The organism is Micromonospora sp. NPDC048930, from assembly GCF_043197935.1.
Lineage (GTDB): Bacteria > Actinomycetota > Actinomycetes > Mycobacteriales > Micromonosporaceae > Micromonospora.
In genome coordinates this window covers 1-41969 of sequence record NZ_JBICUB010000031.1, presented here as the reverse complement: position 1 = coordinate 41969, position 41969 = coordinate 1, and the positions used below count along the sequence as shown (strand labels likewise).

Here is a 41969-nt window from a genome sequence, read left to right as displayed (position 1 = left end):
CATGGCGAGGTCGAGGGGTGCCTCGCAGCGGGTGTCCGGCAGGTAGGCGGCGTAGTCCTCCGCCACGGTGTCGTAGGCCCGTTGCACCCCGCGGAAGTCGAGCGGATCCGGTGGAGAGGAGATCACCGGGAGGATTATGCCCGCAGGAAGGTCTCGGCCCGGCCCGTCACCGTCCTGTTTGCCGCAAGTCGGGCGGGTCCGACGGCACGACCGGATCTGCCGATGCGAGTGCGCTTGCGTCAGCCTGGCCGTGTGCCGTGTGCCGTGTGCCGTGTGCCGTGTGCCGTGTGCCGGGGGAGGGGGCGCTTCCACGTCTCGTCCAAATTGCCGCCACACGAAGGCGATCAACTCGGCGTCAAACGGAGAGTCACCAACCGAGTCTCGATATCGCCTGGAAAGACGGGCAGCCGCTGCGTCGACCACGAACGTTTGCCGGTTTGGTTCCTGCCGCCCCTCGATCGAGGGCGAAACCCGTTATTGGCGTTGCGCGGCAAGCCTGTTGAGGCGGCAGGCGTTGGCACAACGCAGCCACCGGGACTATCCGATGCGGATCACCAACACTTCGTTCTCGTCCAACGCCGCGATGAGCTCGCGCAGCAGGATGAGCCCGTCATCGATGGCCTGCCGGATTTCCTCGAAGCCACCGTCGCCGACACTGTCGAAGTACCGTTCGGCCGCCGCACGGTCCAGCCGTGCCGGGTCCAACGCGGTCAGGTGACGCTTGTCGGCTGAGGTAATCAGGTATGTCAGGCCGTCCCCCGCATTCAGGGCCTCCGTCTCGGCACGGTATTCGGCCGCCCCAAGCTGAGTGCCCGTGTCCTCGAGAAGGAGCATCAGGTGCATCAGCACGTACCCGGACCAGTCGTACCACCCGAGTACGCCAAGGTCGTTCTCCTCGAGGTATTCGAATACGGGCGACGGCATAATCAACGGGGTTGGATTCCTACAGCCGATTCGGCTCCAGAACTTCCCGATCGCGGGCCAGCGATGGGTCGCGGCTGGGGTCATTACCGGCTTGGCTTTCGCGGCCCGTGCGAGCCCGGGTACGGCGGACCGGTCCAGCAGATAGAACGACGCTACGGTAGACATGGCCGCCGCACCGCCGCGATGCCACCCTGGGCGATGACTCCGGCTATCCGCATAGCCCGGCATGCTGCCATAAAGCGACCGCGAACGTGGCACATGCTGCTGCGATCTTCCGGTGCGCAAAGTCGCCTGGTGCGTTAGCCAAGACCATTCACCGAGTCCGACGCCGCTGTAGTTGGTCTCCACTCACGCAACCGTCGTCCAAGGTCAGCCGCGCTGATCTGTAGCCGCGAGCGCTCCTCACCGAAGGTAACGTCGGCGCCGGTTGCCGGCGTCCGGACGTGCCGAGGACAGGACGTTGGGGCGGCCGACGGTAGACCGCTGCTTGCGGCATCATGGTCGCCGTGACTCCCTTCGAGGAACTCATCGCCACCTTGGAAGAGGCGGGGCTGTGGTCGGACATCGCTGAGGATCACAAGCTCGCCTTGCTGCAGGCCCTGTTCTCCGACGAAGACGTGATGTGGACCGCTGGGGGTGCGTGGCGAGCGGATGGTGAGGACCTTGCCGAAGGGGAGGTGGAGGCGTGGGTTGCGTCCGCTGGAGTGGTGTACGACTTGCCCGTGATGGGCGTGTTGCGTAGATAGGAGACGGCCATCGCGTGATCCTTCGAGACGACCAAGTCATGAAGGAGAGGAACGCGATGGCCGCATCTGAGAGTGTGAACCCTGTTGACCTGCTGCGCGAGCAGATCGAGGGTGCGTCGCCGGACGTGTTGCAGGCGATGGTGAAGACGTTCGCGCAGGCGTTGATGTCCGCCGAGGCGGACGCGATCTGCGGCGCCGCCTGGGGGCAGCGCAGCGACGAGCGGGTCAACTCCCGCAACGGCTACCGGCATCGGGAGTGGGACACCCGCGCCGGGACGATCGACCTGGCGATCCCGAAGCTGCGCCACGGCAGCTACTTTCCGGACTGGTTGCTGACCCACCGGCGGCGGGCCGAGCAGGCCCTGGTGTCGGTGGTGGCGACCTCCTACCTGCTCGGGGTGTCAACCCGGCGGGTGGAGAAGCTGGTCGAGCAGCTCGGGATCCGGCAGCTGTCCAAGTCGCAGGTCTCGGAGATGGCCGCTCACCTGGACGCGCAGGTCGAGGCGTTCCGCAACCGACCCCTCGATGCCGGGCACTACGCATTCGTGTGGATGGACGCGCTGACGATGAAGGTCCGCGAAGCCGGCCGCACGGTCAATGTCCACGCTCTGATCGCCGTCGGCGTCAACGCCGACGGCCAACGCGAAGTCCTCGGCCTCGACGTCGCTTCCGATGAAGATGGCGCCGGCTGGCTGGCCTTCCTGCGCAGCCTGACGGCCCGCGGCCTGTCCGGTGTCCGCCTGGTCATCTCCGACGCCCACGCCGGCCTCGTGGCCGCGATCGGCGCGGCCCTGCCCGGGGCCTCGTGGCAGCGGTGCAGGACCCATTACCTGCGGAACCTGCTGACGAAGGTGCCGAAGTCCGCGCAGCCGTGGATCGCCACCCTGGTGCGCACGGTCTTCGACCAGCCCGACGCCGATGCCGTCCGAGCCCAGTTCAACCGGGTCGTGGTGACCATCGAAGCCAAGTTCCCGGCCGCGGCCGAGCACCTCGATGCCGCCCGAGACGACCTCCTCGCGTTCACCGGCTTCCCGCGCGAGATCTGGCGCCAGATCTGGTCCAACAACCCGCAGGAGCGGCTGAACAAGGAGATCCGCCGCCGCACCGACGTCGTCGGGATCTTCCCGAACCGGCCGTCGATCATCCGCCTCGTCGGCGCAGTCCTCGCAGAGCAGACCGACGAATGGACCGAAGGCCGCCGCTACATGGGCCTGGAACTACTGGCCAAAGCCCGCCTGATCGCCGTCGACACCGACCACCACGACCCCGACAACACCGAACCGACCCCGATCGCCGCCTAACATCAAACCGGATCCCGCGATGGCTGTCTCCTACACCACCAGCGCGGACGCGACCGAGGCGTGGCTAGTCGGCATGGCGGCCGCACTCGATGACTGCGGCGTTGAACTGCATCTGGCTACGGTCACCGGGCCCTTCGACGAGGGCTCGGCCGGTCATTCCGTGGCGGTGAACCGGGCGGTCCTCTGTCTCTACAGGTTTGCCGCAGATGAGCCTAAGGTGCCCGCGACAGAGGATTCCTGGATGGACTGTTCCATCTACCCAGCCGCTGAAGTCAACCGACTCCTTGAGGTGGCCGGGAGTAGCCGTCGCTTGGCTTTGTTCTGGCCCGGGGGCAATGACGGGTTGTCACTGCTCGGCGAGGAAAGTGTTCTTCGGCGTGCCGGCGAGCAAGGCCTGACCTCGGGCTCCTGGGACTACGTCATCCCGTAGCCTCGCAATACGTGATCACCTAGCGGTGATCGACACTTCGGTTTCCCCGACGCACGGACATGCCGCGGAGTCGCGCGGTCATGCCGGTGAGCGGAAGCTGTCAGATGGTTCTGAACCGCTTGCGCCGATCGATGCAGGCTCGCACCACGGCAGCTAGGGCAGGGCCCTAGCGTTGCCTTCATGATCGAGGACTTCGCGGATCGGCTCCTGTGCGACATGGCCGGTCTCGATCCCTGCCTAGCGGTCGTCGAGGCTGGCGAGCAGGATGTCGGCGGGCTTACCGATTACGGCCCGGAGGGCCACCAGGCCCGCGCCGACCTTGCAGCCCGCGCCCTGCGCGAGCTGGAGACCTTGGGTGGCGCACTGCCGGCCGCGACCCCGCTGCACGCCCACCTCGCCGAACGGCTGCATACGCGTGTCGCCTTCCACGACGCCGGGGAGGACCTGCGCGAACTGCACGCGGCGGCCACGGGTCCGCTCCAGCTCATCCGCCAGGCTGTCGAGGCCGCGGTTCCCGGCCGCGGAGTCGAGGGCGCGGCCTTCGAGGAGGGCTGGGGTCGTGTCGGCGCGCGCCTGGCCGCGATCCCCGCGGCCCTGAACGGGTATGCCCGCAGCCTCTTACTCGCCGCAGAGCGCGGCCATTTGCCGGCGTGGCGTCAAGTGGGGCTCGTGACGCAGCGCTGCCGCAACTGGATCGACGACGATGTCGCCCTGGTGGATCGCTACGGCGAGGGGCGGCAGCGGGCGTCGTTGCAGGCTGCAGCGACGGGCGCGCGAGCGGCGTACCAGAAACTGGCCGAGATGCTGACCGCGGACCTGGCACCGCGGGCCGTTGAGGAGGAAGCGTTCGGCCAGCAGCGGTACGCACTCTGGGTGCGCACCTTCCTCGCGGCCGAGCCTGACCTGCGCGAGCTGTACGACTGGGGCTGGGACGAGTTTCGAGCGATAGAGGCAGAGCTGATCGCGGAAGCGAAGGCCCTGGGCGGCAGCGTGCCAGAGGTGCTCGCCTGGCTCGCCAGCCCCGACGCGCCCGGCACGCTGCACAGCAGGGAGGCGTTCGCCGCGTGGCTGCAGGAGCTGTTGGAGGCCGCCACCGACCGACTGGACGGCGTGTACTTCGACATCCCCGCCCCGCTGCGGCGCATCGAGTCGCGGTTGACCACGTCGTCCGGCATTGCCTACACCGGGCCGTCGCGGGACCTGACGCGGCCGGGCCGGGTCTGGTGGTCCCTCCCCGAGGACGCAGCGAGTTTCCCCACCTGGTACGCCTACAGCACCGCCTATCACGAGGGCGTTCCCGGCCACCACCTCCACCTCGGCTCCGAGGTCTGCCGGGGAGGCCTCGGGCAGCGGCTGAACCTGCTCGGCGGCCTCTCCGGCAGCCAGGAGGGCTGGGCACTGTACGCCGAGCGGTTCATGGACGAGCTCGGGCTCTATGAACAGCCGGGTGCTCGACTGGGGTATCTATATATGCAGCTCCTGCGGGCGGCCCGGGTTGTGCTCGACATCGGCCTGCACCTGCGACTGCCGATGCCAACCGGTGACGGAGCAGTGTGGACGCCGGATGCCGCCCTGGAGCTGCTGCGGGACCGCTGTCACCAGGGGCCGTACGCGTCCGCCGAACTCGGGCGTTACCTGGGCCGGCCAGGGCAGGCGCTGGCCTACAAGGTGGGTGAGCGCGTGTGGCTGGCAGGCCGCTCGTCCTTCCCCGGCGACCGGCGCGCATTCCATCGTCACGCGCTGGAGGTGGGTTCGCTGGGCCTGGATCAGTTGACGGCCGCCCTTCAGTGTGACCACGAACCACTTGTGCACCGCGATGAAACAAGCCAGGGACCGCGCTTGTAGCTGCACGTCCTCGACGTCCGACCAGTCTGAACAAAGGCCAGACTTAACAGCGCGTACGATCTTGGTATATCAACACGGTCATGGTCTATTACCACGTCCGGATCTGCCGCACCGCGTGCGCTCATGCCGATTACAGGGCACTTCTCTTACCCTTGTTTCTCAATTCGGCTATATACAATCCGCTCGTCGACTGCGCCACCGCCAAAATCGTCGGGATAGTGCCAGGCACCGGTGTACTAGTCGGTGCACTCATCTGGCCGCAGTGCGCTCGCTACCGGACAGCGCACGCGAGTGACCGCTGCGCAGCAACCGTCTGATCTCGTGGCCGTCGCCTGACGCGCCCGCTCAGTCGTCGACTTCCTGTGCCGCGGCGGCGATCGGCTCGAGCCCCGCGATCAGCTCGTCGAGCTCGTCCGCGGTGAGCACGTCATACGCCGGCGCCGCCAGCTCGTCGGTGAGGGCCTCGATCCGCTCCTTGGTCTCCCGGCCGGCGTCGGTGAACCCGCCGGCGGCGTCCACGAGGCCGCGGCGGCGCAACCCGTCGACGACACCGGCCAGCTGTGCCTTGGGCAGGTGGTGGGTCCGGCCGAACTCCTCCGCCCGCATGCCGAGGGAGAGGGCGAGCAGGACGTGGGCCTCGGTGCCGCCGATGCCGTGGGCGAGGAGGGCTGCGTTGTGGCCGTCCCCGCGGTGCTCCCGCAGCAGCGTCGCCGCGTGCCAGAGCCTGGCCACCGGCTCCTCGGGCACGTCGAGCGCCCGCAGCCCGGCGTACAGCGCGCGGCCCTCGGTCGGCGCGCTGACCGCTGCCCGGGTGGCCAGGCCGGCGGCCCGCACCAGACCGGGGGTGTCGGCGAGCTGCCCGATCCTCTGCCGCAGCGCTGCGGCGCTGCCCCGCTCGCGCACGGCGATCGCCTCCTGCGGGGTGGTCTTCCCCCACACCCACGGGATGTGGCGCGCCACCTCGCCGTCGGCGAAGTTGTAGAAGACCGCGTGCACCACCTCGGCTGGCACCAGGCCCAGCGGCGCGGCCCGGCCCGCGAAGTACCCGTCCCAGTAGTTGCGCATACCCAATGCCAGGAACGCCTCGTTCGGCACCTCGGAGAAGGTGACGGTGGCGATCGGCTCGACGAGCTCGAACATGCGGTGGATCTTGGCCAGTGGGTGCTGCATCGGTCGGCATCTCCTTTGGTCATGACCGCGCCCTCGTGGACGGCCGCTCACACTAGCTACGAACAACGCGGCCCGGATACGACAACTCCGGCCGACATCAATCCAGCCAAGATCAGCCTCACTCTCATGCCGCAGATAATGCGCGCGTCTGTGGTAGCCGGGCGGCCAGTGTGCAGCAGTGTTATCACGCCTGCGAACTGGGGGTGGAGCGGGACTCACGATCGGCGTCGCTGTCGCACCACCGGGTCATCGCCATCTGGTCGTCGGGCAGGTTGTAGGCGCTCAGCAGCATGCTGACCATTGCGCCGTCGTCCGAGATTCCGCTGCGTTGCAGCCCGGCGATGGCGGTGCGCTGATCGGCGCTCAGCTCGGTGAAGGCGGTGCCGTCTGGTACCGGGCCGTCGGGGAAGGCGGTGTCGAGGGCGGCACGCAGCAGCAGGTAGCGGTCGGTGTCGTCAGCTGGCGCGTTCAGCCGGTCGACGAGGATCTGCGCCCGGTCCGGGGCGACCGCGGCGTCGAGGTCGCGGATGGTGAGTGCGGCGAACGTCGCCATGTCACCGTGGAGGAACGGCCAGTACGGTACGGGACCGACGGCTCCGAACAGGCAGGCGTAGAGCTCCTCGATCAGCGGCCGGTCGGGGCGCGACACGAGACGGGCCAGCCCCAGCACCGCCGACCAGCGCTCTCCTCGGTTGTCGCTGCCGCGGCGGGCCGACAGCGCGTTGACGAGTTCAGGATCGTCAACGCTGCCGCACAGTCCCGCGGCCACGGAGGCGGTCGCTGCGACCATGGGCTGCGGTTCGGCGCCGATCAGGCGGGCCAGGGCCGGCGTGATCGACTTGCGCTCTTCGGGGAACCAGGCCAGCAGGTGGGCGGCGTGTAGCCGTACCGGGGTCTCGGTAGACGCCAGGGCCGCGAGGTACGCGGGCACCCCGGCCCGCACCGCTTCGTACGCCGCGATCTGCCACCGCGCGGCATCGCGGTCGCCCTCCACGTCGGAGAACTCGTTGCGGCGCGCTCGAGCCCGACGCTCGTGGTCAGTACTTCCCGCTGCCGCCCAGTCGGCCTGCTCCTGGTCCAACTGCGCTCGGGTGAGGTGGGCCCGGCGCTCTACTTCACGGCGCGCCTTCGCCACATCGGGGCGATCGATCAGCCAGGAACTCTCGTCCCCCACCGCGATGGCCGCCAGCACCTGACACGCGGCGAAGCGGTCCGGCGCCTTGGGATCAGCGACGATCTCGACCAGGAACGGCGCCGCGACTGCGCTCGCCTCGTACCTCGAGCCCTGGTGCACCAGCAGGTCCAACAGTCCCTGGTAGGCACTGCGGCGGGCCTCCCGGTCGCGCAAGCGCAGCCGCCCCAGCAGGTCGGGCACCTCCACCGCCGGCCCGTACGCGTGCTGCACCGCGCCCCAGTCGACCCCGTCCCATGATCTCTGTCGTCGCCACACCGGCAGCAGACTACGGCTTGTGCCCCTCGACCGTCCGCCCCATGGTCTGCGTGAGGGCCCGCACCTGATCGACAGGTGGCGCAGCAGCTCGGGGAAGGCGGAGGGCCAATCTTGTGCCGCCGACCCAGGCGACCTCGCCGTCCTCGATCTCCGGGTCAGGGTCGCGTCTAGGTCAGGAACGGTGCCGCCTTCTGTACTTGGTGGCGCGGAGCGGGGTCCCGGGCTCGTTGTACGACCACCATCTCGTTGCCGCCCGCAGTCGGCCGCGCAATCGACCACCCTGAACGGAGACCGAACGGCCGGACCTATCCTGCTCAACGCCGCGACGCCGGAATGACCGCCACTGCCCAACACGCCCCGGCAAGCGGGCCGCACGCGCCGCCGCCTGGGTGTCCCGTCGTCCAGGAAGGGGAAGCTGGTCGGCGGGACGGTGTCAGCACGCAGTTCCTGTCGTATGGCGCCACGCTGATTCCTCAGCTGTCGGGATCCCGGAGCTTTCGCCAGTAGCCGAATCCGATTCAGGCGCGCTGCCGACTCTGGCGCCATACCGATAACGGGATGACGTCTGTGCCGGATAGCTCTGCCAGATGCTTCGATGCTCCGTCCGGGCGGCGAGTCATCCGAAGTCCTGGTTGGCCAACACCCAGTCCGACCATCGGCAGCCTCTCCATAGTGTCCACTGGCTGCTGTAGTATTACCCTCGGACACCAGTCTTCGTGCGGGATCACGGGAGCTCACCACCGTGGTGGCTCCCGATGAGGGCGCCGCGTAGCATCCGTGTACACATCGAAGGTCAGGGCTCTCGGCGCCACGCGCTGAGGCCGCGCGAACGGCTGTGGCGGTCACCGTGACGGCCGCCCGGCAGCCGCCCCGCCGCTGGCTCGACGAGCAGCTGATCGGCGCGGTCATCCCCGCCCCGCTTCCTCGCCCGGCATCGCCCTCGGCTCCGATGCCGCAGTTGCCCGCAGCCCTTCCATCTGCGCGGGAACCGGTCGACGACATCGTCTTCGACGTGGCCCGCCCGGACGCCGACGGCCGGGTGGCCGCGCGGGCGTTGCTATGGGCGCTGGGCTGGCCGTCCGGTCACCGCCTCCATGTCGACGTCACCGGCCTTCTCCTGGTCACCGCGAGACCTGACGGGAGGCACGCCGTCGGCGTCCGCGGGGCACTACCGCTGCCGGTCGCGGCCCGGCAGCTGTGCGGCATCCACCCGCATCAGGTGGTGCTGCTGGCGGCGGTCCCGGCCCGCGATCTGCGCGTCGTGCACCCCTCGAACACCATCACGCGGCTGCTCGCGGACCTGCACGCCACCGTCCTCGAAGGCCCTTCTCATGCCGGCTGATCCGTCACGCATCGTCACCGCCCGGCAGATGCTCGCGCACCTCGGCCTCACCCCGGCTGACCTCGCCGCCGACCCTGACCTGTCGCGCCGCATGCCGACGCTTGCCGACTACATCCCGCGAGTCGCGGCCGCGGCCAGTCCGGGTACCCGCCGCACCTGTGGCGCCTACTGGAGCCGCATGGCCGCCGCGCTCGGCCATCTGCGGCTTGACGAGGTGACCGCCAGCGACATCGAAGCCCTCATGCGGCAGGTCATCGCCGCCGCCCCCACACCGATCGCCGCGGGCCGCCACCACCACCTACATCAAAGCCGACCTCCATGCCGTCGCCGAGGCCCTGGCCGCCATGACCGGCGAGCCACACCCGCTTGCGCCAACCACCGCGCAGACTCGCGCCCGATAAGGGGCGGGACCGCGTACCAACCGTCGCGGTGGTCGCGTCTGATGCCGAGCCCATGCCGACGTCGAATTGACACTGGACTTGGTAATTGTTCCGTGGCCAGCCGAGTTCCCTATTCTCGTTCGCGCGCACAGCGTTGTCGTGTACTCCCACCGAGAGTCGCCAGGCGGGCTCACCGGTCGCGCGAAATCCGCCCGGTTCTGCGGTCAGTATGGCGGCCAACTGGAGATCGATGCTTGCCGAGGAGTTCGGCGACGCGCGGTCCGGGGACCTGGCGGCTTTGACGTTTCACGGCCCGGCCTAGGGGCGAGCAACGATGGACAGTCGTAGGCCGGTCTCTGTTTCCTCGATGAGGACGCGTTCGCCGTGGCTGTGGTCTGGCAGCATCGCGTCGTACAGTTCTTCGTTGCTGATTTCCACAGTGCCACCGGCCCGGCCGATGAGGACGTTGAGTACGGCGCGCAGGTTGACGTCGCTGAGGTAGCGCATGGGGGTTGTCTCCGTAGGTATTGCTGCTCGGTTCGACATGAAGGCATTTCAGTCCTAGCGACCGGGATGACGTCGGCTCGTCATCCTGTATGCCAAAGGTCGTGACAGGCCGGGTCGTGCCGGTAGGAGCCGGTCAGGCTGGGCGAGGGTCGTCCCGCGCGACGAGTCTCTCGGCCCGGAGGCCGGTCACCTGTTCCCGCGGGCCGTAGTGGCGCGGGGGCGTCCGCCGGGCCACCGGTGCCAGCAGGGCCACTGTCACCGAGCTGTCGACTCGCCGAGTTCGGCGGGGTCGAGACGCAGGGTCGCGAGCAGCCCGGCGTGCTGGGTGGTGTCGACCTGCTCCGGCAGCTCCCGCTCGACCCAGTCGGCCCTGGTGTGCTGGCCGCGTCGACGCAGCGCGGAGACGATCGTGTTCCGGGCGATTGTCATGATCTGCTCCTCGGTGGCGATGGTGGGAAGATTGGCGGTCCTTCGCTGCCTCGGCGGAGGTGCTGTCGGCGCGGGCGCCGGTTCCGTTGGCGCAGGCTGTCCGGCGGGTCCAGCCTCGGCTATGCGGGAAGCGACCGCGGCAAGGTCGCCGGGGGCGGTGCGGAGACGGCCGCCACCCCCTCCCAGGTGTGCCTGCCCGGGCTGTCGGCCGTCGCCTCGGACATCGCGCGTGGCGACGGCGAGCAGCTGCGGAGCATGGACCGCGTTGCTGGCGGTGGCGGCGCGCGCCATCGCCGCCTCGGCCAGGTCGACCGGGGTATCCGGCGGGACGACCAGCAGGTCGACCCGATCGTCGTTGAGGCAGATGGCGGTCAGCAGGCTGGTGGGCTGACTGGTGAAGTAGCCCAACCGCAGGATCCTGCCGCCGATGGTCAGGCGGCGTGGATTGCCATCCCAGGTCTCGATGTGGAGAAGCAGCCGGACGATCGGCCCGTGCAGCAAATCGATGGCGAGGACGAGGCCGGGCAGCTCCGCGAGCGGATCTGTCGAGCGGGGCCACCAGCCGCCGTCGAGCAGCGTGCGCGCGGACCGGGTCGGTTCGATCCGCAGGCGCGGCGTCGATGGCGGCGATGGGGGAGCGAGGGCGCTGGTCGATGGCGTCATGTTGGATCCTTATCGCCGTGACCGCGGCGTAGCGGTGGGGCCGTGCGCGGAGTCGCGCCATCCGCCGGGCGGGTGCCGGTTCGTCCACCCGTCCGGCCGGGTCGTCGGTTGCCCCACTCAGTCGCGGCGCTGCAGCCGGGTGATGCGGGCGGTGCGGACCACCATGGCGACGATCGCGAGCGGCGCTGTGGCGCGGACGCCGATCCGGGTCGTGCCGGCGCGGGTCAACCGCACCACGCCCGGTGGGAGGGGGAGTGCTCCCCATACTCGGACGGCGGGAGGTCGTCGGGCCGCTGCGGATCGGGTGCTTCGGGTACGAACATGGCATCCCCTCGGGCGGAGCCGGCGTGGCGGGCACCTCAGGAATGGGATGTCGTCGATTCCGGGATAGCCCCAGCCTACACCTGTCCGGGCCGGTCAGATCCGTGACGCCGCAGTAGGGGGGCTCATCCCGAACGCTTCGTGGTCGGCGCCCGCCCGACGACGCGCAGCTGCGCGCGATGGCCGGGTTTCCCAGGCCCCGACACGGAGGTGACCGAGCCGGCCGCCCAACCACAACGCCGATCCGACGTCGTGTACGGCCCGGGCGACGGCGTGGTTGTCGGTCGCGGCCAGCTGCATGATCCGGCTCCTCTGCTCGACGTCCGCGTACTCGTCGACAGCCCCGGGGTACTAACAAGAGAGGTGCCGTTAGCGAGACAGGCCGAGGACTCCACCAGGTTCGGGGCGGTTCAAAGGGTTAGGTGACGGACGGTCGGTGGGGCAGCCAGTCGAGGAATCGGCGGCGGAGTTGATCCTGCGGCACGGTGGGCAGGTCGTGGACGGCGGCGGCGAAGCACGATCCTAGGTATAGGCCGAGTGCGGCTGCCGAACCGTGGAATTCCTGCCGGAGTTGTTGTTGGGTCGCGCACGACCAGTCCTGGGCGCTCCGCCGCATGTCCAGGTGGGGGCCATTGGCGAGTGTGTCGTGTGCCGTCGTGGCGGCGGTGTGGGGGTGTGCTCGGGTGGTAGGCGGCGTGTGGCGGCGGCGAAGGTGGCGCCGGCGCGGACCAGGACGTGCGGTCCGGGTCGGTGGGCCAGGAGGGTGGTCAGGACGTGGTGTGCCAGCAGGTCGAGGTCTGCAGGGCCGATGCCGACTTTCCGGCACAGGGCGACGAGCGGCCGGGGCCCGGGCCATGATTCGTCGGCCAGGGCGGCCCAGGGTGTCTTTCAGACAGGTCTGAAGCGCGCCGGTGTGGGCTGCCAGGTGGCGGGTGCTGGCCGGGTCGTGAGCGAACCTGTCGACGGCTTCGTCGATGGCCGCGCAGATGACCCGCGCCGGCATTGTGGGCAACGGTCCTCCCTCGCCGGCGTCTGCAGAGGCGGCCGGAGGTTGAGCGAATCCCGACGGGGCCTCGGCGGCCGTCCTGCCCCCTTCGTCCTGGAAGCGGGTGTCAGCGGACTCGTGCGAACACCCTGGGAGCGTATGCAGCAGCTTCCATCGATGCAAAGCGGTATACCGGGTGTGTCCCATTGGGGTGGGTGGCGGCGTACGCCCAAACCCCTACATCCCGGGGTGTGACGCGACGCTCCGCAACCGTCGCGGCGGTGCCGGCCGGCGGGGCTCGCCGGCCGAGGGACGTGGTTACCGAAGGCAAGTTTCGCCTGGTGGTGGCAGGGGTAGCGTGACGCTCCCTGCAGGTCAGGGTCGGTACGAGGCCATTCGGCCGGGTGCGGCTGGCTTCGGTACCCGGGGGAACAGTCGCCAGGAGATCACGTTGGAGATGGCGACTCCGGTGAGTACCACGGTGGCCGCGACGGCGACCAGGACCGGGGGAAACAGGAGCATCACCGGCGCCAGCACGACAAGCGCCAACAGTCCGATCGGTCGGGACCAGGAGACATGGCTGAAGGTCACGTAGTCGAGCAGGGCCCGCCCGAGCAGGAACACCGCAGGACCGCCGAGGATCACCAGGACCCAAGGTCGCTCGGTGCGACCGAGCGGGTGCAAGATGATCAGCTCGTCGCCCACGGCGGTGAGGCCGACGCCGGCGATCATGATGAGGTGTGCGAATGAGGCAAGTCTGCCGACGTATGCCGGAGACTGTGCCGATGCGATGGCGACGGCCAGCAACTCACCCGCCCGGTAGAAGTAGACCTGCCACAGCAGAACCGTGATGGCAAACGACACCAGCAGTGCCGCCGCTCGGTCGCGCTCGAGGCCGTACGGGCTGATCTGGATGCCGGAGATCAGGATCGTCTCGCCCAACGCGATGATGAGAAGCTGCCGGTAGCGCTCCGTAAGATGGTCTTCTTGGATCGGATGGGCCCGGAATCCGGCCCGGCCGAGCCGCGGCGTGGGGTAGTCGAGGACCCCCGCGACGTAGTCCAAGGCGACGGCCACGCTCCACCAGGCCAGCCGCGCACCGCTTCCCGCATAGGCGCCGGCGATCCACGGCACCGCAGAGATGAGAGCCCAGAAGAGGTTCCGAACACAGACCAGCCGTACCTCACTGTTTGTGCCAATCATGATGATCCACAGCGGGCGGATCAGTTGGATCGCGACGTAGACCCCCGCAAAGAGCCAACCCCTGTCGTCGTATGCCCCCGGTACCGCGATGGCCATCAGCAGGCTGCCGAGCGTGGTGCCGATGACCAGCAGCTGGATCCCTGGCCGCGTCGAGTCGTACCTGTTGGTTGCCCACACCAGCCGGTACCACACCCACCACAGCGCCAACGTCAGCACCAACGTCGCGTAGCCCGTTCGCCAACTGAGGTCGGAAACCATCCGGTCGGAGAGCCGCGTGAACGCGAACACGAACACCACGTCGAACAGCAGTTCCACGAAGCCGGCCCGCTCGGACTGCTTGTACGTCCCCGGCTGCTCACCCGCCCTGCTCTCCATGGCCATGGGGTGACGCTACTTTTGATCGCCTCAGGCGGGCTGCCGAATGCGTGTCCGCTGCTAGGGCGTGTCCTGCCGATCTTGTAGTGGTTGATCGTTGACGATGTGCCGGTGGTGCGTCGTGGTGAACTGACCGATGAGGCGTGGGCGGTGATCGCGCCGCTGCTGCCCGAGCCGGGCGGTGCGCGGGGGCGGTGGCGGGATCACCGCCAAGTCATCAACGGGATCTTGTGGAAGCTGCGCACGGGTGCGCCGTGGCGTGACCTGCCGGAACGCTTCGGGCCGTGGAAGACCTGCCACGAGCGGCTGCGCCGGTGGACCGCCGACGGGACGTGGGATCGGATCCTCGCGGCGGTGCAGGTGCATGACGACGGCACACCGGTGCAGTGGACGATCAGCATCGACTCGTCGATCGTACGGGCGCACCAGCATGCCGCTGGCGCCCGTAAAAAAGGGGCTCCCCGACAAGTCCAGCGACGCCTGGTGCGCAAGATGGCGAGGCCATCGGCCGGTCCCGCGGAGGACTGAGCACGAAGATCCACCTTGCTGTCGACGGTCGTGGCCGGCCGTTGTCGATCCTGCTCACTCCGGGCCAGGCCGGTGACAACCCGCAGCTCCTGGCGCTGCTGGACGCGATCCGCGTCAACGAGCCGGGACCGGGCCGGCCTCGCAAGCGTCCCGACGTGCTGATCGCGGACAAGGGCTACGCCCACGACTCCACCAGACGCGCCCTGCGATCGCGCGGGATCCGGCACGTCATCCCGGAACGCTCAGACCAGGTCGCCCGCCGGACCGCCAAGGGCAGCCGCGGCGGGCGACCACCGACCTTCGACAAGGCGACCTACCGCAAGCGCAACGTCGTGGAACGCTGCTTCAACCGGCTCAAACAGTGGCGTGACCTTGCCACCCGATACGCCAAACGCGCGTCGCTCTACCGGGCCAGCCTCATCATCATCGCCGCCATCGTCTGGCTCTCATGAGCACTTGGATGCGTCATCCGGCATCACAAGCTCGTTCAGCCCATCGATCACCCGAACGTCGAGATCCCAACGTTCGGCGAGATCGATGATCGTCGCGTACTCCTCACCGGTCAGCCGCACCCGGTAGTCGAGGACGTTGACGCACAGCGTGTCCAGTCCGAGTTGCTCCTCGCCCGCCATCACATCAACCAGCGAGTCCGCGAGCCGGGGATCCAGGGGTGCACCCATCTCGGCCTCAGCCTGTGCATCCGCCCGTCCCGACAGCGCCTCGACCAGACGCTGAAAGCGCCTGCGATCCTCGGTCCAGTACACGGCCGAAGCATGTCATGACCAGGACTGCCGATCCATGATCGGCAGGACACGCCCTAGTGCGGTGTCCACTAACGTTCGCCGGGTTGGTGGCCGTGCGGTTTTGTCGTACGTGGGGTTGTGGCTCGTCGTCGGGATCCGTCTGCGCCTCGGGTGGTGTATCGCACGGCGCGGGTGGCGTTGCGGGTGACGGCGGGGCAGCGGCGGCAGTGTTTCGGGTTGCTGCGTTCGGCCGGGGACGTGTGGGCGTGCGTGTTGGAGATCAGCGCGTGGCGTCGCCGCCGTGAGGCGGCGCCGTTGGTGGGCTATCAGGAGTTGTGCCGGGAGTTGGCGGCCTCGGGGCCGGGGACCTTTGGCGAGTTGGACACCACGGGTGCCCGGTCGGTGTTGCGCCGGTTTTCGGATGCCTGGTTCGCGGCGGCGAAACGCCGTAAGGACGGCGACGTGTCGGCCCGGTTCCCGCGTCGGCGGCGCGGGTTGACGCCGGTGCGCGGGTATCACGGCACGTTCACCCTTGACGGGTGTCGGGTGCGGATCCCGGTGGCCAAGGGCGGACCGCCGTTGTGGGTCAGGCTGGCGCGGGAGGTGCCGTATCCGGTCGAGCAGGTCCGGTCGGTCACCCTGCTGTGTGAGGGTGGCCGCCTGTTTTTGGACGTGACCGCCGAGGTCCCGGTTACGACCTACCGGCCCGGTGAGGAGCCAGTTCCGGATCGGGTGGCCGGCGTCGACCTGCGGATCATCCACAGTTCCCGCTGTTCTTGTGTGGAGTGTGGCTGTCGCCACGATCCCGGAGACAAAAGGAGCACCACAAGTCCGTACACAAGGTGGTGCCACGGGGATACCGGGCCGTCGACGACGCGTGGACGGCCGAGCTACGTCCGCAGGGTGCCGAGCATGGCGCGGACCATCGTCGGCGGGTGGAAGCCGACCGGTCGGCGGAGGATGCGGGGACCGGAGCGGTTGATGTCCTCGAGTTGCCGTTCCTGCAGGAGGAGCAGCAAACGGGTTGCGATCAACTGGCCTGGATCGCACACCTCCAGCACTGTCCGCGCTTCCTTCAGAACGGTACGGGTGCGGGTGCACATGTCCTGCAGCAGCGCGCGCACGTTGCGGGTGTCCCGGCCCTGTTCGAGGTCGGCGCGGTCCACGCTGTGCAGGGTGAGGGCGTCGGCGGGCAGACACAGGCGCCCGTCCGTCAGATCCGCCCGCAGATCGTTGAGGATGTCCAGGCGCTGCGCGAACTCCGCGTACGCCCGCCAGATGCGGGCCGCCTCGTCGCTGGGGCCGCCCTGGTACTGGAGACCTGCCGAGCACATCAGCAGGGGCCAGGTGTAGCGGTCGACGTACTGGCCGAAGTCCGCCTCGTCTGCGAATCCGGCGAAGTCGGGCTCCTGCTCTGCGGCGTCCAGGAAGGTCCGCATCCACGAAGGGTCCAACCCACGGACCGTCACCGAGTTCACGAATGCCCGCACGATCGGATAGGGACACGAGTCGTCCGATACCCCACGCCGTGACTGAGCGAGCCAGTCCGCGAGGCGGGCTCGGGCGAGCTCACTGTTGCCCGCGTCGGCAAGGTCGTCGGTGCGGTTGGCGAAGGCGAGCCCGGCCAGCAGGTGCGGCTGCATGGCCGGCGGGGCCAGGACCCGGACGCCCAGGTAGGGGACGGTGTCACGGTCGCGGATGAACTGTGCGCTCCGACTGTAGTCCGAGCGCTGCCCTTCCTCGTGGATGCCGGCCGCATCCAAGGCGGTAGGCCAGGTGGTGAGTGTGGTCGCCGCGGCGCGGCCTGTCTTCCGGATGGATGCCAGGGATTCGTAGAGACCCACCAGGACCAAGGTAGTGCACCATTCGTCCGTATATGGCGCATTGGGGCACGCCGCCCGGGGCCGGCAGGAGGAGGGCTGTTTCGACGAACTCCCATATTGGCAAGGACCAAAACAGTGTGCCCATCTTCACGATGTCATCATCTCCGCGGCTCGGTGCGGGGCCTCTGTTCGGGTTGGGAGAGAGAGTGACGTAGGCCATGTCAGTCCTGCCGGACCTCGCCCGGCAGGACTGAGGGAGAGATTCAGGACTGGACGGCGAGGTACCGCTCGGCGTCGAGGGCGGGCGCAGCCTGCGTTAGGCGGTGGGGGTGAGATCGGCGAGGAGGTCCTCCACCCGGGTGCGGATCTGGTCACGGATGCGACGGACCGTGTCCAGGCCCTGGCCGGCCGGGTCCTCAAGCTTCCAGTCCTCGTACCGCTTGCCGGGGAAGGCCGGGCAGACGTCGCCGCAGCCCATCGTGATGATGACGTCGGAGGCCTCGGCGGTGGCGTAGTCGAGGATCTTCGGCTTGTTGGCGGTGATGTCGATCCCGACCTCGCGCATGGCCTCGACGGCCATCGGGTTGATCTGGTCGGCGGGCTCGGAGCCGGCGGATCGGACCTCGACGGCGTCGCCGGCGAGGTGACGCAGCCAGCCGGCGGCCATCTGGGAACGGCCGGCGTTGTGCACGCAGACGAACAGGACGCTGGGCTTGGACATCAGATGCCTTCCTTGGAGTACAGGTCGTAGGGCCGGTTCATGGGCGTCTCGGCGCGGGGTGCAGGCAGGGACCGGTCGGGGTCGCTGTTGCGGTCGAGCAGCCGGTATCGGCCGGCGGGACGCGGCGGGTTGAGCAGGCGGCAGTAACGCACCTCTTTCCCCCCATGCTCCGGCTCGCAGATGGTCATGGGCGGCGGTCCAGTGCCGGGTCGCGTTCCTCGGCAGGGACGACGACCTGGTCGGCGGCCTGCCCGGCGTCGGGGTAGAGCGCAGCGAGCAGGCCGACACCGACCGCCAGCCCCACCAGTTGGGCGACGACGAACCCGGGGACGGAGGCGGGTGCGATGCCGGCGAACGTGTCGGTGAAAGCCCGGCCGATGGTCACCGCGGGGTTGGCGAACGAGGTCGACGAGGTGAACCAGTAGGCCGCGCCGATGTACGCGCCGACGGCGGCGGGGGCCACCGGGGCGCGGCCGGAGCGGGCGAGAGCGAAGATCAGCAGGATCAGGCCGGTGGTGGCGACGACCTCACCGAGCCAGAGATGCCCGGCGGCTCGGTCCTTGCTCGACCAGGTCACGGCGGACAGATCGAACATCAGGTTCGCCAGGATCGACCCACCGATCGCGCCGGCGATCTGGGCGACGATGTAGCCGCCGAGCTCCCCGGCGGTGAGACCGGTGCCGGCGCGGCGGCCGAGGAACCAGTCGGCGGCCGAGACAACGGGGTTGAAGTGGGCGCCAGAGACCGGGCCGAAGATCAGGATCAGCGCGCCGAGCGCGAGCGCGGTGGCGATCGAGTTCTCCAGCAGCTGCAGCCCGACATTGCCGGGGGAGAGGTTGGTGGCCATGATCCCGGAGCCGACCACGGCGGTGACCAGCAGGGCCGTGCCGGTGAACTCGGCCAGTAAGCGCCGCCGGAGTGCGATGGTCATCAGTCTGTTCTCTCCCATGAACTGGCTGCCCCTCGTCGAGGCATGACGGTTATCGAGTGGTGGGGAAGACGGCGGGGGCGAGCCGGTCGACCCGGTCGGCGAGGTCGACGTAGGCGGCTTCGAAGGCCTCGTCGGTATCCACCCGGACCGGGTCGGGGATGGACCAGTGCAGGCGTGGACGGGCAGGCCCGGTCAGCTCCTCGTGGGCGTTGTCGCACACGGCGATGACCAGGTCGTCACCGCGGACAACGTCGGTGACGTGGGCCGTGCCGGTCGGGTCGAGATCCAGGCGGTGACGATGGGCCACCGCGATCGCGCGGGGATGGACCCGGGTCGCCGGCTTCGTGCCGGCCGAGGCGGCGGCGCCGTTGGTGCGGCGCTTCCACAGCGCGGCGGCCAGCTGCGAGCGGGCCGAGTTGTGGGTGCAGACGAACACGACCCGGCCGATCCCGGCCAGTCGAGGGGTAGCGAGCGCGGCGAGGGCTTCCGGGAGCAGCCGTAGGTAGGTGCGGCGGCGGTCACCCTCGGAGCGGCCCTTCGTCACGAGACCGGCGTCGGTGAGGACCTTGACGTGGTGGGCGACCAGGTTCGTCGGCATGTCGAGGGCGTGGGCGATCTCCCCGGGGGAGGCGTCGCCGAGGGTGAGCGCGTCCACGATCGCCAGGCGTGCGGGGTCGCCGAGAGCGGCGTGGATCCGTGCGCGCCCGACCAGGGAAGCAAGCTCAACGTTCATTGAGTCAACTGTTGCTGAGTGGTCGGTCGTTCGTCAAATGCGAGTGCGGATAGTGCCCGTCGGGTGTTTGGCGCGCTCAGCCAACGGGTGGGTTCGATGATCAGGAGGGTGGCGAAGTGCGCATCGCGGTGGCGTGGCGCATCGTGACCAGGCTGCAGGCGATCCGAGTGAGGCTGGCGGCGAGGGCGAACGTGGCCAGTAAGTGGGCCGGGATGTCTGACCGGAGGTAGCTCGCGATCACCGTGAGATCCCCGGCGAGCGCAAGGGCGGCGATGGTGGTGGTCGCGGCGAGCGCGTGTTGTGGGCTTGCTTCGGGTAGCCAGCGCATAAGGCGACCGGTGGTGGCGAGCGTTCCAGCGGCGGTGGCGATCGCGATGATGATCAGTGGGATGACGGGGATCGCGGCCAACAGGGCGACCAGGCCGGTGCGCCAGGGGTGGGGCTGCAGGAGCAGCAGCCACCAGATGCCCACGAGAGGTCCCGTGGCGATGTACCAGGCGATGGTGCGCCGGACATAGGCGGTGACCAACTCCCCGGCGAAGGCCTCGGCGACCGCTTGTGGGGTGCCGAACTGGGCGATCGCGGCGTCGACCGCATCACCTTGGGGTAGGCCGGCGGCGGTGCGGTCGGTGACGGCGTGGTGGAGTCCGTCGCGTAGTTCGTCGAGGATCTGCTCCCGGCGTCGGCGTGGTCCACGCAGTCGTGCGGCGAGGTCGTCCAGGTAGGCGTCGAGACGCGCTTCGCCGGCTCGGGTGGTCAGGCGGTCGTTGGCCATGCCCGCCTGCCCAGAACTGCGGTGACGGCGGTGGAGAACTTGTCCCAGACTGCCCGCTGCTCACCGAGCGCGGCCTGTCCGGCCGGGGTGAGGTGGTAGGCGCGGCGGCGGCGGCCGCCGACGGTATGCCAGTCGCTGGCGATCAGGCCTGCGCGTTCGAGGCGGTGCAGCGCCGGGTAGACGGTGCCGGTCGGCAGGTCCAGCGCCCCGTCGCTGCTGTCTCGCAGGGCTTCGATGACGGCGTAGCCGTGCTGTGGCCCGGGTTCCAGGACCGCGAGCAGCAACGCGTCGAGATGACCTTTGAGCAGTTCCGGTCGCATTGGCAACACCTGCGGCTCCTCGTTCTTGCTGGCGGCGGCCCAGCGGTTCTACTGTAGCGTCACAATACTTTGCGACGCTACATATGGTGGTGGGTGATGAGCTCCAACCTCACGGTCGTGGACCTGACCGAGGCGAGCGCGGTTGACCGGGCGGTGATCGGCGGGAAGGCGGCCGTGCTGGCGGACCTGACCGCGGCCGGGTTCCCGGTGCCGCCCGGGATCGTGGTCACCACCGCCGTCCTCGACGACCCGCAGCTTGACCGACGGCTCGCGGCAAGGGTCGAGGGCCTGGGAGGGGACCGGTTCGCGGTGCGTTCCTCGGGAGCGGCCGAGGACCTACCGGATGCCTCCTACGCCGGCCTCTACGAGACGTACCTGAACGTGCCCGCCGACGGGCTGGGTGAGGCGGTGCGGCGATGCTTCGCCGCGGCGGCCAGCGAGCGGGTCACCGCCTACCACCAGCGCCACGGCGGGGCGACGGCGGCGATGGCGGTGCTGGTCCAGGTGATGGTCGACCCGGTTGCGGCCGGGGTGGCGTTCACCGCGCATCCGGTCACCGGCGACCGCGATCAGACGCTGGTGGCTGCCGTTGCGGGGCTGGGTGATCCGCTGGTGTCGGGTGAGACGACCGGCGAAGAGTGGACGGTCACCGCGAGCCGCACCGTGATGACCCGGTCCGGCCCCGGCGGTGGACGGGTCCTAGCCGACGTCCAGGCCGACATGGTCGCGGAGCTGTCGCGTCGGATCGCCGACCGGTACGACGGCCGCCCGCAGGACGTGGAGTGGGCCATCGACCGGGCGGGCCGTCTGCGGCTGCTGCAGGCCCGGCCGATGACCGCGGTGCCGGAGCCGGTGTCGTGGACGGCGCCGGGGCCGGGGTTGTGGATGCGCAACTTCCGGCTCGGGGAATGGCTCCCCGAGGCCGTCACTCCGCTGTTTGCCAGCTGGCTGCTGCCCGTGCTCGAGGACGGGTATCTCGATGGGATGTACGGCAGCGTCGGCGTGCGAGTGGCGTTCCGGTACGCGCTGGTCAACGGCTGGTACTACAACGCCACACCGATCCCATCACCGAAACTCCTCGCTGGGGTGCTGTGGCAGGGCCGCACGCGGGCGGTGAAGATCCTGTTCAACGCGTTGATCCGGGTCAGCCATGACCCGGATGCCGTCGACCGCGCCGTCCTGTCCGAACTCGAGCGGACCTGGCGTGAACAACAACTGCCCGGCTATCGACGCCTCGTGGCCGCCGCAGAGGCGGAGGTCGACAGGGCATCGCCTCGGCGACTGGCCGAGCTCGTCGACGCACTCGGGCGAGAAGCCGGGATCTACCTCTGGTATCTGGCGATCGTCGGCGGGTCAGCGTGGAAGATGGAAGCCTGCCTGACCCGCTTCGCCCGCCGGCACCTCGGCGACGTGCTACCCGACGATAAGGGCGGGGCGCAGGTGCTGTTGCGCGGACTCCCCGGCGCCCAGCCGGTGCCCGGCGCGCACGCCGTACAGAGCGTCGACTGGTATCACCCGGTCGCCGGAGAACTCGCCACCGGCCAACCACCCCGAGCCGGCGACCGCTACCGCTCGCTTGCCGAACAGCGGATGGTCGCCGAACAACGCTGCCGAGCGGCGCTGGCCGACCGCCCGCGGCTGCTGGCTGACTTCGACCGGCTGCTGCACGTCAACCACAGCTACGCCGTTATCCGCGAGGAGCAGGCGCGCGAGTTCACCCTCGCCTGGCCGGTCCTGCGAGCCTGCACCGCCCGCCTCGGGCGGCACCTGGCCGACCTGGGAGCGATCGAGCAGTACGACGACATCTACTTCTGCATCCGACATGAAGTGAACAGCGGGATCGAAGGCGACCCCGGACAGCTGAGCACCAGGGTTGCCGAGCGGCGCGCCCTCTGGCAGCGCCAACGCCGCCTGACCGCGCCATTGACCCTCGGCCGTCCCGCGCGACTGATCGGCGACGTCATCGAACGCGCAGTGCAACAGGCCCGCGGCACCACGGAGACCGCCGAGGGCGCCATCGTCGGGCATCCCGCCTCGGCCGGCCGAGCGACCGGCGAAGTCGCCATCGTGCACGGACCTGAGGACTTCGACGGCTTCGCCGATGGTCAAGTGCTCGTCGCGAAGGCCACCGCCCCGGCATGGACACCGCTGTTCGCGCGCGCCGCCGCAGTGGTCACCGACGGCGGTACCCTAGCCGCACACGCCTCCCTGGTGGCCCGCGAGTACGGCATCCCCGCCGTTGTTGGCACCGGCGACGCCACCCAGCGACTGCGCCCCGGCCAGCTCGTCACCGTCGACGGAACCGCGGGTACCATCACTGTTCATAACTAGCCCGTCGTGCCTGCACCTGCGATACGCGGCTGGGGAAATCGCGCAGCTTCCGGCCGCAGGCCGCGAGGCCGCGCGGGAGCCGGTTGGCGACCTGCTCAGCAGCAGGTCGCCAGGTAGGACTGCAGTTCGGCGAGGGCGGCGAGCGCGCCGTCGCGATCCGCGCGGTAGTACACGGTCTTCCCGTCACGGCGGGAGGTGACCACCCGTCCACGTCGCAGGAGGGTCAACTGCTGCGACGCCGTGGCCTGGCTGATGCCCGTCCGCTCGGCCACCTCCCCGACGGACAGCTCGGCGCCCTGCGCGAACAGCATCATGATCCGCTGCCTGGTGGGGCTGCCCAGGGCCTTGAGGAACTCCTGCGTCTGCGGCGCCAGGCCCTCCGGGACTCCTGCCGCGCGCGGGGGCGAGGGTGCCCCGGTGGGCTGTCCGGCTGTGGCGTCGCTCATGGCCCTACCTTCCCTCACCATCATCATATTGTCATTCAACAAAACGACGATATGATCGTGCCATGACATCCGAGCCAGTGATCATCGTCGGCGGCGGCCAGTCAGGCCTGGCCGCCGCCCGAGCCGCCCTGACCGCGGGCCTGCGGCCCGTCGTCCTGCATGCGGGCAGCGAGCCCGTGGGCTCCTGGCCCGACTACTACGACAGCCTCACCCTCTTCTCGCCCGCCCGCTACAGTGCCCTGCCCGGCATGCCCTTCGACGGCGACCCGGATCGCTACCCCCGCCGCGACGAGGTCACGGCGTACCTGCGCCGGTACGCGCAGACCTTGGACGTCGAGATTCGCACCGATACTCGAGTCGTCGCCGTCGACGCACGCTCCGGCGGGGGATACCTCGCCCGCACCGACACGGGGGACGAGTTGGCCGCAGTGGGAGTTGTCGCCGCCAGCGGATCCTTCGGCAACCCCTACCTGCCGACGCTGCCCGGCCAGGACGACTACGCCGGCGATCTCCGGCACGTCGCCCAGTACCGCCGGCCGGAGGTGTACGCGGGCAAACGGGTCGTCGTCGTGGGTGCCGGCAACTCCGCCGTCCAGGTCGCCTACGAGATCGCGGCCCACGCTCGGGTCACGCTCGCCACCCGGGAACCCGTGCGCTTCCTGCCCCAACGCCTCGGCGGGCGGGACCTGCACCACTGGCTGCGGGTCACCGGCGCGGACGGCCTGCCCCGCCGCGTCCTCACCCGTCTTGTTCGACACGCCACCGTGCTCGACACCGGCGTCTACCGCGACGCCCTCGCCTCCGGTCTGCTTTCCCGGCGGGACATGTTCACGGGCTTCACCCCTGACGGCGTGATCTGGGCCGACGGCACGCCCGAGCCGGTCGACGCGGTCATCTTCGCCACCGGCTACCGCCCGGACCTCGCCTACCTCAAGCCCCTGGGCGCCCTCGACCATGGCGCGCCCCGGCAGGTGGGCGGGATCTCCACCACTCATCCCGGGCTGGTCTATCTCGGGTTGGAGTTCCAACGATCCTTCGCCTCGAACACCCTGCGCGGCATCGGCCGCGACGCCGCACACGTCATGACTGCCCTCGCCGCTCACGTGTCCGGACGGCCTCACCAAGGCCGGCAGCGGAGAGCGGACCCCGCCTCGCGCACGGGATCCGGCGCTCAGCGCTGATCGCGATCTGCGATGGGCGCTGGGAAGTCCGGGGCGGCCCGGCGGCTTACGCCTGCGACGAAGGGGCCGGCTCGACCGACAGCAGGGCGGCGAGCTGGCGCAGGATTCCCGGGCGGGCGCGGTAGTAGACCCACGTGCCCCGCCGATCGGCATCCACCAGGCCGGCTTCGCGCAGCGTCTTGAGGTGGTGGGAGATCGTCGGCCCGGTCAGGTCGAACGCGGGCGTCAGGTCGCACACGCACGCCTCGCCGCCCTCGGCGGAGGCGATCATCGACATCAGCTGCAGCCGTACCGGGTCGCCGAGGGCCTTGAACGCGGGAGCGAGCACCGCGGCCGTCTCGGCCGTGACCCGGCGCTGCGCCAGCGGGGGGCAGCACGGCGTGTCGGCGTTGAGGTCGATGACGGCGAGGGGCGCCTGTTGCTTTGACATGCCTCTAGGTTGACATCTCTCTAATCAGCGTGCAAGTCTCTGATTCGACGGACGTCAAGACAGGGCGTCTCGAGGAAAGAGGTCTCACGATGTTCGGCTTCGCCCGCCGCCCTCGCACACCGCTGCCGGGTGTCCGGTTCTGCGACTCCTGCGCCCAGGTGTCCACCGCCGCCCAGCGCGCCGAGCGCCGCCTCGACCGTGCCCGCACCACTGCCTACACGCTGACCAGCCCTCGCTGAGGAGAGGATCCAAGATGAGCCAGAACACCGCCGCCGCCGGCGGATTCTCCGGCGACCCCGTCGCCGCGCTGCAGGTCATCGGCTCCGGCGCCTGCTGCGGCAGCCCCGCTCAAGCCGTCGGCGGGATCCTCCCGCCCGCTGGCGAGAGCACCAGCTCCGGCGCGGACACGTGCTGCGGCACGCGGCAGGCCGCCCAGGCGGCTGACTCATGCTGCGGCACCGAGGCCAAGGCCGACGCCATCGGCACCGGGCAGGGCTGCTGCTCATGACCGCCCCCACCGACCTCGCTGACCTGCTCAACCAGGTCAGCGCCGACCGGATGGCCGCCACCGTCGCCACCCTCGCCTCCGACCCTATGGCGGGGCGGCGTGTCGGCTCGGCCGGCGGGGCAGCGGCCCGCGCCTGGCTCGTCGACCAGCTCACCGCCCTCGGCGCCGACGTCCGCTGCGAGGAGTTCCCGGTCCGCGCCGTACCGCAGGTGTACGAGGCGCGGACGGTCACCTGGGGCGATCGGAGCGGCACCGAGGAGCTGGTTTTCGGGCGGCAGGTCGCGATCCATCCGGCCTCCGCTGACACGTCCGACATCCGTCGCGGTGCCCTTGGTGTCGCCGGCAAGGATGACCCGGCGGGGCGGTGGCTGGTCGTGCCGGCCGAGACGAGCCTGTTCGACGCCTACCGCGACACCTGCGGCGCCGCCGGGCTGCTGGTCCGCCGTCCGGTCGACGCCGAGGGCTGGCAGTTCACCATGCTCGCCGGTCCGGACCCGGGGCCGCTGCCGGTGCTGACCCTCGACCCGGACGCCCACCACGCCGTGCTCACCGCCGCCACCGCAGGGGACGGTTGGCTGGCCGGCGCGACGCCGCTGCGCCGCGACGACGTCACCGGCACCAACATCCACGCCCGACTCCGGCAACCCGTCCCCGACGGCGCCGACCTGCTCCTGGCCGCCCACTACGACGGCGTCGGGGACCACCCCGGGCTCCGCCTGCCCGGCGCTTCGGACAACGCCACCGGCGTCGCCGTGGTCCTCGAAGCCGCTCGTACTCTCACGGCCGCGCTGCCCGCCCGGGTGGGGTTGTCCGTCGCGCTGCTCGACGGGGAGGAGGTCGGCGCTCTCGGCTCCGCCCACCACGTCACCCAACTCCGCGCCGAAGGGGCCGCACCGCTGGTCATCAACGTCGACGGCGCCGGCCGGCTCGACCAGGCGGCCGCGGTGGAGGCCGGCGGGCCCGCCCATCGGCTCCTGGCCTGGCTCGACCAGGCGGGCCGGCACACCGGCGTTCCCTTGGCGGCGGGTCCGGTGGCGTCGGACAACCGCCGCTACGGCGGTGCCGGTTTCGCCGCGGTCGGGATCGGTGCCGGGATGGGCGGCTACCACAGCCCCGCCGACACCCCCGACAAGGTCGACCCCGCCACCCTCGGCGCGATCGCCCGTCTCGTTGTCGCGACCGCCCACCTCGCTGCGGCGGCACCCGCTACACTTTCATCGTCAATCGGCGATAAACGATAGAGGGAGTGGTGGTGGGCGACCTGCTCGACCGGGACACCGCGCAGACCTACGCCTCGTGGTTCCGGGCCCTGGCGGACCCGACCCGGGTGCAGATCGTCGAGTACCTCGCCCGGCACAACCGACCGATGAGCGTCGGCGAGATCGTCGCCGCCGTCGGCCTGGCCCAGTCCACCGTCTCCCAACACCTGAAGATCCTGACCGAGGTGCGGTTCGTGCTCGTGGAGCCGGTCGGCACCGCCCGGCACTACCGCATCAACGACGCCTGCGTCGGCTGCTTCCCGTCGGCCGCCGACGTCGTCATGGGCCGCCCAGCCCCCACCCCGAAGGGAGCCTGCTGATGGCCGACATCACCGTCCGCCTGATGACCTCGGAAGACGCCGAGCGTGTCCTCGCCATCTACCAGGCCGGCCTCGACGGCGGCAACGCCAGCTTCGAGACCACCGCCCCGACCTGGACGGCATTCGATGCGGCCAAGCTGCCTGACCACCGCCTCGTGGCCATCGACGCAGACGACACCGTGGTCGGGTGGGTGGCGGTCTCGCCGACGTCGAGCCGGGCGGTCTACGCCGGGGTGGTCGAGCACTCCGTCTACGTCGACCCGGCCGCCCAGGGCCGAGGTGTGGCCCGGCTGCTGCTGGACGCGCTGATCGCGTCCACCGAGGCCGCCGGCATCTGGACCATCCAGTCCGGCGTCTTCCCGGAGAACACCGCCAGTCTCACGCTGCACCAGCGGGCCGGGTTCCGCGTCATCGGCATCCGCGAGCGGGTCGGCCGGCACCACGGGCGGTGGCGCGACGTCGTGCTGCTTGAGCGCCGCAGCCCCGTCATCTGAGCCCTTCGGCTCCGCCCGCCGGAGCACAACTGCACCTTCTTGATTCGACAGTTCTCAACACAGAGGAGTTTTCCGATGAGCGTCCTGGACGAGCTGCCCGTGGTGGTAATCGGCGCGGGCCCGGTGGGTCTGGCCGCCGCCGCCCACCTGCACGAGCGTGGCCTGCCCTTCCTCGTTCTAGAGGCCGGCGACACCGCCGGCGCGGCCGTGCGGCAGTGGGGGCACGTGCGGGTGTTCTCCCCGTGGCGCTACGACGTGGACCCGGCCGCCCGCCGACTGCTCGACGACGCCGGCTGGGTCGCCCCGGCCGAGGACGCCCTGCCCACCGGCGCGGACCTCGTCGCGGACTACCTCCAGCCCCTGGCGGAGCTGCCGCAGCTCAAGCCCCACCTGCGCTACGGCGCCCGGGTGGAGGTGATCAGCCGCCTCGGCCTGGACCGGCTGCGCACCGCCGGCCGCGAGCAGACGCCGTTCCTGATCCGCCTCGCCGACGGCGACGAGCTGCTGGCCCGGGCCGTCATCGACGCCTCCGGCACCTGGGGCACCCCCAACGTCCTCGGCGCCTCCGGCCTGCCCGCCCGGGGCGAGAAGGAAGCCACCTCGTACCTGGAACACGCCCTGCCAGACGTGCTCGGCGCGGACCGGGACCGCTTCGCCGGCCGGCACACCCTCGTCGTCGGCGCCGGCCACTCCGCCGCGAACACCCTGCTCTCCCTGGCGGAGCTGGCCGCCGCCGAGCCGGGCACGGAGGTGACCTGGGCGATCCGCTCCGCGTCCCCGGCCCGCACCTACGGCGGCGGCGACGCCGACGCGCTGCCCGCCCGCGGCGCGCTCGGCTCCCGCCTGCGGGAGCATGTCGACGCCGGCCGGATCCGGCTGCTCACCGGCTTCTCCGTCCACGCGCTCACCCCGACCGACGGCCGGGTCGCCGTGGTCGTCCGGCACGCCGACGGCGGTGAGGAGTCGATCGTGGTGGACCGGATCGTCGCCGCCACCGGCTTCCGCCCCGACCACTCCATCGCCGCCGAGCTGCGCCTCGACCTCGACCCCGTCATGGGCGCCACCCGGGCGCTCGCACCGCTGATCGACCCGAACGAGCACTCCTGCGGCACCGTGCCCCCGCACGGCGTCGACGAACTCGCTCACCCGGAGGCCGGCTACTACGCCGTCGGCATGAAGAGCTACGGCCGGGCGCCAACCTTCCTCATGGCCACCGGCTACGAACAGGTCCGCTCCGTCGTCGCCGCCCTCGCCGGCGACTGGGACGCCGCCCGCGACGTCCAGCTCGACCTGCCCGAAACCGGCGTCTGCAACAGCAACCCCGCCGACTCCACCGGCACCGACAGCTGCTGCGGACCGGCCCCGGCGGCGGAGACGGCCGGCAAGGGCCTGGCCACCGGCATCTCCGGCGGCCTGCTGTCCACGCCGCTGAACCTCATCAGCCTCGACGTCGCACCCGCCGGCGGCCAGACTGGCGGCTGCTGCGGCAGCTGATGACCACCAACCTCACCACGGTGCCCGCCGGCCGACAGGCCGGCGGGCACCACGCCCACCGCCGGCGCATCGTCGCCGCCCTCGCCATCACCACCACCATCGGCTACGGCACCCTCTACTACGCCTACGCGGTTCTGCTCCACCCGATCGCGGCCACGCTCGGCGCCTCCGCCACCGCTGTCACCGGCGCACTCACCGCCTCGGTCCTCGCCGGCGCTCTCATGGCTATCCCCGTCGGCCGGTGGCTCGACCACCACGGCGGACGCGCCCTCATGACCACCGGCTCCGTCACCGCCACGGTCCTGCTGATCGCCTGGTCCCAAGTCCAGACCGTCTGGCAGCTCTACGCCGTCATGATCGGCATCGGAATCACCGGCGCGATGGTCCTCTACGAGCCCGCCTTCGCCGTCATCGTCACCTGGTTCACCCCCGAGCGGCGCGCCACCGCGCTGCTCGCCGTCACCATCGTCGCCGGCTTCGCCAGCACCATCTTCATGCCGCTCACCGGCTTCCTCGACGCACACCTCGGCTGGCGCGGCACCCTGCTCGTCCTCGCCGCCATCCACGGCGCGGTGACCGTGCCCCTGCACGCCCTCACCATCCGCAAACCTCCGGCCCCGCCGGCCGCGTTCTCGGCGCCGCCGAACCGGCAGGACAACAGGCAGCGCACATCTGTCGCTCGCACCGCCATGCGCGAGGCCAGGTTCTGGATCCTCGCAGGCACCTTCACGGCCCACGGCGCGGCCACCAGCACCATGACGGTCCACATCGTCGGTTACCTCGCCAGCCGGGGCCACCCGGCCACTTTCGCGGCCTCCGTCGCCGGCCTGCTCGGTGTCCTGTCCGTCACCGGACGCCTTGTGCTGACCGCCGCCCGCCGTCGGCTGGCCGTGACCACCATCGTCGCCGCTGTCTTCGCCACGCAGGCCCTCGCCGTCCTCACCATGCCCGCGCTCGCTGGCACTCCTATCGGCGCGATCGTCACGGTCACCGGCTTCGGACTCGGGTTCGGCATCGCCAGCCTCGCCACCCCAGCCCTGCTCGCCGACCGCTACGGCACCACCGCCTACGCCACCATCGCCGGACGGCTCGCCGCCTGCGTCACCATCGCCAAAGCCACCGCACCGCTGGTCGCCGCCACCGTCCTCGCCCACGAGGATTACGACGTGCTGCTCGGAGTCGTTGCGTCCGCGTGCTTTCTTGCGGCGATCGGCATGCTGATCAAGCGGGGGAGTAGGACCCCCAACCTCCGGCAGCCGCGCGGAGCAGGCCTGACCGGCCAAGTAGCGGACCGGTCGGGCTGAGGTAACAAGCTTGCTCCCCTGGCCCATGGTGGATCGATATTCGAGGTGCAAGGAGGAGCATTCGACCGCGCCGGTCCCCAACCGAATTCCCGGAGTCTCGCTGCAGTTGACAACAGGCACGGTCGGTGAGAAAGGGGGGACGGGCGCAGGCGGCCAGCCAACGCCCTAACCTCCTAGCATGCTTTAGAGGGAGGGGTATGTGTCGCGCTGACTGGCGGTGGCGTCGCCGTAGATCAGCTCTCGGAAGAGCGGGTGGGTGAAGCGGACTGCGCCGTCGGCGGAAACCTCAATGAGCCTGGTTCGCTCCGCGGCGTCGAGTGCCGTCGGGCGGAAGGATGCCGCATCGCCGCAGTTGGTCTAGTGTCGGTCGGCTCATCATCGCGGCATGCAGCAGGCATGCCCGGGTGGCTCGTCCAGCCCCTGCAGTCGCTGTGCCAGCAATGGCCGCAGCTTGCCTGGCACGGGCAACGGCACGTGCGGGGCGGCGGTCGCACCGTCCCTGAGCAGAGCTCGGCCGGCAAGTGTACGCCGCCGCAGTCGGTGACCATCTCGGTTATCGCGAAGCGGCTCAGTGGCGGCACCCGCACCGGCTTGAGGGTTTCCGAGAGCAAGCGCAAGGCCACCGGGTCATCACCATCGGTGCGTTCGGCTGCGAGTATCGCGACGTGCACGGTGTCGAGCCGGCGGCGGAACAGCTCGGCTAGGCGGCCCTACCACCGCAGTCAGTAGCCACGCCGCCGGCCGGGGCGGCGTAGGCCGGCACGCGGGCCCGACGCTTCGATGCGTCGCGGCCCGAGCGACAGACCCACCGCGGTGGTGCCGTCAACGAGCCAAGGTGTCCGGGTTTCCGTGCTGCTGTCGCTGTCTGGTGCCGCCGGGGCAACGTTCCGCGAGCCTGGGCGGGCGGCCGGGTGGCCGCCCGCCCGATGGTGTCGGTCAGCAGCCGGGGAGGCGGAAGCTGGCGATGCGGGTCTGCCAGCCGTTGCCGTTGGGCGCTTGGGCGGCCCCGGCCTGGGTGTAGTACTCGTTGACGTACCAGAAGGTGCAGTCGTCGACCGGGTCGACGTTCATCGAGCTGTAGTCGCCCCAGCGCGAGTTGAGGCTGGTCTGCGCAGCGGTGCCGTTGACGATGGTGGCCTCGCCGAGGGTGAGCTGGCCGCGCCGGTCGCCCGCGAGGCGGCCAGTGTAGCGGATGCCGGGGTAGACGTCGGTGCCGTTGACCACGCTGTAGCCGAGGGCGATGTTGCCTTTGCGGTCCTGGGCGATGCTGGCCATCCAGCGGTTGACGGTGTCGTTGGGGGCGAAGGTGCCTTCCTGGTGGATGGTGTAGTTGTTGCGCTTGTCGCGGCGCAGCTCCCACCAGCGGACGCCGGCCTGCCCGGGCAGCGCCTCGACGGACTGGTTGGTGACCATGGACTCGTACGAACCGAAGTCGCGGTACGCGAGGCGCCAAGTGGGCCGCTGCCGGTAGGAGAGGATGTCGAGGTACTGGTCGCGGTTGGTGATGCCGGGTTGGGGCAGGCAGTCGCGGGCGGTCGGCTGGCAGGGGAAGACCGAGTCGAAGCCGGCAGTGGGGAGCTGGGTCTTGAGCCCGATGGAGGCGGTGGGGGCCGCGTTCCAGGTGACGTTGAACTCCCAGACGTTCACGGCGTCGAAGGTCGCGCCGTAGCCAGCGCCGTCGTCCTGCGTGCCGACAATCGGCGCGGGCGAGCCGGCCGGGGGCGGCTTCGGTCCGTCCGCGTCGGCGGGCAGCAGGCCGTCGCCGATGAGGTTCAACGGAACCTTGCCGTCCTGGAGCAGGAAGCTCACCGCCCGGGCGTTCGGGTCGCCGGCGATCATCCGGTCCCGTTCAAGGCCGTAGACCCCGATCCCGTAGACCGACGGGTCGACGGTGCCAAACTCGCGGGTGGTGATCAGGTAGGAGTCGCCCCAGATCCCGTACTTCGGGTAGTCGGGGAAGTTGTAGCCGGTGTTGAACGCGTACCGGTAGTAGGAGCCGGTCGGGTCGCCGGTGGTGGAGATGGCGACGCAGTTGTAGAAGAGGTTGGCCGGCTCGTTCGGGTAGTCCGAGCCGCGGGTGGTGAACTGGGTGAGGATCCAGCGGTCGGCCCGTTGGTCGTAGAGCACGACCGGGTCCCCGGAGTGCTCGGTGCACTCGTCGACGGCGAAGCCGGCCCACAGGTCGCCGAGCGCGAGGGGGCCGAGCAGCAGCCGGCCGGTCTTGGAGTAGACGCCGAAGACGAGGTTGACCATCTCGACGTAGTGGTTCGGGCCAACGTCGCCGATCGGATCGGGTGGGTTGACCCGGCCGCCCAGCACGGTGAAGTTGTCCTGATTGCTGAGGCCCTCGAAGTTCGCGGTGGTGCCGCCGATGGTGCGCGCCGGCTTCGTGGCCTGGACCGCGTCGTCGGGGGTGTGGCCACGGTCGGTCAGCCGCAGGCCGCGCTCCTCAGGCAACTGCGGCGGCGTGGGCGCCACCGCGAGTCGGGCGGCGCGGGCGACCTCGCGTAGGGGCGCGGTGACGTCGAAGGCGGCGGGCTTGCTGAAGGTGGGCTGTCCGGCCGCGGGTGCCGGGTCCGGTTGCGCCTGGGCTGTGTGGGTGGGCGCGAGCAGGCTGGCCAGGAGTACGCCGACTCCCAGGGCCGCGAGGCGTCGGATCCGTCGTCGTTGACTTCCGTCGATCACGTGGTCCTCCCGTCGATCCACTGTGGTAGATCCTTTGGGAAACCCTAGGGGGTGATCGTGGCCAGCCCGTCGCGTGAGTCGCGTCTGGAGGCTAGCGCGGGAAGTGACATTCCGCCGGTGACCCAGGGTGATCAGCGCGCGCCATACACTGACGGTGCGTGTTCGGCCGGACATCCGTCGACAAGGGCATCCATACCGACGATCAGCCGGGCGTCGCTGTCCAGGTTGTAGAGCCACTGTCAGCCGCGGGCGTCGTCGGTGGCGGTTTCGGCCGGGCTGAGGGGAGGTCGTGCCGCCAGAACGATTTGCCGCCGGCCACCCACCGCTCGCTCGCGCCGCTCGCGGACGTTCTTCGAACCGCGGAAGCGCGGAACGGCGCGGTGAAGCGGGCGGTGATGTCCGGTACGGGTGACGTCGAAGAAGGCGCGGTGGAGCCGGCGCTGTACCGGCAGTTGGCGCCAGAGCGCCAGGGAGACTGCTCGTCGAGGATCTGGCGGCCGTTGCGCGGGTTGACGATGTCGCCCCGTCGCCGCCGAACGGGCTGACTGTCTTCCGCGCCCCGCCGCGCAGCAGCGACCCGCTGTTGTCTTGCGGGCCGCCCGCCGCGGCCCAGCCGCGACCGATGGGGTCACCTGTGCTGATGGAGCACTGCGGGGTGCGCAGGGTGGCGTTGTGGTTGGTCCAGTCGGTTGCGTGGCCGTACGCGTCCTTCTTACTGGCCGCCGGCGCGAGCGGGAGTAGACGACGCCGTCGTTGCCGACCAGGACGGTGCCGCCGGAGCTGGCGATGGAGTGCTGGTCGGCATGGGTGGTGGACGGGCAGCCGCCCGACGATACGCGGCGGCACCGGTGTAGCTGGTGGCGCCGGTGTTCACCTCACGCGTACTACCAGGCCCGGAGCTCCTTCAGCCAGCCGCCGCCGGCCGGCAGGACCCGATCCACTCCTACATCTGCACTGCTCGATCAGGTGACCGTTCCGGCATGTGATTAATGTGATCGATGTCTTGTCAGACCTAGCCTCTGATGGGGAACTGCGCGCGGACCGGTGACGTGCATTTCCTGAGACCGGCGAAAGAGGTGAGTGAGATGAGACCAAGAATTGCCATGCTCGCGGCGGCTGTTCTGCTGGCAGTCTTCGGCGCTGCCGTGCCGTCCACGTTGGCAGCCGCAACCGAGTCGGACGACCCGGACAACATTGTCGCGTGCGACGCCGACGATCCGGACTTCGGGACGAACTGCGAGGACGCGGAGGAGGAGGAGTCGGAGCTGCGCGACGTCTATCTCGACTCCCGACAGGTACCGGGCGACGTCATCACGCCCGGCGACCTCGAACTGGCCGCGCAGCAGGCCGCGGCGATTCCGTCGGAGTTACACGGGCTCGCCGACCCGAACTGGTCCCTCGTCGGACCGTCGAACGTCGGCGGGCGGGTGACCGACATCGCGCCCGACACGACGCAGCCCGGCCGGGTCTACGTGGGCGTGTCCACGGCAGGTGTCTGGCGCAGCGACGACGCCGGCGCCAGCATGACCAACGCGTGGCCGGACGACTTCCCGCAATCGATCGGCGCGGTGACGGTCGCGCCGAACGGCGATGTCTGGGTCGGAACGGGCGAGGTCAACCCCGGCGGCGGCAGTCTGAGCTACGGCGGCGACGGGCTCTACCGGTCGACCGACCACGGAGCCACCTGGACCCGCATCGGGCTGCAGGGATCCAGCACCATCGGCGCTATCCGCTTCAACCCGCAGAACCCGAACATCGTGTACGTCGCCGCCGGCGGCTCGCTGTTCGCGCCAGGCGGCGTACGTGGGCTCTACAAGTCGACAGACTACGGCGCCACCTGGACCCGGGTCCTGCAAGGCCTCAACGACTTCACCGGCGCTACCGACATCGCCATGGACCCGAGCAACCCGGACAAACTCTTCGTGCCGATGTGGGACCACCACCGCGAGTCGCTCTGCCGCTGCTACGCCGGACCGGGCACCGGCATCTACCTCACCACCGATGGCGGAGCCACGTGGACCCGGTTGGAGAACGACCGCATCACCTCCTTCACCCCCGGCGACGCGATCGGGCTCGCCTCGACCGACAACCAGACGACGACAGCGCAGGCCCGAATGGCGGTCGCGATCGCGCCGAGCGACCCGAACCGCGTCTACATCACCACCGGCAACTGGAACCAGACCGCAAATGGCGGGGGACAGACGCAACGCGGCTTCCGTGGCTTCTACCGTTCCGACGACGGCGGGGCGACGTTCCGCACGATGACGAACGCCAACCCCGGCGGTGACACGGTGTGGACGTCGAAGACGTGGGTCGACCCGATCAACCCCGACCGAGTGTTCATCGCCGGGGTCAGCCTGCGGCTCTCCCAGAACGGCGGGTCCACCTGGGCGAACGTCGGGAACCTCCACGCCGACCACCATGCGATGGCCTGGGACCCGACAACGCCGAACCGAGTGTACGAGGGCAACGACGGCGGCTTCTACTGGTCGGTCGGAAACGGCGCCAGCGGCACCTGGACCGAGGCGCAGAACGAGCCCTGGACCCAGTTCTACACCACCGACGTCAGCGAACAGGACCCCAGCCGGATCGTCGGTGGCGCCCAGGACAACGGCTGCCTCCGCTCGTGGAACTCGGCCGGCGCCGTCACGGGAGACTGGGGCTCGTACGGCGGGTGCGGCGACGGCCTCTACACACTGATCGACCCGAGCGACCACAACTTCGTGTACGCGTGCTCGCAGTTCGGCAACTGCACGCGCTCGGTGAACGGGGGAAACAACAGCTCGAGTTACACCAACCAGACCGTCTCGCAGCGCCGCAACTGGCAGACGCCCGTCCAGCTGGACCCGAGCGACCCGGCGGTCGTCTACTACGGCGGCAACATCCTCAACCGGTCGACCAACCGGGCACAGACCGGGACCTGGTCGGTGATCAGCCCGAGTCTCAGCAACCCCGAATCGGGCACCGACCCGTCGTACCCGTTCGGCACGATCACCACGGTGGCTGCGGCCAAGTCGAACCCGAACGTCATCTACGCCGGCACCGACGATGGCTGGCTGTGGGGCAGCAAGGACCTCGGCCAGACCTGGACCCGCTTCACCGACCCTGACCTGCCGGATCGCTGGGTCACCCGGGTGGCCATCGACCCGACGAACGAAAACGTGGCGTACGCGACCTACTCCGGGCTGCGCAACGCCGACAACGACGCCCACGTCCTGCGGACCACGGACGGCGGGGCCACTTGGATTGACATCAGCGGCAACCTGCCGACGGCGCCCACCCAGGACATCGTCGTTGACCTGCTCAACGGCAACCGGGTCTTCGTTGCCACGGACCTCGGCGTCTTCACCGCGAACGTGGCCAAGGCGAACAGCCAGAACCCGGACGTGCGGTGGTACCGCCTCGGGCGGGGCCTACCTCGGGTTCCGGTCAACGACCTCGAATACCAGGCGTCGACCAACACGCTGTATGCGGCGACCTACGGGCGCAGCATCTGGAAGCTGCGGCTCGACCGGAACGACTGACGGTGGCCCGGGCGGCTACCTATACGCGGCCACCCACGGTCGTGGCTTCTGAAAGACGCCGCTGAGCCTGCTCTAGCGGGACCGGCGACACCGGTGGCCGGGCGCGCCCGGCCACCGGCGCGCGCCCCGCGGCTACCTTCGGCTAGTGCGGTCGGACCCGGTCAGCATTGGCGGGCATGGTCGTCCTGTCGGCGAGCTCAGCGAAGGGCAGCGGGCAGCATGCCCGTATGAATTTCGGGTGAGAAACTCACGCCGGTCAATTCAGTGACTGTTCGATGACATAGCGTCACGGGAGGTTGAGACTCGGTCCAGCCGCTCGGGTTTCTGAGCCAGCCGGCCAAGACCCGAGGGCTGGGAGGAGATCCAGTGAACCCCACGTCCACCTCGATCAGTCAGCGTCCGGCGTATCGCCGGATCGCGGCGCTCGGTCTACTACTCGTGCTGGTGGCTGCGCCGGCCGTGCCCGCCCAGGCCGCCCCGCCCGCCGTAGACAACAGTGCGGCGGCGGCCGGCAGCGCCGTCGCGTCCTCCGGCGCAGCTACTGCCGGTCGGCGGGGACAGGCCCGCACGCAGACCACACCCCCGACCCTGACCGACCGGCAGGCCGCGACGCGACGTGAGCAGGCCGCCGACCGCGCGCCGGTCGACAAGGGCGCCATCGCGTCACTGCCGCGCGCCAAGGCACTGAACCCGCCGATCACGGCGCCCGGCGCGCCCAGCACCCTCGCCACCACGATTCTGCGGGACTCCGCCATCCCGGCCAGCGGCATCTCGGGCGGGTCGTCGTTCGTCTCGAACACCCAGGAACCGAGCACCGACGCCAACGGCGGCAACATCTTCCAGACCGGCAACTGGTACGCCACCCGGTCCACGAACAACGGCGCCACGTGGTCCGCGCTGGACCCGTTCACCATCTTCGGCAGCGGCTTCTGCTGTGACCAGGTGACCCAGTACGACCCGATCCGCGGCCGGCAGTTCTGGCTGTTGCAGTACAGCGACCACCTGGTGCTGGCAAACGCCTCGGCCGCCGGCGCGGGCGCCTTCACCAGCTGGTGCTGGTACACCATCACGCCGTCCTGGTTCGGTCAGCCGTCCACCACATCAATCGACTACAACGACATGACAATCGGCAACAACTACGTCTACATCTCTTCCAACCTGTTCCCGTCCGGCGGCGGCTCAGCTTCCGGCATCATCCGCCTTCCCGCCGCGGCGATGAGTACCTGCGGTGGGTTCAGCTACAACTACCTGACCCGGACCGACAACTTCACCTTCAAGCTGACCCCCGGCTCGACGGACACGCTGTTCTGGGGCAGCAACTGGGGCCAGACCAACGGCTCGTCGTTCCGTGTCTTCGCCTGGGCGGAGAGCTCCACCTCGTACTCCTGGTGGGACCGCACCGTCGCCTCGTACGGCTTCTTCACCCGCAACAGCGGACAGAACTGCGCCAGCGCCAACGGGGTGGTGACCAACTGGTGCGCGTTCGCCGACTCGCGGACCCTGGGCGCGTACCGGGCCGCGGGGGTACTCGGCTTCTCGTTCAACGCCCGGCAGGACGGCAGCCACCCGTTCCCGTACACCCGGATCGTCTGGTTCAACGAGTCGACCAAGGCCTACCTCGGCGCCGGCGACGTCTGGGGCAGTTGGGGCGCGATCCAGTTCATGTCCCTGGCACCCAACAACGCCGGCCGGGTCGGCGGCGTGTTCGCCTGGGGCGGCGGCACCGGCACCACCGCGTACTACCCCGGCGGAGCCGCGTACACGACCGGCGCCACCACCATCGAGAACAACTCGAACTTCTTCCTCTGGGGGCAGGGCAATACCTGCACCGCCGCCGGCGGCATCCCCCGGTTCGGTGACTACCTGACCGCCCGCACCTACAAGGCCAACCCGTCGACCTGGATCGCCGCCGCCTACGCCTTCAAGGGCGGCAACTGCGGCTCGCCCGGCGTGTACTCCGAACCCCACAACATCAACTTCTCCGGCTGACTCCGCTCCGGTGGTGGGACGCCGACTCGGCGGCCCACCACCGGAACCATGACGGTCCGGACACCGTCCTACCGGCATGCGCCACCCACCACTCGCCCTGGCGGTAGTCGTGACAGCAATCATGCTGGTCGGCTGTGCGCGCGACGGCTCGCCCGGCGCAGCCCCGCAAGCCAGCGTGACATCGAGCGACTCGGGCATCGAGGGTCGCACGATGGTCGACGGCGGCTGCCCCGTGATCAGGGACAACTCCCCATGCCCGGACCAGCCGCTGCCGGCGCTACTGACCGTGACCCGGCCGGGCTCCGACACCCCGGTCGCCACCGCTACCAGCGGCCCCGACGGTCGGTTCCGCCTCCCACTGGCGCCCGGCGACTACGTCCTGCACCCCAGCAACCTCACCGGCGGCATCCACCCGGCCGCGGTCCCGATCGACATCCGGGTGACCTCCGGCGGCTACACGACGATCACCGTGCCGTTCGACTCCGGCATCAGATAACGGCGAACGGACGTAGCTCGAGCGCGCAGCAGGGCTATTCCGGGTGGTTGACGGTGCCGGCCCCGGTTTGAAAGGAGCTGGTGACGCCTGCGTAGCCCAGGTGCAGGATCATGCCGTTCGCGGCGTGTTCGAGGTTGTGGCAGTGATCCATCCAAATTCCCGGGTTGTCCGCACGGAACGCCACCCGGTAGGTCTCGCCCGGCCCGACGTCGAGGGTGTCGACCCACCAGGGGCTCCCGCTCGTCGCCCGGCCGTTGCGGTTCAGCACCAGCATGTGGTGGCCGTGCAGGTGCATCGGATGATGCTGGCCGCTGCGGTTGATGTAGGTGACCTCGACCAGATCGCCAGGGGCGACCATGAGCATCGGCACGTCTGGGAACGATGCGCCGTTGAGCGTGTACCGCACCGCCGGTCGGCCATCGTAGAAGCCGAGCCGCTCGTCGACGCGTAGGGTGAAGCGCCGGTCGAAGTCGCTGGTCGCCCCGAACGGGGTACTTGCCGGGGTGCCGTAGCGGGCGGGGTCCAGCAGCGCCGGCGCCGGCCCCTCACGGCCGGGTCCGGCGTTCCCGTCGGGGCTGTAGACGATCGTCGGGCCGTCTGCGCGGAGGACCACTGGCTGGTTGGGCATGGTGAACGCGAGGTCGTAGCGGGCTCCGCCGCCGACGAGGATCCGCACCCGGTCGAGAACCTGTGGTTCGTGTATATCGGTCCCGTCGATCGCAACGACCCGCACCGGGACGCCGGTCAGCGTGAACGTCGCAGGGTTGCCGTCGGTGTTGACCAACCGTAGCCGTACCTGCTGGCCGCCCGTCACCTGCCGTCGCTGCACGCCGGTGGTCACGCCGAGCGTCGCCACGCCGTCCTCGTCGACCCAGGAGTGCCGCAGCACCGTCTCATCGACAGCATCGCTCTGCTCGGGCGTGTCGTTGGGCAGGACCACGAGCGCCCCGAACAGGCCTCGACGGACCTGGACGGAGGACATCTCGTGGGAGTGGTACCAGTATGTGCCGACCTGGATGGCTCGGAACCGGTAGACGAACTGGCCGCCGGGCGCGACGGCGTCCTGGGTCACCCCGGCCACGCCGTCCATCGCGTTGGGCACGTCCACGCCGTGCCAGTGCAGGGTCACTCCCACGCCGGGAAGCCGGTTGACCAGTGTCACCTCGACCAGGTCCCCTTGCCGTGCCCTCAGTTCAGGGCCAGGTGTGATGCCGTTGAACGTCCACGCCTGCACCTGCTGGCCCGAGTCCAGCCCAATTGTGGTTGCCTGCGCGGTCAAGGTGAACCGGCGTGCCGGCACCCCTGCGGTGTCGGTGCCGGTCAACGTGGTCACACTGACGCCGCCGTGGTGGCTGTGGCCGGCCACGCTGCCGCCACCGCCGTCAAGGGCGCCGCCGGTCATACTGTGGCGTGCCGGCAGGTGGCTGGCGGCGGACCATGCGACGAGCACTGCGGCAGCTACCGCGATACCGAGAGCACCCTTGGCCGGGATGTGCCACCAGCGGCCGGCTGACGCCCGGCCTTTCCGGGTTCGTCGCCACGCCGATCCCAGCCCGGCAGCGCCGACTACTGCCACTCCCGTGATCGCGGCGGCGCGCAGACCGGCCAGTTGCGCCGCGCTGGCCACCAGCGTCACACCCAGCGCGGCCGCCACGGCCCAGTAGCCGCCGGGCCATGGGGCTATCCGCCACTCACTGCCGGGCGACTGCAGCATCGGGCGTACCCAGACCCCGAAGGCCGTCGCGACCACCACCAGCGCCGGGGCGACGAACACCAACCTCGGCCCGGCGAAGTCCCACCCATTCCTCAGCAGTAGCAGCGCAGCAGCCAGCCGCAGCACAGCGCCGCCGAGCAAGAGCCCACACAGCAGACCCCACAACCGTGAAGGCACGGAGCCTGCCGAAGCTGGGAGACGCATCACGGCCCAGGCCGCCACCACGGCGACGGGCACCGTCAGCAAGGCGATCACCATGTCGGCGTAGTGCACCCACAGGAACATTGGCCACCCCACTCGACGTGCGAACGGTCCGCGCGCCGCGACCGCTGCCACCGGACCATACCGGCGGGGCAGTCCGACGACACAAGGGTGAGGACGCGAGTGCCCCATGGGGGACACCACCACCGCGGCGGGGTGTCGGGGCCGGCGAGGGAGGCGCCTTCTCCGGCGCCTGCCCATAGCGGCTGCCTGAGCCAGCAGGCGCCCGCGCCGCCGCGTGGGATGGGGCCTGCTCGAATTGCCGGGGCAGCGGCGTCCGGCAGCGGGGTGACAGAGTGAGCGGCGTTGGACTCCTCTGAGCGGCTGGCGAGGCTCCAGCATCTGCTTGCCGGCCTGCCAGGACCCTACGGTAACGAGCACCTGTGGACCTTCATCCGCTTCGCAGGTAGCGAGAACCCGTTCACGGACGTGTTCGCATTCCCGATCGACTGTGGTGTCATCGACTCAGCCAGCTTGTTCGGCAATCCACGCCAGGCACCCCAGAGTGTCGACGAGCTGGCGGCGTGCCTGGCCGAGGTGAATCAGGACATGGCACTTGCCGTCCTAGTGGAATTGACGACGCGGACGCTCGCCTACCGTGCGCAAGGCCGCTACCCAGTTGACAAGGCCCAGGACGTCTTCAAGAAGCTGATCACCCTGTTGGGGCACGGAACACGATGGTGGACGAACACCGATCTGGGCTCCTGGAAGCCGGTCACGCGGCACACCATGGACGCCCTCGTCGTCGGCACCGGCGGCGGGGTGCTCGTCGCGGTGTTGGCGGCAGACGAAGACTAAGGGGGTGTCTCAGATGGACGATGCGGTAGCTGCGGCATGATCTTCGTTTCGTGACAGCGATGCTCGATGACATGGTGCGCACGTGGGCGC

General features: G+C 69.8%; 38 protein-coding genes. 20 read left to right on the top strand and 18 right to left on the bottom strand.

The features are described from left to right. Positions 1–537 precede the first annotated feature (537 nt). The gene (locus ACGFI9_RS36885; RefSeq protein WP_393185677.1) at positions 538–1272 is read right to left on the bottom strand and encodes a hypothetical protein; all 735 of its coding nucleotides are present in this window, start codon (positions 1270–1272) and stop codon (positions 538–540) included. A gap of 158 nt (positions 1273–1430) precedes the next feature. Here ACGFI9_RS36885 and ACGFI9_RS36880 point away from each other — a divergent pair, with 158 nt between their 5' ends. The 4 genes from ACGFI9_RS36880 (at position 1431) to ACGFI9_RS36865 (ending at position 5246) form a co-directional block, all read left to right on the top strand. Beyond that, positions 1431–1670: a hypothetical protein gene (locus tag ACGFI9_RS36880; RefSeq protein WP_393185675.1), complete on the top strand. Its 240-nt coding sequence runs from the start codon at positions 1431–1433 to the stop codon at positions 1668–1670. A 56-nt stretch (positions 1671–1726) separates the two neighbouring features. Next, on the top strand, positions 1727–2971 hold the full coding sequence (locus ACGFI9_RS36875; RefSeq protein ID WP_393185673.1) for an IS256 family transposase: 1245 nt from the start codon (positions 1727–1729) through the stop codon (positions 2969–2971). A 19-nt stretch (positions 2972–2990) separates the two neighbouring features. Then, the gene (locus tag ACGFI9_RS36870; RefSeq protein WP_393185671.1) at positions 2991–3401 is read left to right on the top strand and encodes a hypothetical protein; all 411 of its coding nucleotides are present in this window, start codon (positions 2991–2993) and stop codon (positions 3399–3401) included. Between the two features lie 180 nt (positions 3402–3581). After that, positions 3582–5246 (top strand): DUF885 domain-containing protein, encoded by a 1665-nt coding sequence (locus ACGFI9_RS36865; protein ID WP_393185669.1) that lies wholly within the window; start codon positions 3582–3584, stop codon positions 5244–5246. Between the two features lie 345 nt (positions 5247–5591). Here ACGFI9_RS36865 and ACGFI9_RS36860 read toward each other — a convergent pair whose 3' ends face one another. Both ACGFI9_RS36860 and ACGFI9_RS36855 read right to left on the bottom strand, forming a co-directional pair. Continuing rightward, on the bottom strand, positions 5592–6416 hold the full coding sequence (locus ACGFI9_RS36860; RefSeq protein WP_393185667.1) for a MarR family winged helix-turn-helix transcriptional regulator: 825 nt from the start codon (positions 6414–6416) through the stop codon (positions 5592–5594). A gap of 184 nt (positions 6417–6600) precedes the next feature. After that, entirely contained in the window at positions 6601–7866 is a 1266-nt protein-coding gene (locus ACGFI9_RS36855) for a hypothetical protein (protein WP_393185665.1), read from the bottom strand. Positions 7867–8701: 835 nt separating this feature from the next. Here ACGFI9_RS36855 and ACGFI9_RS36850 point away from each other — a divergent pair. After that, the gene (locus tag ACGFI9_RS36850; protein WP_393185663.1) at positions 8702–9208 is read left to right on the top strand and encodes a hypothetical protein; all 507 of its coding nucleotides are present in this window, start codon (positions 8702–8704) and stop codon (positions 9206–9208) included. A 698-nt stretch (positions 9209–9906) separates the two neighbouring features. Here ACGFI9_RS36850 and ACGFI9_RS36845 read toward each other — a convergent pair. The 3 genes from ACGFI9_RS36845 to ACGFI9_RS36835 form a co-directional block, all read right to left on the bottom strand. Continuing rightward, positions 9907–10095, bottom strand: coding sequence for a hypothetical protein (locus ACGFI9_RS36845; RefSeq protein ID WP_350681215.1), 189 nt, complete (start codon positions 10093–10095; stop codon positions 9907–9909). A 255-nt stretch (positions 10096–10350) separates the two neighbouring features. After that, on the bottom strand, positions 10351–11187 hold the full coding sequence (locus ACGFI9_RS36840; protein ID WP_393185661.1) for a DUF5994 family protein: 837 nt from the start codon (positions 11185–11187) through the stop codon (positions 10351–10353). Between the two features lie 1681 nt (positions 11188–12868). Further along, positions 12869–14077 (bottom strand): low temperature requirement protein A, encoded by a 1209-nt coding sequence (locus tag ACGFI9_RS36835; RefSeq protein WP_393185659.1) that lies wholly within the window; start codon positions 14075–14077, stop codon positions 12869–12871. A 108-nt stretch (positions 14078–14185) separates the two neighbouring features. Here ACGFI9_RS36835 and ACGFI9_RS36830 point away from each other — a divergent pair. Further along, positions 14186–15051, top strand: a protein-coding gene (locus tag ACGFI9_RS36830) for an IS5 family transposase (RefSeq protein WP_393185681.1) whose coding sequence is annotated in 2 segments (ribosomal slippage) — positions 14186–14531 and positions 14531–15051 — 867 coding nt in all. Because the reading frame shifts where the segments join, the coding sequence is not laid out codon by codon here. Here the strand turns inward: ACGFI9_RS36830 and ACGFI9_RS36825 are convergent. The 8 genes from ACGFI9_RS36825 to ACGFI9_RS36790 all read right to left on the bottom strand — a co-directional run bounded on the left by ACGFI9_RS36825 (position 15046) and on the right by ACGFI9_RS36790 (position 20645). Next, entirely contained in the window at positions 15046–15363 is a 318-nt protein-coding gene (locus tag ACGFI9_RS36825; protein WP_393185657.1) for a hypothetical protein, read from the bottom strand. The two genes, ACGFI9_RS36830 and ACGFI9_RS36825, sit on opposite strands and share 6 nt — an antisense overlap. Positions 15364–16232: 869 nt before the next feature. Continuing rightward, positions 16233–17186, bottom strand: a complete 954-nt coding sequence (locus ACGFI9_RS36820; RefSeq protein WP_393185655.1) for a squalene/phytoene synthase family protein — start codon at positions 17184–17186, stop codon at positions 16233–16235. A gap of 295 nt (positions 17187–17481) precedes the next feature. Beyond that, positions 17482–17889, bottom strand: a complete 408-nt coding sequence (locus ACGFI9_RS36815; RefSeq protein WP_393185679.1) for an arsenate reductase ArsC — start codon at positions 17887–17889, stop codon at positions 17482–17484. Further along, entirely contained in the window at positions 17886–18074 is a 189-nt protein-coding gene (locus ACGFI9_RS36810) for a hypothetical protein (protein ID WP_393185683.1), read from the bottom strand. Before ACGFI9_RS36810 ends, ACGFI9_RS36815 begins: the two co-directional genes overlap by 4 nt. Beyond that, positions 18071–18817 carry an aquaporin gene (locus ACGFI9_RS36805; RefSeq protein WP_393185653.1) on the bottom strand — a complete coding sequence of 249 codons (747 nt, stop codon included), beginning with the start codon at positions 18815–18817 and terminating at the stop codon, positions 18071–18073. Before ACGFI9_RS36805 ends, ACGFI9_RS36810 begins: the two co-directional genes overlap by 4 nt. Before the next feature lie 49 nt (positions 18818–18866). Then, positions 18867–19550 (bottom strand): helix-turn-helix domain-containing protein, encoded by a 684-nt coding sequence (locus ACGFI9_RS36800; protein ID WP_393185651.1) that lies wholly within the window; start codon positions 19548–19550, stop codon positions 18867–18869. 100 nt (positions 19551–19650) lie between these two features. Beyond that, entirely contained in the window at positions 19651–20325 is a 675-nt protein-coding gene (locus ACGFI9_RS36795) for a permease prefix domain 1-containing protein (protein ID WP_393185649.1), read from the bottom strand. Next, on the bottom strand, positions 20307–20645 hold the full coding sequence (locus tag ACGFI9_RS36790) for a PadR family transcriptional regulator (protein WP_393185647.1): 339 nt from the start codon (positions 20643–20645) through the stop codon (positions 20307–20309). Before ACGFI9_RS36790 ends, ACGFI9_RS36795 begins: the two co-directional genes overlap by 19 nt. Positions 20646–20762: 117 nt before the next feature. Between ACGFI9_RS36790 and ACGFI9_RS36785 the strand changes: the two genes are divergently transcribed. After that, positions 20763–22976, top strand: coding sequence for a PEP/pyruvate-binding domain-containing protein (locus tag ACGFI9_RS36785; RefSeq protein ID WP_393185645.1), 2214 nt, complete (start codon positions 20763–20765; stop codon positions 22974–22976). 95 nt (positions 22977–23071) lie between these two features. Here the strand turns inward: ACGFI9_RS36785 and ACGFI9_RS36780 are convergent, their stop codons facing one another. Further along, positions 23072–23422: an ArsR/SmtB family transcription factor gene (locus ACGFI9_RS36780; RefSeq protein WP_393185643.1), complete on the bottom strand. Its 351-nt coding sequence runs from the start codon at positions 23420–23422 to the stop codon at positions 23072–23074. A gap of 62 nt (positions 23423–23484) precedes the next feature. Here ACGFI9_RS36780 and ACGFI9_RS36775 point away from each other — a divergent pair, with 62 nt between their 5' ends. Then, complete coding sequence (locus ACGFI9_RS36775; protein ID WP_393185641.1) at positions 23485–24603, top strand: flavin-containing monooxygenase; 1119 nt, start codon at positions 23485–23487, stop codon at positions 24601–24603. Between the two features lie 46 nt (positions 24604–24649). On the opposite strand, the gene ACGFI9_RS36770 is transcribed toward ACGFI9_RS36775, so the two are convergent. Further along, the gene (locus ACGFI9_RS36770; RefSeq protein WP_393185639.1) at positions 24650–25033 is read right to left on the bottom strand and encodes an ArsR/SmtB family transcription factor; all 384 of its coding nucleotides are present in this window, start codon (positions 25031–25033) and stop codon (positions 24650–24652) included. Positions 25034–25122: 89 nt separating this feature from the next. Between ACGFI9_RS36770 and ACGFI9_RS36765 the strand changes: the two genes are divergently transcribed. From ACGFI9_RS36765 to ACGFI9_RS36735, 7 genes are all read left to right on the top strand, one after another. Beyond that, complete coding sequence (locus tag ACGFI9_RS36765; RefSeq protein WP_393185637.1) at positions 25123–25272, top strand: hypothetical protein; 150 nt, start codon at positions 25123–25125, stop codon at positions 25270–25272. Between the two features lie 14 nt (positions 25273–25286). After that, the gene (locus ACGFI9_RS36760; RefSeq protein ID WP_393185635.1) at positions 25287–25541 is read left to right on the top strand and encodes a hypothetical protein; all 255 of its coding nucleotides are present in this window, start codon (positions 25287–25289) and stop codon (positions 25539–25541) included. Then, the gene (locus ACGFI9_RS36755) at positions 25538–26782 is read left to right on the top strand and encodes a M28 family metallopeptidase (RefSeq protein WP_393185633.1); all 1245 of its coding nucleotides are present in this window, start codon (positions 25538–25540) and stop codon (positions 26780–26782) included. Before ACGFI9_RS36760 ends, ACGFI9_RS36755 begins: the two co-directional genes overlap by 4 nt. Positions 26783–26793: 11 nt before the next feature. Next, the gene (locus tag ACGFI9_RS36750; protein WP_393185631.1) at positions 26794–27120 is read left to right on the top strand and encodes an ArsR/SmtB family transcription factor; all 327 of its coding nucleotides are present in this window, start codon (positions 26794–26796) and stop codon (positions 27118–27120) included. Beyond that, positions 27120–27614 (top strand): GNAT family N-acetyltransferase, encoded by a 495-nt coding sequence (locus ACGFI9_RS36745; protein WP_393185629.1) that lies wholly within the window; start codon positions 27120–27122, stop codon positions 27612–27614. Before ACGFI9_RS36750 ends, ACGFI9_RS36745 begins: the two co-directional genes overlap by 1 nt. 75 nt (positions 27615–27689) lie before the next feature. Next, the gene (locus ACGFI9_RS36740) at positions 27690–29108 is read left to right on the top strand and encodes an FAD-dependent oxidoreductase (protein ID WP_393185627.1); all 1419 of its coding nucleotides are present in this window, start codon (positions 27690–27692) and stop codon (positions 29106–29108) included. Continuing rightward, entirely contained in the window at positions 29108–30412 is a 1305-nt protein-coding gene (locus ACGFI9_RS36735) for an MFS transporter (RefSeq protein WP_393185625.1), read from the top strand. Before ACGFI9_RS36740 ends, ACGFI9_RS36735 begins: the two co-directional genes overlap by 1 nt. A 936-nt stretch (positions 30413–31348) precedes the next feature. Here ACGFI9_RS36735 and ACGFI9_RS36730 read toward each other — a convergent pair. Continuing rightward, on the bottom strand, positions 31349–33118 hold the full coding sequence (locus ACGFI9_RS36730) for a hypothetical protein (RefSeq protein WP_393185623.1): 1770 nt from the start codon (positions 33116–33118) through the stop codon (positions 31349–31351). A gap of 137 nt (positions 33119–33255) precedes the next feature. Here ACGFI9_RS36730 and ACGFI9_RS36725 point away from each other — a divergent pair, with 137 nt between their 5' ends. From ACGFI9_RS36725 to ACGFI9_RS36710, 4 genes are all read left to right on the top strand, one after another. Next, positions 33256–33642, top strand: coding sequence for a hypothetical protein (locus ACGFI9_RS36725; protein WP_393185621.1), 387 nt, complete (start codon positions 33256–33258; stop codon positions 33640–33642). 540 nt (positions 33643–34182) lie between these two features. Continuing rightward, the gene (locus ACGFI9_RS36720) at positions 34183–36621 is read left to right on the top strand and encodes a glycosyl hydrolase (RefSeq protein WP_393185619.1); all 2439 of its coding nucleotides are present in this window, start codon (positions 34183–34185) and stop codon (positions 36619–36621) included. Between the two features lie 366 nt (positions 36622–36987). Further along, positions 36988–38610: a hypothetical protein gene (locus ACGFI9_RS36715; protein ID WP_393185617.1), complete on the top strand. Its 1623-nt coding sequence runs from the start codon at positions 36988–36990 to the stop codon at positions 38608–38610. Between the two features lie 76 nt (positions 38611–38686). Next, the gene (locus tag ACGFI9_RS36710; protein WP_393185615.1) at positions 38687–39106 is read left to right on the top strand and encodes a carboxypeptidase-like regulatory domain-containing protein; all 420 of its coding nucleotides are present in this window, start codon (positions 38687–38689) and stop codon (positions 39104–39106) included. Positions 39107–39140: 34 nt separating this feature from the next. Here the strand turns inward: ACGFI9_RS36710 and ACGFI9_RS36705 are convergent, their stop codons facing one another. Beyond that, a complete protein-coding gene (locus tag ACGFI9_RS36705) occupies positions 39141–41156 on the bottom strand; it encodes a multicopper oxidase family protein (RefSeq protein WP_393185613.1) in 2016 nt (671 codons plus the stop codon). A gap of 231 nt (positions 41157–41387) precedes the next feature. Here ACGFI9_RS36705 and ACGFI9_RS36700 point away from each other — a divergent pair, with 231 nt between their 5' ends. Then, entirely contained in the window at positions 41388–41879 is a 492-nt protein-coding gene (locus ACGFI9_RS36700) for a hypothetical protein (RefSeq protein WP_393185611.1), read from the top strand. Positions 41880–41969: the final 90 nt, after the last annotated feature.

Excerpts from the sequence above, each read along its gene's own strand:
- ACGFI9_RS36875 (WP_393185673.1), top strand. The coding sequence starts at position 1,727 with ATGGCCGCATCTGAGAGTGTGAACCCTGTTGACCTGCTGCGCGAGCAG.
- ACGFI9_RS36870 (WP_393185671.1), top strand. The coding sequence starts at position 2,991 with ATGGCTGTCTCCTACACCACCAGCGCGGACGCGACCGAGGCGTGGCTA.
- ACGFI9_RS36865 (WP_393185669.1), top strand. The coding sequence starts at position 3,582 with ATGATCGAGGACTTCGCGGATCGGCTCCTGTGCGACATGGCCGGTCTC.
- ACGFI9_RS36860 (WP_393185667.1), bottom strand. The coding sequence starts at position 6,416 with ATGCAGCACCCACTGGCCAAGATCCACCGCATGTTCGAGCTCGTCGAG.
- ACGFI9_RS36845 (WP_350681215.1), bottom strand. The coding sequence starts at position 10,095 with ATGCGCTACCTCAGCGACGTCAACCTGCGCGCCGTACTCAACGTCCTC.
- ACGFI9_RS36840 (WP_393185661.1), bottom strand. The coding sequence starts at position 11,187 with ATGACGCCATCGACCAGCGCCCTCGCTCCCCCATCGCCGCCATCGACG.
- ACGFI9_RS36835 (WP_393185659.1), bottom strand. The coding sequence starts at position 14,077 with ATGGCCATGGAGAGCAGGGCGGGTGAGCAGCCGGGGACGTACAAGCAG.
- ACGFI9_RS36810 (WP_393185683.1), bottom strand. The coding sequence starts at position 18,074 with ATGACCATCTGCGAGCCGGAGCATGGGGGGAAAGAGGTGCGTTACTGC.
- ACGFI9_RS36805 (WP_393185653.1), bottom strand. The coding sequence starts at position 18,817 with ATGACCATCGCACTCCGGCGGCGCTTACTGGCCGAGTTCACCGGCACG.
- ACGFI9_RS36800 (WP_393185651.1), bottom strand. The coding sequence starts at position 19,550 with ATGAACGTTGAGCTTGCTTCCCTGGTCGGGCGCGCACGGATCCACGCC.
- ACGFI9_RS36795 (WP_393185649.1), bottom strand. The coding sequence starts at position 20,325 with ATGGCCAACGACCGCCTGACCACCCGAGCCGGCGAAGCGCGTCTCGAC.
- ACGFI9_RS36790 (WP_393185647.1), bottom strand. The coding sequence starts at position 20,645 with ATGCGACCGGAACTGCTCAAAGGTCATCTCGACGCGTTGCTGCTCGCG.
- ACGFI9_RS36780 (WP_393185643.1), bottom strand. The coding sequence starts at position 23,422 with ATGAGCGACGCCACAGCCGGACAGCCCACCGGGGCACCCTCGCCCCCG.
- ACGFI9_RS36775 (WP_393185641.1), top strand. The coding sequence starts at position 23,485 with ATGACATCCGAGCCAGTGATCATCGTCGGCGGCGGCCAGTCAGGCCTG.
- ACGFI9_RS36770 (WP_393185639.1), bottom strand. The coding sequence starts at position 25,033 with ATGTCAAAGCAACAGGCGCCCCTCGCCGTCATCGACCTCAACGCCGAC.
- ACGFI9_RS36765 (WP_393185637.1), top strand. The coding sequence starts at position 25,123 with ATGTTCGGCTTCGCCCGCCGCCCTCGCACACCGCTGCCGGGTGTCCGG.
- ACGFI9_RS36760 (WP_393185635.1), top strand. The coding sequence starts at position 25,287 with ATGAGCCAGAACACCGCCGCCGCCGGCGGATTCTCCGGCGACCCCGTC.
- ACGFI9_RS36755 (WP_393185633.1), top strand. The coding sequence starts at position 25,538 with ATGACCGCCCCCACCGACCTCGCTGACCTGCTCAACCAGGTCAGCGCC.
- ACGFI9_RS36745 (WP_393185629.1), top strand. The coding sequence starts at position 27,120 with ATGGCCGACATCACCGTCCGCCTGATGACCTCGGAAGACGCCGAGCGT.
- ACGFI9_RS36740 (WP_393185627.1), top strand. The coding sequence starts at position 27,690 with ATGAGCGTCCTGGACGAGCTGCCCGTGGTGGTAATCGGCGCGGGCCCG.
- ACGFI9_RS36735 (WP_393185625.1), top strand. The coding sequence starts at position 29,108 with ATGACCACCAACCTCACCACGGTGCCCGCCGGCCGACAGGCCGGCGGG.
- ACGFI9_RS36720 (WP_393185619.1), top strand. The coding sequence starts at position 34,183 with ATGAGACCAAGAATTGCCATGCTCGCGGCGGCTGTTCTGCTGGCAGTC.
- ACGFI9_RS36710 (WP_393185615.1), top strand. The coding sequence starts at position 38,687 with ATGCGCCACCCACCACTCGCCCTGGCGGTAGTCGTGACAGCAATCATG.